General features: G+C 61.9%; 50 protein-coding genes and 3 pseudogenes (2 of these 53 cut by a window edge). 24 read left to right on the forward strand and 29 right to left on the reverse strand.

All coding sequences use genetic code 11. The features are described from left to right. Positions 1–271 carry the 5' portion of a DUF2946 domain-containing protein gene (locus tag PQQ53_RS06010; protein WP_408138858.1) on the reverse strand. Its footprint begins 140 nt before the window's first position, so only the first 271 of its 411 coding nucleotides appear in the window; its start codon is at positions 269–271; the stop codon falls past the left edge of the window. 200 nt (positions 272–471) lie between these two features. Between PQQ53_RS06010 and PQQ53_RS06015 the strand changes: the two genes are divergently transcribed. Continuing rightward, positions 472–2,673 carry a tetratricopeptide repeat protein gene (locus PQQ53_RS06015; protein ID WP_408323439.1) on the forward strand — a complete coding sequence of 734 codons (2,202 nt, stop codon included), beginning with the start codon at positions 472–474 and terminating at the stop codon, positions 2,671–2,673. Here PQQ53_RS06015 and PQQ53_RS06020 read toward each other — a convergent pair. After that, the gene (locus PQQ53_RS06020) at positions 2,616–3,284 is read right to left on the reverse strand and encodes an O-methyltransferase (protein WP_408323440.1); all 669 of its coding nucleotides are present in this window, start codon (positions 3,282–3,284) and stop codon (positions 2,616–2,618) included. The genes PQQ53_RS06015 and PQQ53_RS06020 overlap by 58 nt on opposite strands. Before the next feature lie 334 nt (positions 3,285–3,618). Between PQQ53_RS06020 and PQQ53_RS06025 the strand changes: the two genes are divergently transcribed. Further along, positions 3,619–4,509 (forward strand): NAD(P)-dependent oxidoreductase, encoded by an 891-nt coding sequence (locus PQQ53_RS06025; protein ID WP_408152055.1) that lies wholly within the window; start codon positions 3,619–3,621, stop codon positions 4,507–4,509. A 22-nt stretch (positions 4,510–4,531) separates the two neighbouring features. On the opposite strand, the gene PQQ53_RS06030 is transcribed toward PQQ53_RS06025, so the two are convergent. Both PQQ53_RS06030 and PQQ53_RS06035 read right to left on the reverse strand, forming a co-directional pair. After that, a complete protein-coding gene (locus tag PQQ53_RS06030) occupies positions 4,532–5,836 on the reverse strand; it encodes a LysR family transcriptional regulator (RefSeq protein ID WP_408323441.1) in 1,305 nt (434 codons plus the stop codon). Next, the gene (locus tag PQQ53_RS06035) at positions 5,836–6,537 is read right to left on the reverse strand and encodes a GntR family transcriptional regulator (RefSeq protein ID WP_408138849.1); all 702 of its coding nucleotides are present in this window, start codon (positions 6,535–6,537) and stop codon (positions 5,836–5,838) included. The genes PQQ53_RS06030 and PQQ53_RS06035 overlap by 1 nt, the downstream gene beginning before the upstream one ends. A 389-nt stretch (positions 6,538–6,926) precedes the next feature. On the opposite strand from PQQ53_RS06035, the gene PQQ53_RS06040 reads away from it, so the two are divergent. The 7 genes and pseudogenes from PQQ53_RS06040 to PQQ53_RS06070 all read left to right on the forward strand — a co-directional run bounded on the left by PQQ53_RS06040 (position 6,927) and on the right by PQQ53_RS06070 (position 12,047). Continuing rightward, positions 6,927–7,772: a gallate dioxygenase gene (locus PQQ53_RS06040; RefSeq protein ID WP_408138847.1), complete on the forward strand. Its 846-nt coding sequence runs from the start codon at positions 6,927–6,929 to the stop codon at positions 7,770–7,772. Then, complete coding sequence (locus PQQ53_RS06045) at positions 7,769–8,128, forward strand: protocatechuate 3,4-dioxygenase (protein WP_408138846.1); 360 nt, start codon at positions 7,769–7,771, stop codon at positions 8,126–8,128. Before PQQ53_RS06040 ends, PQQ53_RS06045 begins: the two co-directional genes overlap by 4 nt. A gap of 108 nt (positions 8,129–8,236) precedes the next feature. Next, positions 8,237–8,383 (forward strand): hypothetical protein, encoded by a 147-nt coding sequence (locus PQQ53_RS06050; protein WP_408152057.1) that lies wholly within the window; start codon positions 8,237–8,239, stop codon positions 8,381–8,383. A 113-nt stretch (positions 8,384–8,496) separates the two neighbouring features. Next, positions 8,497–9,039 (forward strand): hypothetical protein, encoded by a 543-nt coding sequence (locus PQQ53_RS06055; protein WP_408138842.1) that lies wholly within the window; start codon positions 8,497–8,499, stop codon positions 9,037–9,039. Between the two features lie 81 nt (positions 9,040–9,120). Beyond that, positions 9,121–10,341: pseudogene (locus tag PQQ53_RS06060) on the forward strand (porin). Between the two features lie 172 nt (positions 10,342–10,513). Next, entirely contained in the window at positions 10,514–11,065 is a 552-nt protein-coding gene (locus PQQ53_RS06065) for a carboxymuconolactone decarboxylase family protein (RefSeq protein ID WP_408323442.1), read from the forward strand. Between the two features lie 121 nt (positions 11,066–11,186). Then, entirely contained in the window at positions 11,187–12,047 is an 861-nt protein-coding gene (locus PQQ53_RS06070; protein ID WP_408138837.1) for a helix-turn-helix domain-containing protein, read from the forward strand. Between the two features lie 41 nt (positions 12,048–12,088). Here the strand turns inward: PQQ53_RS06070 and PQQ53_RS06075 are convergent, their stop codons facing one another. Continuing rightward, a complete protein-coding gene (locus PQQ53_RS06075) occupies positions 12,089–12,562 on the reverse strand; it encodes a hypothetical protein (RefSeq protein ID WP_408152131.1) in 474 nt (157 codons plus the stop codon). Positions 12,563–13,114: 552 nt separating this feature from the next. On the opposite strand from PQQ53_RS06075, the gene PQQ53_RS06080 reads away from it, so the two are divergent. Next, positions 13,115–14,062, forward strand: a complete 948-nt coding sequence (locus PQQ53_RS06080; RefSeq protein WP_408323443.1) for a phosphodiester glycosidase family protein — start codon at positions 13,115–13,117, stop codon at positions 14,060–14,062. Positions 14,063–14,163: 101 nt separating this feature from the next. On the opposite strand, the gene PQQ53_RS06085 is transcribed toward PQQ53_RS06080, so the two are convergent. From PQQ53_RS06085 to PQQ53_RS06095, 3 genes are all read right to left on the reverse strand, one after another. Further along, on the reverse strand, positions 14,164–14,565 hold the full coding sequence (locus PQQ53_RS06085; protein ID WP_408323444.1) for an SRPBCC family protein: 402 nt from the start codon (positions 14,563–14,565) through the stop codon (positions 14,164–14,166). 113 nt (positions 14,566–14,678) lie between these two features. Beyond that, entirely contained in the window at positions 14,679–15,110 is a 432-nt protein-coding gene (locus PQQ53_RS06090; RefSeq protein ID WP_408138830.1) for a hypothetical protein, read from the reverse strand. Between the two features lie 103 nt (positions 15,111–15,213). Continuing rightward, positions 15,214–15,714, reverse strand: a complete 501-nt coding sequence (locus tag PQQ53_RS06095) for an MgtC/SapB family protein (protein WP_408152063.1) — start codon at positions 15,712–15,714, stop codon at positions 15,214–15,216. Between the two features lie 1,317 nt (positions 15,715–17,031). Here PQQ53_RS06095 and PQQ53_RS06100 point away from each other — a divergent pair. Continuing rightward, on the forward strand, positions 17,032–18,099 hold the full coding sequence (locus PQQ53_RS06100) for a glycosyltransferase family 2 protein (RefSeq protein WP_408152064.1): 1,068 nt from the start codon (positions 17,032–17,034) through the stop codon (positions 18,097–18,099). Between the two features lie 315 nt (positions 18,100–18,414). Here the strand turns inward: PQQ53_RS06100 and PQQ53_RS06105 are convergent, their stop codons facing one another. The 4 genes and pseudogenes from PQQ53_RS06105 to PQQ53_RS06120 all read right to left on the reverse strand — a co-directional run bounded on the left by PQQ53_RS06105 (position 18,415) and on the right by PQQ53_RS06120 (position 23,462). Next, positions 18,415–19,326, reverse strand: a complete 912-nt coding sequence (locus tag PQQ53_RS06105; RefSeq protein ID WP_408152132.1) for an ATP-grasp fold amidoligase family protein — start codon at positions 19,324–19,326, stop codon at positions 18,415–18,417. Between the two features lie 51 nt (positions 19,327–19,377). Next, a pseudogene (locus PQQ53_RS06110) lies at positions 19,378–20,547 on the reverse strand (glycosyltransferase); the annotation flags it as partial. Between the two features lie 360 nt (positions 20,548–20,907). After that, positions 20,908–22,530 (reverse strand): hypothetical protein, encoded by a 1,623-nt coding sequence (locus tag PQQ53_RS06115; protein WP_408323445.1) that lies wholly within the window; start codon positions 22,528–22,530, stop codon positions 20,908–20,910. Next, positions 22,527–23,462: a glycosyltransferase family 2 protein gene (locus tag PQQ53_RS06120; RefSeq protein ID WP_408323446.1), complete on the reverse strand. Its 936-nt coding sequence runs from the start codon at positions 23,460–23,462 to the stop codon at positions 22,527–22,529. The genes PQQ53_RS06115 and PQQ53_RS06120 overlap by 4 nt, the downstream gene beginning before the upstream one ends. Positions 23,463–23,649: 187 nt before the next feature. Here PQQ53_RS06120 and PQQ53_RS06125 point away from each other — a divergent pair, with 187 nt between their 5' ends. From PQQ53_RS06125 to PQQ53_RS06135, 3 genes are all read left to right on the forward strand, one after another. Further along, on the forward strand, positions 23,650–24,468 hold the full coding sequence (locus PQQ53_RS06125) for a class I SAM-dependent methyltransferase (protein ID WP_408323447.1): 819 nt from the start codon (positions 23,650–23,652) through the stop codon (positions 24,466–24,468). A 13-nt stretch (positions 24,469–24,481) separates the two neighbouring features. Further along, positions 24,482–24,883, forward strand: a complete 402-nt coding sequence (locus tag PQQ53_RS06130; RefSeq protein WP_408138819.1) for a GtrA family protein — start codon at positions 24,482–24,484, stop codon at positions 24,881–24,883. Positions 24,884–26,278: 1,395 nt separating this feature from the next. Further along, positions 26,279–27,088: a hypothetical protein gene (locus tag PQQ53_RS06135; RefSeq protein WP_408323448.1), complete on the forward strand. Its 810-nt coding sequence runs from the start codon at positions 26,279–26,281 to the stop codon at positions 27,086–27,088. Between the two features lie 288 nt (positions 27,089–27,376). Here the strand turns inward: PQQ53_RS06135 and PQQ53_RS06140 are convergent, their stop codons facing one another. The 3 genes and pseudogenes from PQQ53_RS06140 to PQQ53_RS06150 all read right to left on the reverse strand — a co-directional run bounded on the left by PQQ53_RS06140 (position 27,377) and on the right by PQQ53_RS06150 (position 29,495). Then, entirely contained in the window at positions 27,377–27,940 is a 564-nt protein-coding gene (locus tag PQQ53_RS06140; RefSeq protein WP_408323449.1) for a BON domain-containing protein, read from the reverse strand. A 286-nt stretch (positions 27,941–28,226) separates the two neighbouring features. Continuing rightward, positions 28,227–28,748 (reverse strand): annotated as a pseudogene (locus PQQ53_RS06145) (MHYT domain-containing protein); the annotation flags it as partial. Positions 28,749–29,255: 507 nt separating this feature from the next. Then, positions 29,256–29,495, reverse strand: a complete 240-nt coding sequence (locus PQQ53_RS06150) for a hypothetical protein (protein ID WP_408139578.1) — start codon at positions 29,493–29,495, stop codon at positions 29,256–29,258. On the opposite strand from PQQ53_RS06150, the gene PQQ53_RS06155 reads away from it, so the two are divergent. Then, positions 29,388–31,166 (forward strand): alpha/beta hydrolase, encoded by a 1,779-nt coding sequence (locus tag PQQ53_RS06155; protein WP_408152069.1) that lies wholly within the window; start codon positions 29,388–29,390, stop codon positions 31,164–31,166. The genes PQQ53_RS06150 and PQQ53_RS06155 overlap by 108 nt on opposite strands. Positions 31,167–31,188: 22 nt before the next feature. Here PQQ53_RS06155 and PQQ53_RS06160 read toward each other — a convergent pair whose 3' ends face one another. After that, positions 31,189–31,545 carry a cupin domain-containing protein gene (locus PQQ53_RS06160; protein WP_408323450.1) on the reverse strand — a complete coding sequence of 119 codons (357 nt, stop codon included), beginning with the start codon at positions 31,543–31,545 and terminating at the stop codon, positions 31,189–31,191. Positions 31,546–31,740: 195 nt separating this feature from the next. Between PQQ53_RS06160 and PQQ53_RS06165 the strand changes: the two genes are divergently transcribed. Both PQQ53_RS06165 and trpS read left to right on the forward strand, forming a co-directional pair. Beyond that, on the forward strand, positions 31,741–32,181 hold the full coding sequence (locus tag PQQ53_RS06165; RefSeq protein WP_408138813.1) for a PPC domain-containing DNA-binding protein: 441 nt from the start codon (positions 31,741–31,743) through the stop codon (positions 32,179–32,181). A 257-nt stretch (positions 32,182–32,438) separates the two neighbouring features. Next, a complete protein-coding gene (gene trpS, locus PQQ53_RS06170) occupies positions 32,439–33,455 on the forward strand; it encodes a tryptophan--tRNA ligase (protein WP_408323451.1) in 1,017 nt (338 codons plus the stop codon). Between the two features lie 180 nt (positions 33,456–33,635). Here the strand turns inward: trpS and PQQ53_RS06175 are convergent, their stop codons facing one another. After that, positions 33,636–35,651 (reverse strand): glycoside hydrolase family 3 protein, encoded by a 2,016-nt coding sequence (locus tag PQQ53_RS06175; RefSeq protein WP_408323452.1) that lies wholly within the window; start codon positions 35,649–35,651, stop codon positions 33,636–33,638. 241 nt (positions 35,652–35,892) lie between these two features. Here PQQ53_RS06175 and PQQ53_RS06180 point away from each other — a divergent pair, with 241 nt between their 5' ends. After that, positions 35,893–36,966 (forward strand): AraC family transcriptional regulator, encoded by a 1,074-nt coding sequence (locus PQQ53_RS06180; protein WP_408323453.1) that lies wholly within the window; start codon positions 35,893–35,895, stop codon positions 36,964–36,966. A gap of 111 nt (positions 36,967–37,077) precedes the next feature. On the opposite strand, the gene PQQ53_RS06185 is transcribed toward PQQ53_RS06180, so the two are convergent. Both PQQ53_RS06185 and PQQ53_RS06190 read right to left on the reverse strand, forming a co-directional pair. Further along, positions 37,078–37,773, reverse strand: coding sequence for a hypothetical protein (locus tag PQQ53_RS06185; protein WP_408323454.1), 696 nt, complete (start codon positions 37,771–37,773; stop codon positions 37,078–37,080). Positions 37,774–37,882: 109 nt separating this feature from the next. Continuing rightward, a complete protein-coding gene (locus tag PQQ53_RS06190; protein WP_408323455.1) occupies positions 37,883–38,524 on the reverse strand; it encodes a DsbA family oxidoreductase in 642 nt (213 codons plus the stop codon). Positions 38,525–38,751: 227 nt separating this feature from the next. Here PQQ53_RS06190 and PQQ53_RS06195 point away from each other — a divergent pair, with 227 nt between their 5' ends. The 4 genes from PQQ53_RS06195 (at position 38,752) to PQQ53_RS06210 (ending at position 44,449) form a co-directional block, all read left to right on the forward strand. After that, a complete protein-coding gene (locus tag PQQ53_RS06195) occupies positions 38,752–39,501 on the forward strand; it encodes a 2OG-Fe(II) oxygenase (protein ID WP_408139536.1) in 750 nt (249 codons plus the stop codon). Positions 39,502–39,662: 161 nt separating this feature from the next. Next, entirely contained in the window at positions 39,663–40,565 is a 903-nt protein-coding gene (locus tag PQQ53_RS06200; RefSeq protein ID WP_408138806.1) for a LysR family transcriptional regulator, read from the forward strand. Between the two features lie 174 nt (positions 40,566–40,739). Next, on the forward strand, positions 40,740–42,701 hold the full coding sequence (locus PQQ53_RS06205; RefSeq protein WP_408323456.1) for an aconitase family protein: 1,962 nt from the start codon (positions 40,740–40,742) through the stop codon (positions 42,699–42,701). A gap of 278 nt (positions 42,702–42,979) precedes the next feature. Beyond that, positions 42,980–44,449, forward strand: coding sequence for an MFS transporter (locus tag PQQ53_RS06210; RefSeq protein ID WP_408323457.1), 1,470 nt, complete (start codon positions 42,980–42,982; stop codon positions 44,447–44,449). 16 nt (positions 44,450–44,465) lie between these two features. On the opposite strand, the gene PQQ53_RS06215 is transcribed toward PQQ53_RS06210, so the two are convergent. Together PQQ53_RS06215 and PQQ53_RS06220 are read right to left on the reverse strand one after the other, a co-directional pair. Next, positions 44,466–45,431: a TIGR03571 family LLM class oxidoreductase gene (locus tag PQQ53_RS06215; protein ID WP_408152077.1), complete on the reverse strand. Its 966-nt coding sequence runs from the start codon at positions 45,429–45,431 to the stop codon at positions 44,466–44,468. 54 nt (positions 45,432–45,485) lie between these two features. Then, on the reverse strand, positions 45,486–47,852 hold the full coding sequence (locus tag PQQ53_RS06220) for a DNA polymerase II (RefSeq protein ID WP_408323458.1): 2,367 nt from the start codon (positions 47,850–47,852) through the stop codon (positions 45,486–45,488). A 211-nt stretch (positions 47,853–48,063) separates the two neighbouring features. Between PQQ53_RS06220 and PQQ53_RS06225 the strand changes: the two genes are divergently transcribed. Further along, positions 48,064–48,489, forward strand: a complete 426-nt coding sequence (locus tag PQQ53_RS06225; RefSeq protein ID WP_121323160.1) for a PRC-barrel domain-containing protein — start codon at positions 48,064–48,066, stop codon at positions 48,487–48,489. A 240-nt stretch (positions 48,490–48,729) separates the two neighbouring features. On the opposite strand, the gene PQQ53_RS06230 is transcribed toward PQQ53_RS06225, so the two are convergent. From PQQ53_RS06230 to PQQ53_RS06260, 7 genes are all read right to left on the reverse strand, one after another. Beyond that, positions 48,730–49,740, reverse strand: coding sequence for a DUF2891 domain-containing protein (locus PQQ53_RS06230; RefSeq protein ID WP_408323459.1), 1,011 nt, complete (start codon positions 49,738–49,740; stop codon positions 48,730–48,732). Between the two features lie 10 nt (positions 49,741–49,750). Then, positions 49,751–50,701, reverse strand: coding sequence for a DUF979 domain-containing protein (locus PQQ53_RS06235; protein ID WP_121323156.1), 951 nt, complete (start codon positions 50,699–50,701; stop codon positions 49,751–49,753). Then, positions 50,698–51,390, reverse strand: a complete 693-nt coding sequence (locus PQQ53_RS06240) for a DUF969 domain-containing protein (RefSeq protein ID WP_408138797.1) — start codon at positions 51,388–51,390, stop codon at positions 50,698–50,700. The genes PQQ53_RS06235 and PQQ53_RS06240 overlap by 4 nt, the downstream gene beginning before the upstream one ends. A 376-nt stretch (positions 51,391–51,766) precedes the next feature. Then, positions 51,767–53,191, reverse strand: a complete 1,425-nt coding sequence (locus PQQ53_RS06245) for an aspartate aminotransferase family protein (RefSeq protein WP_408323460.1) — start codon at positions 53,189–53,191, stop codon at positions 51,767–51,769. Between the two features lie 70 nt (positions 53,192–53,261). Next, positions 53,262–54,596, reverse strand: a complete 1,335-nt coding sequence (locus PQQ53_RS06250; protein WP_408323461.1) for a glutamine synthetase family protein — start codon at positions 54,594–54,596, stop codon at positions 53,262–53,264. Between the two features lie 33 nt (positions 54,597–54,629). Further along, positions 54,630–55,427 (reverse strand): gamma-glutamyl-gamma-aminobutyrate hydrolase family protein, encoded by a 798-nt coding sequence (locus PQQ53_RS06255; protein ID WP_408138795.1) that lies wholly within the window; start codon positions 55,425–55,427, stop codon positions 54,630–54,632. 280 nt (positions 55,428–55,707) lie between these two features. Beyond that, positions 55,708–55,911, reverse strand: a complete 204-nt coding sequence (locus tag PQQ53_RS06260) for a hypothetical protein (RefSeq protein ID WP_408139533.1) — start codon at positions 55,909–55,911, stop codon at positions 55,708–55,710. A 39-nt stretch (positions 55,912–55,950) separates the two neighbouring features. Here PQQ53_RS06260 and PQQ53_RS06265 point away from each other — a divergent pair, with 39 nt between their 5' ends. Then, a complete protein-coding gene (locus tag PQQ53_RS06265) occupies positions 55,951–56,073 on the forward strand; it encodes a hypothetical protein (protein ID WP_408152082.1) in 123 nt (40 codons plus the stop codon). Positions 56,074–56,227: 154 nt separating this feature from the next. Here the strand turns inward: PQQ53_RS06265 and PQQ53_RS06270 are convergent, their stop codons facing one another. After that, a protein-coding gene (locus PQQ53_RS06270) for a VTT domain-containing protein (protein ID WP_408323462.1) crosses the window boundary here: on the reverse strand, positions 56,228–57,111 show its 3' portion. Its footprint extends 145 nt past the window's final position; 884 of the gene's 1,029 nt are visible here — the last part of the coding sequence; the start codon falls outside the window, past its right edge — the gene reads right to left on this strand; the stop codon is at positions 56,228–56,230.

A 57,111-nucleotide genomic window follows, 5' to 3' on the forward strand; every position in this document is an offset into this window, starting at 1 on the left:
CGACATGATGTTCGAGCAGATGACAGTAGCCGCACGCGCCGAAGGCGTCGTCGTGGCTCAGATGCACCGGCTCGGGGGCGGTGTGGGCGGCCTGTGCAACAAGGCCGGCCTCGCTCGCGCTGGACGGCTGGAGCGCCGAACAGAGCGCGGCAATCGGCTCGTGCGCCCGGTCCGACATCAGCACCTGACTCACGAGCGGCGCGAACACGACGAGCCACATGGCGAACAGGCCAAGCCAGGCGGTCGTGCGGTTGCGGGATCGTAGCGTCATGATGATCGGGATGAAGGCGGGGCGATTCTAACATTGCCGCGCGATCCTTTTTCTCGTGATGCCGGTTATAGCGGTGGAATAGACGGCAAAAAGCCGCTCATTTCGGCGCGCCGGAGCCGCGGCGGATCACTTAAGCTGCCGGTTGCACGCAACGCCGCGCGTCTGGCCGGCGCCGTGCCGCTTTCCTTTTTTCTTCGCTCATGACGCCCACGCAGACGCTCGCTTTCCCAATCGCCGACATCAATCAGCAGGCCGTCACGTTATGTTCGGCCGGACAGTTCGCTGAGGCCCTGGCAATGGTGACGCCGCTGCTGAACGACACCACGCTGCCGGACGACATACACGTCGACGCGCTGAACATCGCGGGCGCCTGTTCGTTTGCGTTGCGCAACGTGGCCGATGCGGAGCGCCATTGGCGCGAGTGCCTGCGCGTCAAGCCCACTTATGCCGAGGTGTACGGTAGTCTCGGCTCGCTGTTCAGGTCGCTCGGGCGCCTGTCCGCCGCCAAGGCGATGTATCGTCAACTGGTGTCGCTGCAACCGCATCACGCCGACGCTCATCATCATCTCGGCGCCGTGCTGTACGGGCTCGGTTACAAGGAGGCGGCGGAAGCGTCGTATCGTCACGCGCTGACGCTGCGCCCCGACTATGCGGAGGCCCACTACAACCGGGGCATCGTGCTGCGTGATCTGCGCCGCCCGCAGGAAGCCGAAGCGGCTTATCGCGAGGCGCTGATCGGCCTGCATGATTATGCGGAGGTGCACAACAACCTCGGCAGCGTGCTGGTGGAACTCGGCCGCCACGAGGAGGCCGACGCGGCATATCGTCAGGCGCTCAGCATCCGGCCGCAGTATCCCGAGGCGCTCAACAACCTGGGCGGCGTGCTGAAGGCGGCGCACCGGTTCGTCGAAGCGGAGTTGGCCTGCCGGCTCGCGCTGACTATCCGGCCGGACTATGCGGAGGCGCATCTGAACCTCGGTGCGGTGCTGGAGGACCTCGGGCGTTTGCCCGAAGCCGAGGCCGCCTACCGCGAAGCGATTGCCTGCCGCCCCGACTACGCCGAGGCGCACTACAACCTCGGCATTGCGCTGTTCAGGCAGGAGCGTCTCGTCGATGCCGAGCAGGCTTACCGCGACGCGATTCGCTGGCAGCCCGGCATCGCGCACGCGCATAACAACCTGGGCTGTGTGCTCCGTTTGCTCGACCGCTTCCCGGAGGCAATCGAGGCCTTTCATCGGACGCTCGAAATCTGCCCCGAACTGGCCGAAGCGCATTTCAACCTCGCCAGTGCGTTGACGCAATCCGGGCATCTGCACGAGGCCGAACGCGCCTACCGCGAGGCGCTTGCACTACGCCCCGACTATGCCGACGCCCGCTTCGGTCTGGCCGCGCTGCTGCTCGGCCTGGGCCGCTTCGAAGAAGGCTGGCAACTGTACGAGAGCCGCTACGGGCATCCGTCGTTCGTGCATCACCAGACGCGCGCCTTGCTCGCCTGCCCGCAGTGGCAGGGGCAGACGCTCGCCGGTAAGTCCCTGCTCGTTTGGCAGGAGGACGGCCTTGGCGACATGCTTCAGTTCAGCCGCTATTTCGCGTTACTCAAAGCGCAAGGGGCCACGCATATCACGTTCGCGTGCGCGCCGGCGTTGCATCGGCTGATGGCTCGCGTCGACGGCGTGGACGCCGTGGCCGATCATGTCGCCGCGATGGCGCGCGTGTCGAGCTACGACTGCTGGACGAGTCTCCTGAGCGCACCGTTCTATCTGCGCACGGCCCTCGATACGATCCCGCCTGCCGCACAACTGCCGGTCGCCCCCGCGCTCGTCGACCAATGGCGGCCGATGCTCGATGCGCTGGCGCCGTGCCGCAAGATCGGTCTGGTCTGGAAGGGCAACGCGAAACACCATAACGACGCGAACCGCTCCATTCCTTCATTGACGACGCTTGCGCCGCTCTGGCGCGTGCCGGGCCTGAGCTTCGTGAGTCTGCAAAAGGGGCAGGGCGAGGACGAAGCGCGCGATCCGCCAGACGGCCAACCGTTGCTCGACCTCGGCGCGAAGGTGACGGATTTCGCCGACAGTGCCGCCATCGTCGCGCAACTCGATCTGGTCATTTGCGTGGATACGTCCATCGCGCATCTGGCTGCGTCGCTGGGCAAACCCTGCTGGGTGCTGTTGCCGGAGCGGGATCCCGACTGGCGCTGGATGCACGGGCGCGACGATTCGCCGTGGTATTCCCACGCGTTACGGCTGTTTCGCCGCGCGCCGGGCGAGGGGTGGTCGGCCTCGGTCGAGCGGGTCAGGCAGGCGTGCGCCGAGCGTTTCGGCGCGGTGCCGCCTCGCGCACATCAGGCCGACACGAGCGTCATCGAGAAGCCGTCCCATCCTTTCGAGCCGACAGTCTGAATCGCGGTCGAGTCGAGGCGCGGATTCGTCGCGAGCAGCCTGAAGAATTCGTGCAGACCGATGACGTCGGGGTCGGTGCTCGCCGCATCGGCAATGCGGCCCCCGCGTATCACGTTGTCGCCGACGATCAGCGTGCCGGGCCGGCTCAGTTGCAACGACAGGCGCATATAGTCGGGGTAGCTCTTCTTGTCGGCGTCGAGAAAGATCATGTCGAACGGTTCGACGCCGTCCGTGACGAACTTGTCGAGCGTTTGCGCGGCCGCGCCGATCACGATCGAGACAACGCCCGACAAACCGGCTCGCTGGACGTTGGCGCGCGCCACTTCGGCGTTCCCGGGATTCGCTTCGAGCGAGATGAGCCGGCCGTCCGGGGGTAGTGCTCTCGCGAGCCAGATCGTGCTGTAGGCGCCTAGCGTGCCGACTTCGAGAATACGGCGCGCGCCGCGCAACTTTGCGAGCAGATGCAGCAGCTTGCCCTGATTGGGCGCCACGTTGATCGACGGCAGACCGGCTGCGGCGCTCGCGTCCAGTGCGGCATCGAGCGCGGCGTCCTGAGGCAGCAGCCGGCTCGTCAGATAGTCATCCATCGCATTCCACTGTTCCTGATTCATCGTCTCACCCTGGTCATGTGCCGATATGGAAGGACAGGTACGTTGTAGCAGAAAAGCGCGCTGCGCATTGTTGGGCAGCGCCGGTTTGTAAGCTGGAACGTTCGTTGCCACCATGCGGCGAGATACGGAGCACTCAGGTATCACTGTTACCGATAAACAGATGCGATGGCCTCGCGTACTGCTTTAAATGGTTTCAAAACAATTTCGACTCCTACAATGGGAGCTGATACGCAGACGCAGGAGGAGACATGCCACGCATCGCAATGCCACGCACGACCCGTTGGCGCTTCGAGCGCGCAGCCGGTGCGACGTCTTTCGCATGGGAAGCACGGCGATGAGCGGCCTGACACGCATCGATACGGTGGCTTTCGTCGGCTTCGGCGAGGCCGGCGGGATACTCGGCGCGGCGCTGGCCGCGAAAGGCGTGCAGGTGTCGATGTTCGATCTGCGGCGCGAGCAGCTTCGCGACAAGGCGCGGGCCGCAGGCGTCCGTGTCGCCGGGACGCTGCAAAGCGCGCTCGCTGGCGCACAGATGGTTGTATCGGCGGTGACGGCGGAAGCCGACCTCGACGTGGCACAAGCGCTTGCGCGCTGCCTCGAAGCCGGGCAGGTCTGCCTCGACATCAACTCGGTCTCGCCACACACCAAGCAACATGCGCAGGCGTGCATCGAGGGCGCCGGCGCGCATTACGTCGAAGCAGCCGTGATGGCACCCGTGCCGCCTTATGGCCTCGCCGTGCCGATGTTGTTAGGCGGCGCCGCTGCGGCGGATCTCGCGCCGCTGCTCAACGCATTGGGCTTCAATGCGAGCGCGGTATCGGAGAAGATCGGCGTGGCGTCGGCGGCGAAGATGTGCCGCAGCGTGATGATCAAGGGTATCGAAGCGTTGACCGTGGAGTGTCTGCGCGCGGCGCGGCATTACGAGGCGGAGTCGATCGTGCTGGCCTCGCTCGCCCAAACCTTCGGCAAGATGCGCGACGATGCGGACGTGCCCGGCTATCTGGTGAGCCGCGTCGCCGAACATGGCCGCCGGCGCGCGGCGGAAATGCGCGAAGTCGCACAGACGTTGCAGGAGGCCGGCATCACGCCGTACATGAGCGACGCGTGCGCGCATCTCCAGGACAGCATCGTGGATGCGATGCAGGCGGGCGGCATCGACTACGACACGCTGCCCGCGCCATTCGACTGGCGCGCGTTCTTCGACGGCTTGCCGGGCCGGACATAGCAAAAGCCCCTGCAAACAGCGGCTATTTCGCGCCGATGCTGATCGTGCGCGTGACGTCGACCACCGAGAGCCGGATCGCATCGATCAACGCGCGCGCCGCTGGCGACGGCGTGCCCGCCGCGCGCACGGTCAGGCCGATGTCGCGCCGCGTGTTGTGAAGCTGCACGTCGAGCACCACCAGTTGCCCCGACTGCACCTCATGATGCAACTGCTGCGCCGACAGCGCGGCCGCCATGTCCGTGCCGAGCAGCAGGCCGCGTATGACCGCGAGGTCGGCGGTTTCGACCGTGGGCAACGGCGGCTTGACCTTCATCCGCTTGAATTGCGCCTCGAACAGCGCACGCGCCGGCGAGTGGCTGCGCGGCAGGATCCATTGCACGTCACGCAGGCCCATGACGGTCAGGCCTCGCTCGCGCGTCAGCGGATGATCGCGGCGCACCAGCACCACCATGTTTTCCGACATCAGGCGCTCGTTCTTCAGGCCGCTCGACGCGTCGTTGTCGCGCAGCGCGCCGAGAATGAAGTCGATGTCGCCCGCTCGCAGACCGGCCACCAGCGTCTCGTACGAGCTTTCGTCGGTGACGACGCGCACGCCCGGGTTCTGCGAGGTCATCCGCGCGATCGCTTTGGGCAGGATCAGCGTGCGCCCGAGCGGCAATGCGCCGACCGTCACGGAGCCTTGAATCTTGCCGTGCAATGCCGCGATATCGTCGGGCACGTGCCGCAGTTCGTTCAGCGCGCGACGCACGTGCAGCAGGAACGTTTCGCCTTCGGCGGTGAGCAGGATGCCGCGCGGGCTCCGATGAAACAGACTCATGCCTGAGCCGCTCTCCAGCACGCGAATCGCGGTGCTCACCGCGGGCTGGCTAATGCCGAAGGTCTTCGCCGCGCTCGGCATGTGCCGATGCCGCGCAAGCGCCGCGAACAGTTGCAGCCGCCGCGTGTTGAGCAGATACGCCGGCAAGGCGCCTTCCGCCGCGGGGCGGCGGCGCGCCTGGCGCGCGGCGCACCACTGCGCGAGCTCCTCCAGCTCCGCGAAAATCCGCTCGCAACGATGCAGCACGGCGCGGCCGACGGGCGTGGGCAGCATGCCCGACGGGCCGCGGTCGAAGAGCGGCTCACCGAGCGCCGCTTCCAGTTCCTGCACTGAACGCGTCACCGCCGACTGTGCGCGAAACAGCGCCGCGGCCGCGCGCGTCGCGCTGCCCATTTCGGCGACGAGCCGGAACGCGCGCAGTTGCGCGAGATTGAGCAGGTCTTTGCTGTTCACGGACGACGGCGTTTTGACCGGCGCCGCGTCGCTGGCCATCGACGTGCTATCGCTCATCACGCGGCCCCCGCAATCAGATGCAACGACGGCAGCGACAGATTCAGGCTTTCCTTCGAGATGTGCGTGTGCTCTTTCATCAACGCATCGACGCGCGCGCCTTCGCCCTTCTTCAGCGCATCCACGATCGCATGATGCTGGCGATGCGCGTACATCAGCATCATGAACTGACGCTCGCGCGCGGCTTCGTCGAAGGCGATCGTGAAGGGTGACACGAACGGGACCTTGTCGTTCAGGCGCAGTGCGGCCGCCACCGCCATGTTCTGCGCCGCGTCGACGATCAGCGCGTGAAAGCGTCCGTTCATCTGCGCGTAGCGCAGGTCGTCGCCGGCTTTCAGATGCCGCTGGGCGAAGAGGTCGTCGCCTTCGCGCAGGCAGTCGTCGAGCGCCGCCGCGAGCGTCGCGCTCACGCCGCTCTCCGCCACCGAGCGGGCCGCGAGTCCTTCGAGCACGCCGCGCACGTCGATCGCATCGAGCACGTCGCGCACGCTGAAGCGGCGCACCACGTAGCCGCGCGAGCCCGAGCGGTCCAGCAGCCCTTCCGACGACAGCACGCTCAGCGCATAACGCAGCGGCGTGCGCGACACGCCGAGCCATTGCGCGAGCTGTGCCTCCACGAGACGCTGACCGGGCGACAACTCACCGGCGAGGATCTTTTCGCGTAACGTCTGGACAATCGCCTGCTGGGTCGTCTCGTTCATTGTGGTCTGCTCGTCGGAAGCACGGAAGTATAGCTACGCGCGCCGCGCCGCACCACGCCTGTAAAACGGCTTGCGACTTCTTTTCAGGGGCATCTGTTCTGTTTATCGCGTGCGGACGGGCGAGGAGGCTCGCCGGACCTTGCGAAACCAGCTTGGGATACCGACAAAGCCATGCGCCGCGTGGCTTGCAGCGCTGCGCCGCTGCTCGCCGGGCGCCGACTGGCGGCGTTTTACCCCATTAACCTATGGCCGACTGAGGTTTACCCGCACTTCCCGGCAGAGGGCACAATTCCTATCTTTGTATCCCAAGATGGTCGCGCTGGCTACTTCCCCGGTCACGCGAACCTATCCGATTGGCAGGCGGCGCGAAGCAACGGAAGACAACGAATATGGCAAGGATCATTGGCGGCATTGGCACCTCGCACGTGCCCACCATCGGCTTGGCGTACGACAAGGGCAAGCAGAACGAGCCCGCGTGGGCGCCGCTCTTCAAAGGTTACGAACCAGTGGCGAAATGGCTCGCGGAGCGCAAGCCCGACGTGATGGTGATGTTCTACAACGATCACGCCAACAGCTTCTTCTTCGATTGCTATCCGACCTTCGCGCTGGGCGTGTCGGCGAATCACGAATTCGCGGACGAAGGCGCAGGCAAGCGTCCGCTGCCGGACATCGCGGGCCATCCCGATCTGGCGATCCACATCGCCGAGCAGATGGTCGCCGACGAGTTCGATCTGACGATCTTCCAGGACCGTCCGCTCGATCACGGCTGCAATTCGCCGCTCTCGCTGATGCTGCCGCATGACGGCGGCTGGCCGATGTCGCTCGTGCCGCTCGAAGTCAACGTGCTGCAGTATCCGCTGCCCACCGCGAACCGCTGCTACCGGCTCGGCCAGGCGCTGCGCCGCGCCATCGAATCGTTCGATCAGGATCTCGATGTCGTGGTGGTCGGCACAGGCGGTCTGTCGCACCAGGTGCACGGCGAGCGCAGCGGCTTTAACAACACCGAGTGGGACATGGAGTTTCTCGACCTGATCGTCAAGGACCCGCAGCGTCTCGCGGCGATGAAGCACGTCGACTACGTGCGCCTCGGCGGCGCGGAAAGCGTCGAGACGATCATGTGGCTCGCGATGCGCGGCGCGCTCGGTCCGAAGGTCCGCGAACTGCACCGCAACTACTATCTTGCGACCAGCACCGCGATGGCCGTGACGATCTATGAAGATGAGGTGGCGCAATGAACCCGCAACTGATCGGCGTCGAAGAACTGACCGGCACGTACCCGTTCGACATTCGCCAGAGCATTAAGGCAATGCGCCTGAACCGCTTCTTCTGGCAGATGCGTGAAGCACCGGCCCGCACGCTGTGGCTGGAAAATCGCAGCGCCGCCTATGACGCGGCCAAGCTCACGCCCGAAGAGCGCACGCTGGTCGACAACACCGACTGGATCGGCTTGATTCGTTACGGCGTGTGCTTCTTCGTGCTCGAAAAATTCGCGCGCGTGGTGAAGATCACGAACCTCGGCATGTACGCCAGCATGCGAGGCGAAACACTCGAAGCGTTTCTGAAAACGCGCATGGTGCCCGACGCGGTATAAGGCGCCGGATTCCGCCGGGCCGCCCCGGCAGACATTCACTTCTCGACACTAAAAGACCCCGGATTCGACAGAAATCCGGGACGGGAAAGTATTTTCTCGGAGACATGCATGACCTTCACCGATTCAGCCGATAACGCGGCGTTTGCCGTCGCGCGCCATGTGCCGCGCTCGTCCTTACTGCGTGCGCATTTACTTTCGCATTTGCTTCCGCATTTACCGCAGCGCCATTCTCACGCGTTGCGCCGCGCTGTCTAACCAGCTTTGAAACCTGAACCCGTGCGCAGCAGCATCACGCGATGCCGCGTGGGCCGTTGCGGCTGCGGCGCACGATAGCCGTTGTGATGAAACGTGTTTCGAGGAGAGAGGAAATGCATGGCAATTTCGGCGTGAGCAGAGCGGACCTCGAAAGAGGCTTGCGATCGGCGGATTTCGAGTCGCCCGGCTGGAAGGCGACGTTGCGCGCAGGCGTGATCGGCGGATTGACCGGTGCGGTGGTCATCTGGATTTACGAAGCGCTCGTGTGGGTCGGCGCGCAACACCTGATGCCGCTCGCAGGCATACCGCGCAACGCGACGGGCCTCGTGTTCGGCAAATACGTGCAGGAGTCGCTGGGGATCTGGGCGTATGTGGTGGGCACGGGAATTCACTTTGTGTTCGCGGCGGCGTGGGGTGTGCTGTTCGCGCTCGTGTGGCCTTACTTTCGCCGACGCGGCTACGAAGCGACGCTCGTGGCGCTGTTCTATGCGGTGCTCGCGTGGATCGTCATGCACGTGGCGATCATGCTCGCGTCGGACAACCACCCGAACTATTACGACCCGGCGGTGATTATCGGCGGGTTCATGTCGCACATCTTTTTCACCGTACCGCTGGCTTTGACCGTCAAGCGATTGCTGCAGCCCCAACGGCACTAGCGCAACAGGTTCGACAAACCTTCAGGCGCCATGCCGATAAAAAAGTATTTCAACGAGACGTAAAACCTGGAGATCAGAAGCATGAAGAAGAGTTTCAGACGCGTCGACGCCGTGCTGTTCGGCGCGACGATCGCAGCCGCCGTGCCGGCCTTCGCTCAAAGCACCGTGACGTTGTACGGTATCGTCGATAACGGCCTGTCGTACACCAATAACCAGGCGTCGCTCGGCGCCACCAGCGGCGGCAAATCGGCGGTCAAGATGACCCCCGGCGTGTGGGCCGGCAGCCGCTTCGGCCTGAAGGGCGCAGAGGACCTGGGCGGCGGCACGAAGGCGATCTTCCAGCTCGAATCCGGTTTCAATTCGGCGAGCGGCGCACAGCAGTACGCCAACGCGATGTTCGGCCGTCAGGCGTGGGTCGGCGTGACCAACGCAACGTACGGTACGTTGACGGCGGGCCGCCAGTACGCGTCGTATTACCAGATGCTCTCGCCGTATAGCCCGACCACCTGGATCACCGGCTACTACGGCGCGCACCCTGGCGATATCGATGGCCTCGACACGATCTACCGTTCGAACAACACGCTCGAGTACACCTCGCCGAAGATCTTTGGTCTGACGGTCAGCGGTTCGTATTCGCTGGGCGGCGTGCCGGGCAGCGTCAATCGCGGCTCGACGTGGACGACCGGCGCCCAGTATGCGCTTGGCCCGGTCGGCTTCGCGGTCGGCTTCTCGCGGATCAACAACTCGACGCTCGGCGGCGGCGCGTGGGGTGCGGATTCGACGACCACGAACGGCGGCGCGCAGATCGGCGTTTCAGCACTGACCAACGGCTAACAGACTGCGCAGGCGCAACAGCGTTTTGCAGTAGGCGGTGGCTACACGTTCAATAGCGCGTGGGACATCACGGCAACCTATTCGAACGTGCAATACATTCCGGGCACGGGTTCGAAATTCCACGACACGGCGATCTTCAACACGGGTGGTGCGGTGCTCCACTGGAAACCGGCCATTGCATGGGATCTGGGCCTCGGCTATAGCTACACGCGTGCGACGCGCGCGAACGCGATCGACGATAACGCGCAGTACCATCAGTTCAACCTCTCCGAGTACTATTCGCTGTCCAAGCGTACCGGACTGTATGCGCTGCAGGCTTATCAGAAGGCGAAGGGCAAGACGCTGGGCACCAATGGCGCCGGCCAGATCATCGATGCGACGGCGACGCTGGGCGACGGCTACAACACGACACCGTCTTCGTCGGGTAGCCAGTTTGCGGTTGGGGTGGGCATTATTCACCGTTTCTGATGTGAGGTTCATGTAGTGAAGAAGCCGGGTTGCTCGATAGCCCGGCTTTTTTTACGCGCTCGTTTTCGCGTGGGCTATTACATGGGAGGTAATTGGCGCGCTGCTCGGCCGCATCTAATCTTCGATGGTCGCGCGGTTCATTCCGGATCGCGCTCAACATCGAGGACAGATCATGTCGACGTTCCAGATTCATACCATCGAGTCCGCGCCGGAATCTTCCAGGCCGGTATTGCGCCAGCTCCGGCAGAACTTTGGCTTCATCCCCAACATCGCGGGGGCGATGGCCGGGTCGCCCGTTCTGATCGAGGCCTTCTTCAGTCTGTTCCAGAAGGTTCATGCAGGCACGTTCGACGAAGCGCAAATCCAGACCTTGCTGCTGACGAACGCGGTGACCAACGCGTGTTCGTGGGCGGTAGCGTTTCACACCGCGCTGGCGCTGAACGAGGGACTTGCACCCGCCGATGTCGAAGCGATTCGCGCCGGTCGCGCGCCGGCGGACCGCCGGCATGCAGCGCTTTCCACGCTGACCAGGACGTCGATCGAGAAGCGTGGTCATCTCGACGAGCGGGACGTGAGCGCGCTTCTCGAAGCCGGCTTTCGCCGCGATCAGGTGCTCGAAGTGCTTGCCGTCGGGGCGGCGTCGACGATCACGAACTACGCCGGCAACATCGCGCAACCGCCGTTGGAGGAGCAGTTTCACGGGCACGTTTGGAAGCGCGCCTGAGTTTCTTTCATACGAAGTCCGGCAGGCCGAAGGGAGTATGCTGACCCGCCCGGTTCGGTGAGCCCGCGTGGCTCGCCGGTCACCAGACTTTGCGTGCCTCCAGACTTGCGGACAGACAGCGATGAATCCTGCGAACCCAATCAAGAAAGCGCCACCGAACGACCTCGGCGCGTTGTTGCGTCACTGGCGAGATATGCGCGGCATCAGCCAGCTGGACCTGTCGTTCAATGCCGGGGTCTCGCAGCGTCATATCAGCTTTATCGAAAGCGGACGCAGTGTGCCGAGCCGTCAGATGTTGATGGATATCGCGCAGGCACTCGACATTCCCCTGCGCGAACGCAACACGCTACTGCTGGCCGCAGGCTACGCGCCGATGTACGCCGACCCCGCGTGGAACGCGCAGGAAATGCAGAGTGTCACGAAAGCGCTCGGAAGGATGTTGCGCCAGCACGAGCCGTTTCCCGCGCTGGTCATGGACCGCTACTGGAATGTGCTGATGACCAACGAGTCCGCCCCGCGATTTTTCAATTGCTTCATCGATATGACGGCGCGCAAGGGACCGCGCAATATGCTGCATCTGATGTTCGATCCCGATGGATTGCGCCCCTTTGTCGCCGATTGGAAAAGTGTTGCGGATAGTTTAATTCAGCGGGTTTATCGGGAAGCGGTAGGGCGGGTGATTGACGAGCGCACGCGCGAGTTGGTTGCGGCGTTGCGTGCGTATCCGGATGTGCCGCTGGGGGAGAATGCCGAGCGTCAGGCCGGTGCGGATTCCGCTACAGCTGCTGCTGCGATGCCGGTGATACCCATTGGCTTCGTCAAGGACGGCCATGTGCTGAGGTATTTCTCGATGGTCGCGAGTGTCGGCACGCCGCAAACCGTCGCGGCGCAGGAACTACGTATCGAATGCATGTTTCCCGCGGATGACGAAACGGAAGCGCGTCACCTGGAGATGCTCGACGCGCTGCCGCTGCGGGATTGAGGCGTGGAGTCGATCGGTTCGGGGTGGACGCTTCGGGTGAATCAATGCCGCACCGGCGCGCGGCGCCGTGTCGTGTCCGTTCTGACGATCGTTGCGCTTCTCGTCGACACGCGTTTGCGTGGCGTCGCCTTTTCCGTCGTTGTCGGGCTTGGCGGGTCTTGCGTCGCGACGTTTGCCGCCTCTGCCAGCAGACGGGCGGCCTGGTTCGCCGTGATGCGGGTGTGCGCGATGCCCTTTGCATCGAGTGCGATCACCTGGAATAGCTCGCGGTCGCATGCAAGTTCCTGCTGGTATTGCTCACTGGTCTGGACCAGCAATTCGAGCATCATTCGCTGGCGATGACGTTCATCATTCGTGATCGCAGGACTTCTGCAGAGCGAAGCCGCGAGTGAGATGAGCGTGTCCAGTTTGCTCATCTGGCGCTCGCATAGCTCGAAGGCGGAGAGGGCGAGTTTTTCGTATTGGAGAGCGTCGACCGGCGGGCGGGATGCGGGTTGTTTGGTGGGTTTGGTCATGGTGCGTCTCCCTGAGATTTTTGAATCGCCCGACACTCGCCTGGTTACGTGGGTGAGCGGGCACGTGATGGGATTGGAAGACCGGGATCGTAGCCAACCGGCGAGCCTTGCGGCTCTCCCACCACGGCTCGCCCATTGACAAACAGATAGACGTGCAGCAGTAGACGCACGACGCGCCTGGGCGGGTGTGCGATGACGATCGCAGGCTTCCAACCTGACCGTCGGGTGTTTTCCGAAGGCCTGGTGATTATAGGCGAGGAAACGAGAGCATTTTTTATGGGATAGGGTTGGTCGACGGAGTTGAATCTCCAATTCAATCGGGTCGATAGAAGGAGCAGCAGGAAAAGATCGCGTAGTCAGTCATTTGCCCTTGGTGACGGTTGATGTTCAACCTGACTGCGGGCATTGAGCGGCTTTTTTTTCGAGAGCACAGGTGAGTGCCGAAAGCTGAACGAAAAGAAGAAATCACGTGAGCGTCATGTCGCATCTATAAGGTCTCCGGCACGGTAAGAGGCGACAGCTTCGTCGCCGCCGTCAATGGAGACTAAAGACATGGCACGTGTTCTTTTCCCTGCATCGGCAACGCTGAAGGCGCTCGCCGCCGCGGCGATCATCGGCCTCGCTTCGGCGAACGCGCAAGCCGACGTGCCCGATCCCACCACGCAGATCACGCAAAGCGGCTACTCGCCGGTGTACGTCGGCGTCGATGCCGAAACCGCGACCGTGCCGTCGAATCCCGCGGCGGCGGGCGGCAAGCCCACCGTGAGCCGCGCGTACGTGATGCGCGTCGATCTGCGCGCGCCGGGCGTGAGCGTCGAGACCACCGGGCATAGCGGCCCGCTGATGACGACGTCGGAGACGATTTCCCAGTTTGCCGCCCGCACCGACGTGCGGCTCGCGATCAACGCGAACTTCTTTGCGCCGTGCTGTGCGACAACGCCCGAGCCAAAAACGGTCATTGGCTTGCTGGTGTCGCACGGCCAGATCGTGAGTCCGCTGACCAATGATCCGACGCAAAGCGAAGCGGTGCTCGCGATCACGCGGCAAGGTAACGCGTATATCGCCAATGCGCCGCAGATTTCGGCGCAGGATCTGAAGCTGATCGATACGGCGGTCGCCGGCGCGGCGATTCTGCTGAAAAACGGTCAGGACGTCAGTGCCCAAAGCCCGAACGAAGGTGACCCGCTCAATCCGAACCCACGCACGCTGGCCGGCCTGTCGCATCAGGGCCGCTTTCTCTACTTCGTCGTGATCGACGGGCGCATCGCGGGTTATTCGACGGGCACGACCAACGCGCAATCGGCTCGACTCATGAAGGCGATCGGCGCGGACGATGCGATCAATCTCGACGGCGGCGGCTCGACCGAACTGGTGCGCGCCGATCAGGTCGGCGTGCCGTTCATCGTCGATACGCCGAGTGGCGGTGCGGAACGGCTCGACGCGTCGGCGATCGGCGTGCATGCGTTAAAGCTGCCGGAATTGCCTGGGTTGCCGTTTTGAAGCGCTTGGTGTCTGCGGCAGTGCCAGTTGCCTAAAAAACCAGGCGCTCATACAGACGTCTGGTTTTTTCGTCTGGATTTGCGACAGACCGAGGTCCGCGATCACTCCGCCTCGAGCAGGTCCTTTAGCCTGTTCAGATCGCGCATGACCCATTGCGCGTCGGCGGCGAATTTTTCGTCGTTCATCCCCGGCACGCGGAACAGCGTGAGCATCACCTCGCTGCCCGTGCCATTCGCGACTACGCGCATCGGCACGTAAATCTCGCTGCCGTCGGGCAACTCGACGTACTGATCGAGCACGCCGTATGCGTTGGGTTCGGTGAAACGGATCTTCACGGGGCCACTCTCGCCTTCGAATCGCCACACAGCGCCTTCGTTGCCGAGCGGCTTGCCGAGACCCGATGCCCAGCGCGCGAACGCGGCAGGTGGTGCTGTGAAGTCATACACGTCCCGCGGGTTTCGCTGGATCGATACGCTGATCATTTTCGATTCGGTCGTTGGCATCGCGCTGTCTCCGGTTTTCCTCACGCATTCGAATTCGTGCCGCGTTGGTGGATGATGCAGCCTTCACCTCCGGCAATAGAATGCTGGCGAGTGTGTTCGAGGTGCAGGCGTCATCAATGATAGATCGTCGTGGACGACTGCAGCTTCGTCAGCACGCCGCGTTTTAGCCGGAACCAGCCTTGCGAGCTTTGCATCACGACTTCATCGCTTTGCCAAAACACGCGCCTGACCGTCATGCGCTTACCCGAGCGCTCTACGATCGGCGGATTGTGTCGGAAGTCGTACAGCACCGGGCCGGAATCGGTTTGCACGAGCGTGCGCGTGACGGTGTCGTTTGCATCGCCGATGTCGTCGAAATGCGTTAGCGTGTTCGCGCCGAAACGATCGAAGGTTTCGTTGTCGAGCATCCCGACGAAATCGCGGTCGACGCGCACGAATTGCAGTTTGCCCGACGGCGTGACGAGCGGTCCGGCGTCGTTGCTTTCTGCATGAACGTACGTCGCGAAAGAGGTGGCTGCGAGCGCAGCGATGAACAGTCGTCTCATGTTTCGTATCTGGTCAAGGGGCGCGCCGATCGTGCCTCGCGCGTTGCCGGTAGCGCGGATCGTACTGCACCGAGTGTGGCGTTGCCATTATGCGTGGGCCGCGTCAGCGGGGCTTGTCGTCGTTGGACGACGACGTATTTCTGAACAGGCGGGCGCCGGAAAGGATCAGCAGCGCGATCGCCAGGCTGAGAATTGCGGTAGCTTCCCGGCCCATGCCGGCCGCCATCCCGAGACCGGCAGCCACCCACAGGCTGGCTGCCGTCGTCAGGCCGCGCACTTCGCGCTCGGCGCTGAGCTTTATGATCGCGCCCGCGCCGAGAAAACCGATGCCGGACACCAGCCCTTGCAGCACGCGGCTCAGGTTGTCCTGCGAGAACCCGGCCTGTAGCGGCACCAGCACGAACAGTGCGGAGCCGACCGAGACCATCATGTGCGTGCGCATACCGGCATCCCGGCCTGCCATTTCTCGCTCGAAACCCAGCACGCCGCCGAGCACGAGCGCCACCACGAGCCGGATGAATAGCTGGGTCAGGTCTGCCGCGTCGTTCAGATCGGCAAACTCGCCCAGCACCTTTTGCCAAACCTCATCCCACCAGCCATTCATGGTCGTCTCCCTGAACTCGCTTTTCGCGTGACCAGCACGACTGTAGCGGAAATGAGGTCCGTGGACGGCCGCGCCGCCGCGTTTTCATGCCGCGTTACCGGTGGCGGAGCGGCTATGAGACATCCGTACACGAATTCCAACGAGGCGGTTGCCAAATTCAGGCGCTTGCAAGCCGCACTGGGACCGATAGCGGCTACCTCAGAGTGGGCGTTACGAATTGACGCTGAACTTCCGCAGGCGAGCCACCACGGTCCTTGCTGCCTGGCGTCTCGGCGAGGCTACGCTGGAGGGTTAGCGAGGGCTCGCAATAGCCTGTGTGCGCCATGTGGGCGTTGCCATCCGCGCCGGGCGCCGGCCTGTCGGATGGCCTGATAGTCCGCTACAGACCGGCCAAGGCCCACAACAACGAGAGGTCAGATGAATGCATCGGCGGCGTCAGCGGATAGCCTGAACTCTTCGGTTTCATTCGAAGGAGAATCGATTTCGTGACGAAAAACCCGGTCAGTAGCGCCGCACCTGCGATTAGTCCGTTGGCGACAATCGTTCCCCGGATGGCTTGCCAGGCGAGCAATAGACCGCGCGCTACTGAACATCCCGTGTCGATTATTGTTTTTTGGCCCCGCGCACTGGAAGTAATGAATGGATATGTGCGGGATATTCGACGAAACGGTTGGCGTATTACCAATTAACAATGCGCCAAACAGTAGCCTCCGCAGCCTCAATTTGGTTCGCTTCTGCACGCGTTAAGTGCAGGTGCAGATTTTTTACAGCTGATTGGAAAACATTTTATTTCCAAAAATTTCTTTAGGGCTATATTGGCTGGCATATAGCTTATTCTGTTGCCATCGTGCGCAAATGCGGTGGCTGGTGCCCGGGCAATGTGGCACTCACGCAGCCGCCATGCCTCTGTGCAAGTCCTGCGCGCGTAATGATGAGTTCGGAAAGTCTCTCTGTCGCGACGGAAAGTAAGTGCAGTGAAGATTGCGGGTTGGTGTGGCTTACGGCGGGTGTGGTGTGGTCATCGATTGCGGCCGGCGGGCTCCGTCTCAACGCGCGTCGGACCTTACCCGTCGTGAACGTCCGTCGTTTTTAACGCGGTCTGAAGCCAACAAAACGTACTCTGCCAGCGCCCCGAAAACCGTGTCGCTCGCCAAAGCCATAACGTTTTAGTTTTCGACAAGCCTCTTCGCTGCTGTACCAGAAGATCGCGTGCATGCGGCTCTCTCACGAACGCTGCAACGCGCTTCTAAAGCATGAGTAACCACGCCCGACCGTCGTCCAACGATGGCGCTTCATTACGCAAGCACGCACACCGGTATGTCGATCGACACGTACACCCCACGCTACGAAGCCCCGCTCCTTACCATCGTTGTAGCGGCCTACAACGTCGAGGGCTACATTGAAGAGGCGCTCGCGTCAGTGCTTAGGCAACCCTATGGGGATGCAATCCGGCTGGTCGTGGTCGACGATGGCTCCACCGATGACACCTACGCCGCCGTGCAGGCTGCAATGAAGCGCGATGGGCGCAAGCACGTGGAATTGATCCGTCAGGAAAATGCGGGAGTGAGCGCTGCGCGCAACAGAGGCCTGGCAGCGGTCAACACGCCGTACGTCGGATTCCTGGACGGCGATGACATTTATCTCGACGGATTCTCGGCTGCGGTTGTTCCGCAGTTAGCCGATCTTGCGTGGGACATCGTCGAATACAACGTGACTATTATCGACGACGATGGACGGCGGCTGGAGGACCTCGAGATCGTGCCGGCGGGCAACGAGGGCGGCAAGCGCATGGACGACGCCGGGCGCAGACAGTTCGTCGATCTCTTCCATACATTCGTATGGGCGCGCGTGTTCCGGACGTCGTTATTCGGCATTGCGTCGTTCCCCGTGGCGAGGCATTACGAAGACATGGCTGTGATGCCGTCGATCTACATGCGAGCGCATAGCGTGTTTCGCATTGGCACGCCGTTGCTCGGCTATCGACGCCGCTTCGGCAGCATTACGCAACGGGCGTCATTACGTGACCTCAGGGATCTGCGCACGAACGGGCTTGAAGCGCTCGCGCAATGTAGCCACAGCGAGGCTGCCGACTTCTGGCTTCGTGTGTTCAACAATAATTTCGAACGTGCGTGCCATGTGGGCGCGCGCGTAGATCGCGGCTCCTTTCGCGAAGCTCTGGATATTCTCTTTGCGATGGCTGCCGATCGTCGCGAAGCCTATAGTGACCAGGGGCAGGCGACTCCTCGCCACAACGCGGAGCTCGGCCGGTTGCACCTTAAGGTCGGCATGGACAGATTGGTCCATTTGCTCAAACGTATGGTGAAGAAGGCGCTGCGGCGCAGGCTCGACCGCCAGGCTCGACCGCGTCGCCAGTCGAGCTATTAGCGTCTGGCGGCTGGCGCGCCGTGCGGGACCTGGCTACAGGTACCCAGATATGAACGTAGCTGTTCGCTTACCGCATCGAGCAAGTCGGTGCTTTTTCTATTAAAAGAGAATGCGCTGAGAGGAAGGTTTTTCTGCCGTTCTTTCGTTCCCTTCCCGTGCTCCACAGCCTCAAGGACCGAGTCGCCGATACGATCCGCAAGGATGCGATTTCCCAGGGCGGTGCTTGCGTACGCGTCGATCGCCCCCGGGTGCACCGCCGCGATAGCATCGTTCTAATGCTCGAAGAGGGGTAGTTGATCGTCGGTTGGATCAAGTTCAGGCGCCGCGCGCGGCGCTCAGCAATTTACCCCATTCGTAGTCGACGCGATCGGGAGTGAAAGGCAATACACCGGCGCCTGGCGTGAACGTCAATTCGCCGAAATAGAGCCGATCGTCAAAGGCATAAAGATCGACACGAACGTATTCGAAATCGCTCGCCAGTGTCGCGGCCGCTTCCAGAACCGCATCGAGGTTCGATGGCCGAACCAGCCGGTGATCGCTTCGCTTGTACGGCCCAATGGCGATTTCCATGCGGCTCCAACTGGCATCGTACACATCTCCACGTGTGTTGCTGCCAAAGCGGTCGGTAATGACGAGGATATACATTACCGGCTTTCGGAGGTTTCCCGAAAAGCAATGGATCTTGAAGTCGGCCGGAATGTGTCCGTCGTGATCGAGCAGCAGGGTCTCGAAGAAAAGGCGTGGTTTGATCTCGCGATAATGCCGCTCCCGATCCACCCAATAGAAATCTGTGGAGAGCCATTTCTCCTCAAGTTGCTTCAACTCTTCAAATGAAGTTTCGGATTTGTTTCTGACTATTTTGACGAAACTACTACCGTGATTTGCCTTCATGACAAACTGATCCGGTAGTCTATCGTAGACGTCCTGGCAAAAATCGACGGGTGCCGCAATCAATGGAATGACATGCTGAGGGCCCAGTTTCTCTTCGACATACGCACGCGTGGCGAGCTTGTCGCTCAATACCGCGTAGCGTGGATCGGGTCGCAGATTGCGCTGAAGTATCTGCTCGTTGAACGTCACGGGATTGCGCAGTCGTGGGAAGCGCCCAATGCACTTCTTGTGCAACAGGCGAAGGAACAGGGCATCGGGCAACAGTGATTTCGCGGCTTCCTTGAATCGGCGAGTCAGGCTTGGCGGCTCGGATTGATGCAAATGCTCGCCGGGCAGAGCGTGATTGCCATTGCAAACGCCGTCCAGCTTCTCAAGAAGCCTGACTGCTTCAATGCGCGAGTTGAATCGCGCCTCGATCTTATGGCGCGCATTCGCCGCTATTTCCGCCAGGTTGTACATGCCCGCGGCAATTTCATCGACGATCTTCGCCAGGTCGACCGAATCGCGCTCATTCACGAGAAAGCCTGACACTCCGTGATCGATCAACTCAGGAATGCCGCCATGACGTGACGATACGGTTGTTACGCCCGAGGCCATCGCTTCCATCAACACGACCGGCACGCCTTCCATGTCCCCATCCGACGCAGTCACCGATGGGAGCACGAAGATGTCGGCTTCGTTCATCAACGTGCGCACCTTCTCGTGAGGCTGCGCACCTAGAAAACAGACACGCGATTCGAGATTCAACTGGACCACTAAAGCTCTCAGCGAATTTTCAAGGTGACCTGAGCCGACTATGGTCAGCTTCACCGCAGACGTGACGTATGCCATGGCTCGAATCGCATATTCGATCCCCTTCTTTTCTGTCATTCGTCCAATGAGCAGAATATTCAACGTCGCCGATGATGAGTCGCGCCGCGAGAACGGAAATTTGTCGATATCGACACCCATGCGGCCGACATGAATCTTTGCGGGATCGCAACCCCAATCCCGAATGCGATCTGCAAGGAATTGACTAACTGGCAGAAAAAGTTGGCCACTTGCGAAGAGGCGCAGATAGTCGCGACGATAGGAATCTACCAGCCTGTGGCTCGTCACGTCATGGCCGTGAAAGACAGTAACCAAGGCGCCGGAAATCAGTCCTGCCTCGCGCAAGTATTGCGCACGAACGCCGACCATGCCGAAATGTGCGACGACTGCTTCGTACTGCATGGTCGAATTCATACTCGAGACGCGCGCGATATCGGCCGCCGCCGCCCACCGCCGCTGAAGGGCCGCCCGCGCCGCGACTCGACACGCATGGTGGGCGCGCCGATCGTAAAGTCCGCGAAACGCGAGCTGTGCAACAGCAAGCATTTTTGCGGTGCGACTCGCGCCGCACTGCGGACTCACGAAGGACAGACACTCGCGCTCGACTATCCGGACAAGCGAGTCATCTCCCCGCGTCAGACCGAGAATGGAGACATCGGCGCCAGCATCAAGCAGCGCCTTCGCTTGCTCTATGATGAACGTCTCGGAAAGCACAGGAAAGCGTTGCGCAATGATAAGTATCCGCATGAGTCGGCCCTCGTTAAGCGTGCCGGGAACAGATAGCCGCGTGCGCCCTTCGCGAAAAACCGAACGTGCATCTTATTGCTATCGACCTTCGCGAGACGCCAAACGCGTGCGAGCGGCCTGACAACTCCCCGAGTCGTGCGCGTCCGGTTGGCATTCTGGCGATCCGTACATAACGAGGAAGACCGAACGCGTTGCCGCCGAACGTTTGTGGGCGGATCCGGATTTGCCGGCGCATGGCCGACGCGTCAGTGCGATGAACCGATTCCGTCGCTAACAAACACGTCGCAAACAAACATCCGCGTATCGGCGCCGACATCGCGACAAACCAAACGACCGCACGGTCCAACATCGGCCACGCCACTACCGGCAATTGCGCCGTTCATAAAGCGACCATTCGCCCTCTTGCTTGACCAGGACAACATCGCATTCGTTGTTGGCAAAGAAATTCGCCGGCAACGGCCCGATCTTGTGAACGAAAAAATAGCGGTACAGCCGGCCGTTGTTCCTCTTCCAGTCGAAACTTCCCGGATCGTGTTCAAGCGCGGGCGGACCGATGGGCAGCATGCCCGGCCTGAAGCGCACGATCTGCGGCAAGAAGGTCGCAAAGTTCAGATCGACGAAACCGTGCTGCTCCGCCTGATACCACAGCGACTGGTGCGCGTAAGCGGCTGTGCTTTTGTACGCGGGGCTTGCGCGATCGAAGATCAGACTCAGCGCGCGTTGCCCCGGTTCGGTTTGCGCAAGCAGTTCGTCCAGCGGTGCATTCTCGACGGCGAAACGGTGCAGACGAATCGTCTGGTCCGTCAGGAAGATCCAGCATCCCGCAATGATCGCCGCTTGCACGCCGCAGCCACGCAGCGTGCCCAAAGTCGAACCGGACGACGCCCGGCGAGCGCCGCTCGTGGAGGATGGCGGCGCGCGGAACATCAGCGCATAGGCGGGCAATAGAAACAGCGCGAAACGGTGATACAGGTAGGCGGTTTTGAGCGCCGTGCCGGGCGCGAGAAACCAGATGAGCGTCACGGCGAGCATCGGCACGACCACCGAGCGATCAGGGTTGATCCTGTCGCGCCACAACCATGGCGCGGCGAACATCAACGCGGCGAGCGGCAAATACGCGGCCACAGTCTTGTTCATGCCCCACACGTAGGTGGGCAGCGCGAGCAGCCGCGGCAGGTCAAAGCCCCATTTGAATACGTCTAAGCCAGGTACGGTCTGTCCGAGCAGCGGATCGGTCGCGCGGCTCCACAACGCATATGCGATGCATAGCATGCCGAGCGGCACGAACGGCGCGAGCGCGAGCACCTTGCGTGCGAGCGGCCTCTGCTTGAAAAGTACGAAGCCGACGCCTATCGCGTTTGCGAGCAAAAACACGAGTCCGTGACAGAAGAACAGCGCCGTGCCTGCAAGAAATATCAACACGCCTTTTCTGCTTGACGTCGCCGTCGCATAACCGTGCGCGAGCCAGATGAACAGAATGCCCAGCGGCGCCGCGACCAGAAACGTGTAAAAGCCCCACGCGAAGGCAAACCCGAAAAATCCCGGCACGAAAAGCCAGTCGAGCCGTGCATCGCCATGCAGGTGCCGGCGAAAGCCGACGCACGACGCCACGAACGCGAAGTACGCGAGCATCAGCACGCACTTGAGCGCAGCGCCGACCGGCATCAGATACGTAAGCGGCAGCGCCACGCCGTAACCGACGAGATACGGCGTGAGCAGATTGATCTGCACGAGGTTTTGCCACGGCGACGTGTGTTCGAGCAGATCGCGCAGCAACATCACCTGACCGGCGTGTTGCGGCACGTCGACCATCGGCGGACGCGGCGCGATCCAGAACAACACTCCGCCATACAGCACGGTGACGATGAACAGAACGCGCGGCAAAATCGCGGCGAGCCGACCGGCGCGCGGCAACAGCGCGTGTCTGGGGCTCGTTTCGACGCCAGCATTGGCCGGCGCGGAGCGATCGATGGGCAAGTTCATAGCGTTTGCTCGATGATGAAACGCGGACGCTGCTTGGTCTCGGCGTACGTCTTCGAGATGTAGCCGCCGATAACGCCGAGAAAGAGCAGCTGAATCCCGCCGAGGAAGTACATCGGAATGACGGTCGAGGCCCAGCCGGGCACCGTGAGGTCGGTGAAGAGGCGAGCGAAGGCGGCCCACGCGCCGAAGCACAGCGAGCCGAACGCCAGCAACGCGCCAATGCGCGTGCTCCATTGCAAGGGTACGGCGGAGAACGACGTGATGCCATCGAACGCGAACGCGAGCATCTTGCTGAGCGGATATTTGCTCTGGCCCGCAAAGCGCGCGGCGCGCTCGTATTCGACGATCGCCGTCTTGAACCCGAGCAGCGGAATGATGCCGCGCAGGAAAAGATTGACCTCCTGAAACTGCCTCAACGCTTCCACGGCCTTGCGGCTCATCAGACGAAAATCCGCGTGGCCAGGCAGGATATCGACGCCAAATGTCCTGAGCAGCTTGTAGTAGTTGCGCGCGGTGACGCGTTTGAACACTGTGTCCGTCATGCGCTTGTGACGCACGCCGAAGACGATCTCCGCACCTAGCTGATACTGAGCGAGCATGCGCGGAATGGCTTCGACGTCGTCCTGAAGGTCGGCGTCAAGGCTCACGAGCACATCGCCTTGAACCGTCAGCAGACCGGCGAGCAATGCGTTCTGATGGCCCCGGTTGCGCGAGAGTTTGATGCCGCCACAGTGCGCATTCTTCGCATGCAGCGATTCAACGATCGACCAGGTGCGGTCGCGGGAACCGTCGTCGACGAAAGTGACGCGGCTCTCGTCAGTCACTTCGCCGGCGTCGATCAATCGCTCCAGAAGCGCGAGAAGCCGTGTACCCGTCTCAGGAAGGACTTCTTCTTCGTTGTAGCACGGTACGACCAGGTTCAACGTCGTCATAGGCAATTCCCCATTTCTGAAGCTGCCTTGACCCGGAGTCAGGCGTTTAACGTATTTGGACATTAATACGCATCTCCGATCACACGCAAGCGCAAGGACCTCGTGTGTCCGAAAACCACTAAAACAGCGAGGAAAATGCCGAATCAGATTGCGTAATCCGGTGCGGTATACGCAGAAGGGAAGGGGAATGGTCCTGCAATTCCCGTATGATGGTGTTGTTGTGAAAAGAGACAATATCTGGGTGTCTGTTTCATCAGCTTGTTTTCAATGGCCTTTGGAATCGATGTTTTACGGGAGGGAGAGCCATCACATGGACAAGGCCGAATTCGACAGCTTCGCTGACGAGTACCTTTCGCTGCACGCCCGTAACATTTCGGCATCGGGCGAAGGCCCGGCGTTTTTTGCCGAGTACAAGATTCGCGACATCGCCGAGGAGATGGCGCGCCGTCATGCGCTGCCCGCACGCATGCTCGATTTCGGCTCGGGCGTGGGCACGTCGATCCCCTGGGTGAAGCGCTATTTGCCGAACGCGCAGCTCACCTGCGCGGATGTATCGGAGCGCTCACTGGAAGTCGCCCAAAGCCGTTTTCCTGATTCTTCGCGCTTCGTTCACTTCGACGGCCACACGCTGCCTTTCGAGGAGGGGGAATTCAATCTCGCCTACGCAATGTGCGTGTTCCATCATATCGATCATGCTGAGCATGTCCACTTGCTGCGCGAACTGAAACGCGTCGTGGGTCCGCAAGGCACGGTCGTCATCTTCGAGCACAATCCGCTGAACCCGCTGACGGTCAGAGCCGTCAACACCTGCGAATTCGACGTCAACGCCAAACTGATCACCGCACGCAACATGAAGCAGGCCTGCCGCGACGCAGGTTTTTCCGATGTCGCCGTGCGCTTCCGGATTTTTTTCCCCCACATGCTAGCCAAACTTCGTCCGCTCGAAAGATATCTGACCCATGTTCCGCTCGGCGCCCAGTATTCCGTTTATGCGACGGGCGCATGAGGGCTGTGATTCGATGAACGGCCTGCGCACAACCGCACCGCGTACCGAATCGCTTCAGCAGTTCATCAAGTATCTGCTGGTTGGCGGCCTCAATACGGCGATCTCGGCCGTCATCATCTTCGTCGTCCAGGCGGCGGGCGCGAGTCCCATTGTCGCCAACATAGTCGGCTATGCCATCGGTGTGACATTCAGCTTCGCCCTCAACAGCAAGTTCACGTTCAGGACAGCGGCAACGCGGCACTCCGCGATGCGCTTTCTGGTCGTCGTGCTGATCTCGTATCTGGCCAATCTCGCGACCATGCTTGCGGTGTTGCATCTCACACACGCACCCTACGTCGCACAACTGTGCGGCATTCCCGTCTACGTGATCGTCGGCTTTCTCGGCAACAAGTATTGGGCGATGCGCGCGCGCTGAAGACACGAGTTGGATCCACACATCATGCGCACGATCTTTTAAACACAAGGTCCGTCGTCCGACGCGCGTTAGCGATGTCTTCAGGCTAACTCGATGGTGCGCGACTCTGCGCTCTGGTCATGTTTCAGGGACGTGGTTGCGTCACCGACTCGTCAAGAGTCGAGACGGGCGTGGCAATGAGTCCGCGCATTCAGGAGAGCAAAGCTGTATGGGGAACAATACGTTTCATCATCATTGACTATCGAACGCAATGACGTTGCGCGACCGTGGTCGCACGCGATGAATGGCGACGAAAACGCTTATCGAGCGGGAGCGCGTGTCACGTGGGCAGGCCTAGGGTAGAGTGGAACTCGTCCTCCGTGTGAGAGTGTTGTGCTTCCAGGTTTGGTAGCCTATCTGCTTTTCGACGTTCCGGAACCACCCGTCGACCGATAGCGATGGAACCGTGCGTTAGTATTCCGAAGTGACCATAGACGCGGCAAGTGCTCAGCGAGCGCAATGTCGATCCAGTTGAACATGTCGTCCGGCTGGTCAAGCGGTGCGTAGATTTCCGCAAACGCGAAAGGCGATGTAGAGCGTCTTTGACGTCTCGCCAACATGTCCTGCAAGTACCATTGCAGGACTTTTTATAACCGCCCGAGCTCCCAGATCGTGCGGATGGTTTCTGCGCGAGCGAATTCGTTGCAGCGCGTTAGCGCGTCGATGGTCGCTTCGACCGCTTCCTCGTATTGCCCCAGCATTTCGCACGCGATGCCCAGTAGGTGATAGATCAGCGGGGAGCCGTTGCCGCGCCCCGCGCTCGGCTACTCGTGAATCGCCTCTTCGGATCCGCCGGCCTGCACGTGCCCGAATATGCGCGAACCTTCGAATCCCGCGACAGGAGCCGGCAATCTCGCATGCTCTCCCGGGCACGACGAATTACCGCCTCACACATCCTTCAAGCCGAACCCGTTTCGCGGGTCGCCGAATGTTGGTGTTCGTGCGAAGAGGCGAATCCATGACTCGATTCGCATCCGTCTTTGCCGGCAATCAAAAGTCGTTGGTCGAACGCTTTTCGAATTGCCATTCACCGCAGACCTGGGTCACCGCATAATGCAATCGGCATATAACCATCCGCGGTACTGACAGCAGTCCGAGAGCGCACCCAAAAACGCCCGTCTGTGCACCGGATAGACGCCATCAACCATCACGGCTACCTCGCCCCAATCCTTACGCCAGGCGCGCCGCAACTTATCCAATGCGCAACACCGCTCACACCCCCACAAAAAAAAATCCTCACCTTCACCGAATGTGCTAGAAATAACAACTGCACGGGGGCACCGGCAAACAGCCGTACGGGGCAAGCGAGCAAGCGATCTTGGGCTTTCAAAATTCTTAATCGCCGCGAGGTGGATCATGAGAATAAAAACGCTTTTAGGGTTTGGGGTGACGACGATTGCCTCGGCGCTAACGCTACAGTGCGGCCTTGCGTGGGCCGACGGTCCCGAAGCCGCCTATGCGGCCGACGAGGAAGCGCCGGCCGCCTCGCTCAGTCCGGATGAATATCAGGTCAACGCGGACGGCATGAAAGAGGATCCGAAAGCGAAGATGTCGGATGTGGCTCGCGCTTATCGCAACGGCTATATCAATCGCGGCAAGGAGGATCAGGCCGGTTATAACGCGATGATCGAATCGCACAACCATGGGCAGCGCAAGCCCACCAACACGCAGGTCGCCCGAGTGGACGTGCCGCCGTTGCCGGCCGGCCTTCCCGAAGACGACAACTCGAAGTACACCACCATCCCGCCGCAGCCTCGTCAGTACGCGCAGCGCCAGGTCTCGCAACCGCGTCAGGTGCCGCAACCGCCGCCGCAGCAACAGCCGCAGCCGCAGCCGCAGTACCGGCAGGCTTATCAAGAGCCGCAGTACGCACCGGCGATGGCGATGCAGTACCAGCCGTCGGAGTATGCACAGGCGCAGATGCAGCCGGTCTACGCCGACAGCCAGCCTGTCTATGTGCGGCAGGAGTATGCGCCGCCGCCTCCGGTCCAGTATGTCCCGGTCTACGCGCAGCAGCAGTACGAGGAGATGCCGGTGGTGGAAACCGTGATGCAGCCGGTCGCGCCGCCTGTCGCGTATCAGGTTTATCGGCCGCCGGTCTACTACAGCACGCCGCGCATGTATGCGTACCGTGCGCCGGTGATGAGCTATCGGATGTGGCGCTGACGCGTTAGCCAGGCGCCGCTGAACGGCGGCGCACGGTCGGCGGGGGAGACGAACGCTCGGAAAGCCATCGATGGAGTCTGTTTGGGCTCGGCGGATTCACACCGAGCCTCGGGTCTTTGCACGCGCGAGAAGTGCGATAGCGCAAAGTGCGCAACAGATGGCGCCGCAAACTGAAGGGCTGCCGGTCGGCTCATGCAAACCAGGCCGGTCATGTCGAAGCCGCTACGGCGGCATCGATCCCGGTCGATCGATGCCGTCGAGCCATGCATCGACGGCAACGTATCGAGTCTACTGACCGCTGCTGTGCCTTGTGCGCACCGTCAACCGGTTCGTCACGGATCTGACGCCGCGAACCGATCTCGCGGCGTTCCCGGCCCGCTGAATCTGTGAGCGCTGCGGCACGCTGCCCGTCAGTGTTACCACGCCGTGGCGCGCCTGAACATGAATCGACGCGGAGTTCAGCCCGGTCGTGCGCGTAAAGGCGCGACGAACGTCGCGGACCAGCTGGCTATCGGTTCTGGCTCGAGATGAAGACGTCGTGACTGGCTGGTTTTGCGCGGAGGCATCGTTCGGCATGCCGCCGGGCGTCTGCGCAAACGCGCAAGTTGCGCCAATCGCGAGGGATACGGCGGCAATCGCGCCGACTATTCTGCTCGTGCCGTTTGTTCTCACTATTCCTCCTTTGCCGGTTTGTCCGGGTCTGCCTTTCAAGCTGCGTGGTGCCAGCGGGGGCGAAGCGGTGAAGCGTGACGCCGCCTCGAGAAGCGTGTGCGACCGCCGGATCTGATTATATGCCGCGCTGACAGTATGAACGGGGCATTCACGACATTGCCGCCCAACGGCGCTTCTCATGGACGAGGCGAGGACGATGAGTCGCGACGTGTCTGTTACGGCGGCGGTGTGTCGATGGAGCAGGCCGGAAAGCGGCTTGCCGGAGGATAGCGAAAGCGCGGAGAGAACACCTGACTCTCCGGCCAGTCGGCAGCGCAAGCAGCGCAGACCAGCGGGAAGATTGCATCACGAACGCGCGCCGATCGCCTCGCGAGCGGGCGCGTCCGTCAGCGCGTCAGACTTCGTATGCGATCGACTTGTTCGTTGAGTTGTGCGACCGAATTGGCGAGAAACTCCGCGCGCGCAGCTTGCGCATCACGTGGCGCTGATTGGCGCTTCGCAGTGCGTGGGCGCGCCAGAGCGCCGCCGTCGACGCTGCGATTGCAATGATGATCGATGCCACGAAGATGGCGGGATCGTAGTGAATCGCAGGCTCCATCAGCAACGCGTGCATGCCCACGTAGTGCATGCTGGCGATGCCCAGACCCATCAACATGCCGCCGACCAGCAACCGGATTACGCCCAGAGCTTTGCGCGTGACGACATACAACGCGAACCATGAGACGAGCACGGCAACGAGGAGCGACTGGCCGGTCACGGCGAGATCGCAGCCGAGCGGAATGCTCAGGGAGAACGACAGCATCCCGATGAAGTGCATCGACCAGATGCCGATGCCCATCGCCAACGCGCCGCCGGCCAGCCAGATCTACCGCGTGCGCGCATAGGCAAGCAGGGAGATACGGTCCGCGAGATCGAGCGCTGTGTAGGAAGCGAGCGTCGCGATGACGAGAGACAAGGCGACCAGGCCCAGGTTGTAGCGACTTTGCATAGTTCCGCGGCTTCTATAAGAACTCGATTAGTGATGACTGACAGACCCGCCGGTATTCGTTGCCGACGAATGGCTCGCGAATGGCCCGCCCGGCAAACCGCACTGGCCGATGCGGCTGTCTATTCAGCCGGGGGTCTGCTCCGTGGCAGTCCGATCATTCCGGCGGCATTGCCTCGGTTTCGAATCGAATTCGGTTTGGATGCAGAGTGGCGTGGAAAATAAACGGAATCGGGTTTAGTACAGCTAGCCGAAAGCTAATTGAAGAATTGAAGGGAAAATGACGGCTCTATTGCAATGGCTGCCGGATGCATGGCGGGGCGGCGGCGTGGTGCGCAAGCGCGATGTTGAAGTCCGACGCAGGCGAGTATTCAGCATCCGCTTCAAACCGTTGAAGCCCCATGTCTCATGGACGAAACCGGCCGTGCAGGGCCGCCGCCTCGTCGAGTGCATAGTATCCTGGCGGAGTTGATCAATCCGTCGTGTGCGTAAGCGCACTGACGGCGACCATTACGCCGGCGCGTAATAGAGCGAAATTCCCCGTTCAGAAAACCCGATATGGCCAACGCATTGGAAATGCTTTCCGCTACAACCCTCGAGAATCAGCGCGAACATAGCGAGGCGAATAAAGTGGACTTCAAAATGCATCCCGTCAGTTTCGGCGGGCATTTTGGCTGGCTTTCCGAACCGTTGCCAAAATCCAGTAAAAATGGCAAAGCGGGCATCGTGCTCTGCGCGCCGCTCGGTCATGAAGCGTTATGGCTGCATCAAACTTTGCGCTCGCTAAGCGAGCGCCTCGCGGCCCGGGGATTCGTGGTCCTGAGATTCGACTATGTGGGCACCGGCGATTCCATCGATCCCGGTGGCCTGGTCGAACCGGATAAATGGGTGGACGAGACCGTCGAGGCCGTTGGCTTCATGAGACGCGCGACGGGTGTCCAGCGAGTCGCGTTGGTCGGATTCCGCTTTGGCGCGATGGTTGCCGTGCAGGCGGCGCGGGCGGCGCATGTCGATACCGTGGCGCTCGTCGCGCCGGTCGTCGGCGGACGGCAGTTCGTGCGGGAAATGAATGTGCTGCAGCGCACCTGGCTGGAGAAGTCAGGGCAAAACGTTCGCGACGACGCTGCCGCGCCGGCCGGTGCGTTCGACGTGCTGGGGCATCGCTTCAGCCGCGCCGCCATCGACGCGATTACCGAATGCGATCTGCGCCGCGCGACGGCATCCCCGGCGAGCAAGCTGCTGATCGTCCACCCCGGTGGTCAGGGCCCCAGTAACGAGTTGGCGCAGACCTATGGCGCGCTCGGTGCGCAAGTCGATTCGCTTCCATTTGTCGACTACGCCGAGGCGCTGCAACCCTCGTGGCAGGCGAAGCTGCCCGAGGCGACACTCGCCTCCGTCGAGGCATGGTTCGGCCGCGAGTTCGAGCCGTCGTTCTCGGCAGCGGGTTTTCCTCCTGCGCCATTCAATACGGTCGCGTCGCTGCTCGCCTATCGACGCTCGCGCGGCTTGAGCGGCGCGGTCGAAAGACCGGTCGAACTGGCTGAGGGGCGTTTGTTCGCGATCCTGTGCGAACCGGAAAACCGTGCGGAACGCGCGCCCCTCGTCGTGATCGCCAACACGGCGGCGACCAGCCATGTCGGCGACGGCCGCTTTAACGTCGAACTCGCGCGCTCGCTGGCGCGGGCAGGCTTCGCCTCCTTGCGCGTCGATGCGCACGGCATTGGCGACAGCCGCAATGCGTGGATGGTCGCCGATCCGTCCTTGCTCAGTTACGACCAGCTCGCCGCCGATACGTCGCTGGCGGTCGATTGGGCAGTGGCCCGAGGGCATCCGCGCGTGGCGGTGTTCGGCATCTGTTCGGGCGCCTATCTGGGCCTTCAGACCGCCACGACCAATCCTGCGGTGCGGGCGCTGCTGCTGGTCAATCTGCAGAGCTTCGATTTCCCGGCAGGCTTCCGGATGTGCGACGCCACCAAGATCGGAGCGGGGTCGACGCGCGCGCACTTTCGGGCGATGCTGCGCGTGCGGAAATGGTCGCAGGTTCTGCGCGGCGAGGTCGGTCTGCGGCCTGTGTTGCGAACGTTGTCGCGCTATGCCGTCGACGCCGTCGTGAGCAACGTCGCGGCATTGACCGGCGACGCGAGCCGCGCCACGGTGAATAAAGGCTCGCGCGCCCGGCGGCGGATGAAAGATCTCGATGCGCGCGGCGTCCGTGTCAGGCTGCTGTTCAGCCCGCTGGATCATGGGCTCGACGAACTGCGCATGCACTTCGGGCCGGGCGGGCGCCGGCTCAACAAGCTGCTGCACGCGAGCGCGATGGTCATCCCGAACATGGACCATGAAGTGTTGAATCGTGCGGCACGGCAGCAGGTTGCCGCGGTGTGCGAGAGCTTTCTCAATCAGGCATTCGCTCACGAATAAAGCGGGCGACGCCGCGCCTCGCTCAGGACCTGTTTGCCCAATGCTGCGGCGCATCGCACGGGACGGTCGCCGTGCCGGTCTTTTCAAGGGTGAGGTTCACCGATCGCGCCCCGACTGGCCGCGTTCGATGACGCACGCCCGCTGGCACGCTCAGCAATTGGCCGGGTTGCAGGGCGACCGACCCATCGTCGAAATCGACGGCGAGGATGCCTTCCACGACCAGAAACGTTTCGTCCGAGTTCGGATGCAAATGCCAGAAATACGGCGCATCCATGACGCTCAGATGGACGTCGTGGTCATTGACGCTCGTCAGCACACGGTTTGCGTATCCTCGATGCATGCCGCGGGTGACTGCGCTCAAATCGATCGGTTGGATCATGTCGTCTCCGTGCGTGTCATAAGCAGGAGTCAGCGTAACCCGGTCTCGACGCGATCGCTAAGTCAGATTTTTTCGCAAGTATGTGAGCGAGATGATCCGATGTGCGGACGGCAGGACGCGCAGGGTCGCCGCGATTTACCGCGGAGCTCGATCCGTCTTATCCTGTCGCCACGCCCTTCAATCTGGAATCACGCGATGCAAACCCATCCTGTGCGTCTTCTTCCCGGCGACGATCTGCGCGCCGCCCTGGAAAACGTTTTGCGTCAGGTCAACATGTCGGCGGCCTTCGTGATTCAAGGCATCGGGAGCCTCAGCGTCGCCCAATTGCGATTTGCCGGAAATGAGGGGCCAACCGAACTGCGCGACGATCTGGAAATTCTGACGCTCGCCGGTTCCCTGTCATCTGATGGCGCGCATCTGCACATGTCGGTTGCGGACCCGCGCGGTCGAGTGTTCGGTGGACATGTGGCCCGCGGTTGCGCTGTCCGTACAACCGCTGAGATATTGATCGCGCTTCTTCCCGAACATCGCTTTTCCCGCGAGCCCGACGCAAGTTCGGGTTTCATGGAACTGGTGATACGCAATGAGCCGCTCGGGGAGCAGGTGTCGTCTGGAAGCGACGCCAACCATCCATAAGCAACTGGCCGGCCGACATCATCTAAGCCATCGACCGGCCGCGATTGCCCGCCTTGACGGCACGCCCGAACGCTGCGCTATACTCCAATTCATGGACACGAAACCGACCGCGTTGAACCTGCATCGTTGGTGGCCCGCCTGAATCCGGCGGCCCGTTTCCTCACGCATATCGCAAACGTGATGCCGCCAGTCCCTGGCGGCATTTTCGTTTCTGCACGCCGAAGACTGGTGGTTTCAAAAGTATGAGACTCCAGTTCATGACATCAGCCAATCGACCCACTATCCTGACCGGCGACCGGACCACCGGTCCGCTTCACCTCGGCCATTACATCGGCTCCTTGCGAGCCCGCGTTCAGCTTCAGCACGAGGCCCAACAGTTTCTCCTTCTCGCCGATACTCAGGCGCTGACCGACAACGTAGGGCGGCATCAGCGGGTCACCGAGAACGTCATCGAAGTCGCGCTCGACTATCTTGCCGCCGGCATCGATCCGGCGAAGTCGACGATCTTCATCCAGTCGCAGGTGCCGGAACTGGCGGAGCTCACGCAGTACCTGCTCAACCTCGTGACGGTCGCGCGTCTCGAACGCAATCCCACCATCAAGGAGGAAATTCGTTTGCGTGGCTTCGAGCGTGATATTCCAGCCGGCTTCCTGACCTACCCGGTCAGTCAGGCGGCCGACATCACCGCGTTCAAGGCGACGCACGTGCCGGTGGGTGATGACCAGATCCCGATGATCGAGCAAACCAACGAACTGGTGCGCCGCTTCAACAACACAGCCGAGCGGCCTGTGCTGGTCGAGTGTGAGGCGGTGCTGTCCCAGGTCACTCGACTACCCGGTATCGACGGCAAGGCCAAGATGAGCAAATCCCTCGGGAACGCCATCGCTTTAGGCGCCACGCCGGACGAAATCACGGCGGCGGTCAACAACATGTACACCGACCCGAACCACCTGCGAGTCAATGACCCAGGCCAGGTGGAAGGCAATGTCGTATTTGCGTTCCTGGATGCGTTCGAGCCGGATGTGCAGAAGGTGGATGAGCTCAAGGCGCACTATCGCCGAGGTGGATTGGGCGATAGCGTCGTCAAGCGAGTACTCAACGAGCGGCTCCAGGCGCTGATCGAACCGATTCGCACGCGCCGTGGCGAGTTGGCGAACGAGCGGGCCGAGGTGCTCGCGATTCTGCGTCGCGGCACGATGCGCGCGAGAGAGGTGGCCGGACAGACGGTGTCCGAGGTGAAAAGCGCGCTGGGTTTGACCTACTTCGAGACTTGAAAGACGGTTAGCCGCACCTGGAAGGGCGGCCCCAGCCGGACAGCTTCATCTGCGCCGGCGGGGGCCTGTCACTGCACGAAACGGCAGACGCAATGCGAGCGACCGGCTGCGCTTCCCAGTCAGGCGAATCGGGAAGCGCGTCGCCGTAACGTCGATCTACTCAGCGTATTGCGCGTCGGCTCAATACGAAAGCCCGTATCCGTACGGATATAACGGATGTGCCGTATCGTGCGGCAAGTCCTCCAGCTGAGCGTTGACTTCATCCATCGACGAAGGCAGTTCGAACGGCAGTTTGCCTTCCGGCTTGCCTTTGCCGGTCAGGACGTCGAACAGCGCGATATCGCTTGCGCCGAAGTTGGCGAGAATCGCGGTCGTCTTGTCCTGCACGTTGGTCAGAATGGCCGGTCTGTCCATGTAGACGGATACGATCGATTTCGGCGCGGCAGCCGCCTGTTTGATCGCCTCATAGTCCTTATTGCCGTCGACGAACGCGAGACTTCCCTCATGCTGCATCGCGCCGAACACGTAGTTCGGATGCAAGGTCTCATAGGGCGTACTCACGCGCAGGACGGCCACATCGGCGGCTTGCGGCGTATCGACAACCGTGTAGCCGTATTGCTGCGCTACCGCCGGGTCGATACCGTACAGCCACACTTTCTTGCCCGTCGCCGTCAACGGCAGCACGTTGCCGCTGTTTTGCAGGAGCACCATCGAACGGCGTTGCGCATCGAGCGCCTGCGCCTTGAAATCCGCATTACCGACGATCGTGCCTGCCGCATCCGCATCGACATAAGGATGATCGAAGAGCCCCTGCTGGAATTTCTGCAGCAGCACACGATACGCGGAATCCGCGAGCCGTGTTTCACTCAGCAAGCCCTGATTGACAGCTTGAATGAGGAACGACGGATCGTCTTCGCCACCGAACTGGTCGATGCCCGCCGTGACGGCCTTCACGAAACGCTGCAGCCGCGTGGTGGTTTCCATGCCCCACGGCATGCCGAGCCCCGCGAACGAGGGTGAGCCTGACGAAACGCCGTTCATGCAGTTGGTGTCGCAATCCGCCGCGATCAGCCAGTCCGACACGACCACGCCCTTGAAGCCGTATTTGCCGCGCAGCAGGTCGGTCAGCAGCGCTTTGTCGTAGGCCGCGCCCACCTGTTCGAGCGCGATGCCGTCCACGGTCACCGGCGCGTCCGGCTCCGAATAGGTGGGCATCACCGAGCCGACGTTGGCCGCGAATGCGCCCTCGAATGGCTTCAGGTGATAGGCGAAGTTGTTACCCGGATACGTCGCATAGCGGCCATAGTAGTTATGACTGTCAAAGCCGGACTTCTGCGCGCCGTAGGCGGCCCAATGCTTGACCACGGCAATCACGCTCTTCTCGTTGATGCCCGAGTTGCCGCCCTGAAAGCCTTCGATGTACGCCTGAACCTGCGCCCTGGCGAGATCCGCATCTTCACCGAAGGTGCCGTTGATGCGGGCCCAGCGCGGTTCGGTCGCAAGATCGGCTTGCGGCGAAAGCGCCTCCGTGATACCGACCGCGCGATATTCCTGCCGCGCTATATCGCCGAACTTGCGTGTCAGTGCGCTATCGCCGATCGCCGCGAAGCCCAGCGTCTCCGGCCATTGCGAAAATCCGCTGCCGCCCGCGCTCGCCCCCAGCACATACTGGAAGTGATTGCGCGGATCGGAACTGATCGACACAGGAATGCCAAGCCGCGATTGTTCCGCGAGCGTCTGGATCTGGTTGTATTGCGATGCCATCGTATTGGCATCGCCGCTCATGCGCGTAATGTAGGTGCTGATGTCGAGATCGTTGATTTGCGTCTTCAACGCCGCGAGATCGTAGGCCGAGCCGGTTCCGGCGCCGGTCGTGTCGTTCAGCACGGGCGCGGTGCCGTGCATCATCAGGCCGGCTTTTTCTGCCAGCGTCAGACGGCCGGTCAGATCGCGTGCGCGGACCTCGGCGGAAAGACGCCAGTCCTCGTAGGGATCGAGCTGGCCATTGCGATTCATGTCCTTGAACTTGAGATTGTCCTTCGTGAGCAACGGCAGAGTGGTGTACCCCAGGTCGCGTTGCGCGACGGCGGGGGAATCGTTGACGTCGCTGCCGCAAGCGAACAGGCCGAGCCCGAGCGCGGCGCTGGCGGCGGCGATTGCCGTGACCCGGCAAGCGGGTTGGGAAAAGAGGTGCATCTGTGTCTCCGGGATTCGGTGGATCTTTCGAGTTTTGGCGGCCCAATCGACGGGCCGCGCATTACCTTATCCTTACCGTCTACTACCGGTTTGACTGCGCGGAGCACGGTTTGCCTTTGTGGAGCAGGGCGCATAACGAGCCTAGCTGAAAGTTGGGGAAGGCGAAATGTAATGGCAATTCCTGATGGATTCGCGCGCGAGCTGTGGGCATGATCGGGACATGCCCGCCCATCTGGAACTCATGTCTGCCAACTTGACGTCGCACGTCGTCCCGCGCCGTACCGTTTCGAACCGCATCGCCGTCGCCGCGCTGCATGCTGCCGGGTCCGCCGGTATGTCACCGGAAACATTTGCTGCGCGCACCGGCATTGCGGCACAAGACCTGATCGACATCAATGGCCGGATCGACGGAGCGCGGCATCGCCGGCTGGTCGAGTTGATGGCTTCCATGAGTCCGAATGTCGAACGGCTTCTGGATGAACGCTGCGGCCTCTTTCCGGATTTCCCTGTACTGGGCAACCTGTGTCTGAATGCACGCACGCTGCGCGAGGCTATCGACGCATTCATCACTTTTCGCCCGCTCATTGGCGAGTTCGATTTCCTTTTCTGCAAGGAAACGCCCGAATGGGTGCGCTTCGAGTACATTGCCGAATTCGCGCCCGACAACTGCTTCCAGGCGCTCGCTAATTTTCACGTGCTGGCGACATTGATCCGCGCATACGATGGCGCGCATGCCACGGCATTTCGTGTCGCGTTGACCTGTAATGAACCGCGCCGCTCTCGCACGCCAGGCGATTTTTTCGGCACGACGGTGCAGTATTGCGCGCCGGCGAACCAGATGCAGTTCTCCGCGGCAGCGTTAGACCAGCCTTTTTCCAAATACAATGCCGTGCTCGCGCCGTTTCTGCTGGAGCAGACGCATAAGGAATTGCAGCGCGTTCAGCAAAGCGGTCTGTTTTCCGCCCGTGTCGCGGATCTGGTCAGGGACATCCTCGCGGACGAAAGCGCGGAGGCGCCGACGTCATCCTCCTTGCTGGCTCAGATCTGTGAACGCCTGAATACTTCGCGTTGGACTTTGCGTCGTCAATTGCAGGCCGAAGGTCTGCATTTCAGCGAGCTGGAAGCGCGGGTCAAGTTCAAGGAAGCATGCCGGTTATTGGCCGATACGCGCTTCAGCGTCGCGCAGATCAGCGAGCAACTCGGCTTCTCGTCGCAAAGCGCCTTCACGCGCTTCTTTCGTAGCCGGCACGCGACGCCGCCGGTGGCTTTCAGGCAGTGGGCGCAGATGCAGCAGGAGAGTAGAGGGTGGATTTGAGGTTGGCCTTTTGCTCGTACTCGCCAGCCTGAGAGAACGACTGCTCCGACATTGGGATCGTCGTTGAGATCTCATCGGGAACGCCGAAACGGTTTTAAAAATCCGCCAGAGTCATTTGCCAGAAAGAATCGAATCTGCAATTTCATACCGCTCATCGCCAACGGAAATCAGACTAACCTCACCGTTTTTTCTGGCGACAGCTTTCTCCGCCGGTGGCTGATCGGGCGTCGTGGTACTGACTCCAATCACCGCACCGTCTGCACCGAAGAAGATCGTTCGGGCGCTGCCTCCTGGCCAGTAGATCGTGACATTCGCGCTACGATCGCTGTGGCGTGTGACGTGGAATCTGCACATGCTGGTAGTCTGTCCCGCACGGCGGGCGCACGGTAGCTTCCCTGTCGCGCTGAAAGCGGTTCCCTTTGTCTTTGAGTGCTCGTCTTTGTGATTGGGCACGGCGCTGCTCGTCGCTGCATCCGTCGGAACCGAAATGAGCGTCACGCCTTCGGCTTGACCGACCACATGCCCACGACGATCGCGAAGCATGGCCCGCACGCTTGCGCTATCAGCGCCGCCCGGACAACCGACGAGCGTAGCCGTATGGTCGAGGTAGGCGGAAGTTGCGGGCGACTCGCCAAGCCGACGACACGCATTTCCTGCCTTGGGATAGCCGTCACCGAAGGGCGCGAGTGATGCCGGCCATGCGAAGGGTTCGCGCGCATCTGCCGCATGCACCGGGCTGCTGAGCGCGATGAACGCGAGCGCCGCGAACGTTGCGCGCGAACGGAAAAGCTTGATAGTGTTCCCCATCGGACTTTCTCCGTGCGTTGACACCGGTTTGCCGTATCGACACCGAATGGCGCGCCGCAGCCCCCGGCAAGCGCTAACCACAAGCCCTTTCCAGCAAGGCCACGTCAATCTACGCTTCAGCCAGAACCTGCTCGATCGCCTTGACGAACTGCTCGACGGGCTGCCCGCCGCTCACCAGGTATCGACGGTTGAAGATAATAGCCGGCACCGACTGGATGCCCATCTCCTGATTATTCCGTTCTTCCGCGCGAACCTCGTCGCCATAGATGCCGCTCGTCAGCACGTCGCGCGCTTCTGCGGCATCGAGTCCCACGGATTGCGCCGCTTCGAGCAGCACGTCATGGTTGCTCGGGTCCTTCCCGTCGGAATGATAGGCCTGCAGCAGCGCCATCTTGAGCGGCAACTGTTTGCCTTTGATGCCGGCCCAATGCAGCAGGCGGTGCGCATCGAAGGTGTTGTAGACCCGCGTACGCGGTCCGAACGTAAAGCCGACGCTCGCCCCGCGCTCGCGGATCATCTCCTGCGTTTCGGCGATTTGCGCCGGTGTGCGTCCATACTTTTTGCCGAGATAATCGACGATGGCCTCGCCGGCCGGTCCCATCTGCGGATTCAGTTCGAACGGATGCACGGCAATCTCGGCGTCGACGGTGTCGGCAAGACGCGCGAGCGCAAGTTGAAGCGAAGATAGGCCGATCGCACACCACGGGCATGCGATGTCGGAGACAAAATCGATGGTTAGCGCCTGTTTCATGGTGGTCCTTACTGGAATGACGCGTTGCGCAGCCGGTATGGCGCGCGAGTGACAGAGGCCGACAGCGTAGCCTGAATTGCCGACTCTTGCAGGGACCGCGCGTCGATGCGCGAGTATGGTCGAATTGAACCGCAAGACCCGGAGTGTTTTCTTTTGTCGACGACCGTACACTGGCTCGAATGATGATATCTCATGGACCCGACTACGCGTACGGTCGCCAATCAGCTATGAACCCAAGTGAAGCGAAAGCGCCCACCCTCCCATGTGCAGCAACGATCACGCAACGGATCGACGCACTGGACTGGCGAAGAATCGAGCAGGATCTCGACCTGTACGGATGTGCCACTGTGCCCGAACTCGTCACAGCGTCCCAATGCGACATGCTGGCGGCCCTTTATTCGCGCGACGATCTCTTCCGAAGCCGCGTCGTGATGGCTCGCCACGGTTTTGGCCGTGGCGAATACAAGTACTTCCGGTATCCGCTGCCGAACACGATTGGCGAATTGCGCACGGCAATCTATCCGCACCTGGTGCCGGTCGCGAACCGATGGAATGAGGCCATGAACGTCGACGTGCGTTATCCGGCGATGCACGCGGACTTCATCACGCGGTGCCATGACGCCGGCCAGGTCCGTCCGACGCCGTTGCTCCTGCAATACGGCGAGGGTGACTACAACTGTCTTCATCAGGATCTTTACGGCGAACATATATTCCCGCTTCAGGTCGCGATTTTGCTGTCGGAGCCGGGGCGGGACTTTACCGGCGGGGAGTTCGTCATGACGGAGCAGCGTCCGCGTATGCAGTCGCGTGCGGAAGTGGTGCCGCTGGCAAAGGGCGATGCAGTGGTGTTCACGGTCAACAGCAGGCCTGTTCAGGGGACGCGGGGCCCATATCGTGTCAATCTGCGTCATGGGGTCAGCCGTTTGCGTTCGGGGCACCGGCATACCGTGGGCATTATCTTTCACGACGCAGTGTGAGGTGAGTCGTCCAGCGTGGAAGCGGGATCGCCGGGGCCGAAAGAGCGTCACAAGCCGCGTTGTCGTCATGACGCGTGAAGCTCCGCACGAGCAAACGCCGGCTCCTTTGGCGAATTCCGTAACCCGCGTCACAATCGAGGTATCGGCCGCGACACGACACCATGGAAAACCTCCTCAAGAAACTCGACCTCACTTCGCTGCGCCTGTTCGTCGCCGTCTGCCAGGAGCGCAATATCGCGCGCGCGGCCGAGCGGGAGTTCATCGCGTCGTCCGCGGTGAGCCGACGCATCGCCGAGATCGAAGTAGTGATCGGCTTGCCGGTGATCCAGCGCCAGTCGCGCGGCATCACCGTGACGCCGGTCGGCGAGACCGTGCTGCGCTACGCGCTGGCGATCATCGGCAACATCGAACAGATGAGCGCGGAGTTGTCGCGCTTTTCGTCGGGCGCGAAAGGGCGCGTGCGAGTGGTCGCGAATCTTTCGTCGATCGTGCAGTTTTTGCCGGAGGACGTGGCGGCATTTGGGCGCGCGTTTCCGGACGTTTCGATCGAACTGGAAGAGGAAAACAGTGCGGACGTGCTGCGTATCGTCGATGAGCATGGCGCCGACTTCGGCATCTGCAACCAGATCGCCGGCAGCGAGGCCTTCGAGCAGGTGCCCTACCGGCAAGACCGGTTGGCAGTGCTGGTGCCGGGCGGACATCGGCTCGCCCACGCATCGCGCGTCACATTCGACGACCTGCTCGAAGACCGCTTCGTCGGCCTGCGCAGCGAGAGCGCACTGACGCGCCTGCTTGCGCAGCAGGCGGCGAGCGCGGGACGTCAGCTCGACGTGAGGATTCGCGTCAGCAGTCTCGACGCGCTATGCCGGATGGTACACGCTGGACTCGGCATTGCGATCGTGCCCGAGCAGGTCGGGCTGCTGTACGTGAATGCGCTCGACGTGCGTTTGCTGTCCTTGAGCGACGCGTGGGCCGTGCGCCGTCTCATCATGATCTTCAAGGCGCGCGAGCAGTTGAGCGCGAGCGCGGCAGCTTTGGTCGGGTTCCTCGGCGACCAGCCCTAGCATGGCCGACGCGGCGTAACCCGGTGCGAACCGGCCCACGCCGAGGCGCCCGCCGCGATATTCAAAGCAACACAACGCACCCAGCCCTCGCCAAACGAGACGGCTGCGTTGCCGCACCGGCACTTCGGCATCAACCCTGCGCGCCGTATAGTGAGCGCAAGGAGAAATGCACTCATGAGCGATACGATTCGTCTGGACGGCCGCGTGCTGTACCTGTCTCAAGACCCTGCGGTGATCGACGCGCAACTCGCGGGTGAAAATGTCACGCGCGCCACAGCCGGGCCGTTACGCGAGAACGTGTCCACCGATGAGATCACGCCGGTCACCGTGATGCTCACCTACGACGAACGCCTCGGCCAATATCCCTACGTCGGCTTCAAGGCGGGCGAGCGCATGCCGATCGGCCGCAATGCGGTGAAGGACGGCGGTTTTCAGATCACGGTGGCGGGCAAGCGTTACGGCAAGGGCTCATCGCGTGAATCGAGCCCGTTGGCGGAATTATCGGCGGGCATCCGGCTGATCGTCGCGGAGAGCTTCGAGCGGATCTATCAGCAGAACTGCGACAACATTGGCATTCTCACGACCACCGATTTCTCCGTGCTCGATCGTCTGGTCGCCGGCGAAACGGTGCCGATCGACGAGTTTCTCAAAGGCCGCGACGCGCTCACGCAGCAGATCATTCGCAGCGGCGGCCTGCTCGCATACAGCAAGTTCGCGGAGTGGCCCGCGCCGCGTGTGCGCGATGCCGCGAGCGACGGAGCGCAGGCCGCTGAAGTTGGCGAGCCGAAAACGCTGGTCGAGAAAATCATCGATCGCCATCTGCACCCGGGCATCGCCAGCGCGCAACGCGGCGACGGTGTGTTCATCGCCACCGACTGGCGCTTCAGCCACGACTATTTCACCGGCATGTGCGCGCATCTGATGCATCGCGCGTTCGGCAAGCCGGCGCCGCTGCACGCGGCGGATCACATCATCGCGTTTCAGGATCATCTGGTGCTGGCGGAACAGAGCATTCCGCACGTGCGCGACGGCCTGTTGCCGGGTGTCGCCAATCTGATGGAAGGGCATACGTCGTTCTCGCGCGATTATCCGGTGCGCTCGCACGGCGCGCTCGACGGCGTGCCGGGTTCCGAGGGCATCTGTCACGCGTTGATGGCCGAACAATATGCGTTGCCCGGCCAGGTAGCGTGCGGCACCGATTCGCACACGCCGCATTCGGGCGCGCTCGGTTGCCTCGCGTTCGGCGCGGGCGCGACGGAGATCGCCAATAGCTGGGTGACGGGCTACGTGCGCTGCAAAGTGCCGGAGACGCTGCGCGTCGAGGTCGACGGCAACTTGCGCGAAGGCGTGACCGCGAAGGACGTCGTGCTGCATCTGCTCCAAATGGATGCGATCCGCTCGGGCGGCGCAATCGGCCTCGTGTTCGAATACGGCGGCGCGGCGGTGCGCGCGATGTCGATCGACGAACGCGCGACCTTGACCAACATGGTCGCGGAATTGGGCGGCTTCACCGGCATCGTGGAGCCGGACGAACGCACGGTGGCGTTTCTGAAGGAACGGCGCGGCGTCGATTTCGCACTGGAAAGCTGGATGAAAAGCGACGCGGGCGCAATCTATCGCGACACGATCCATATCGACGCCAGCGCCATCGAACCGATGCTCGCGCGTCCTGGCGATCCCGGCAATGGGGTGCCGGCGCCGCAACTGGAGCAGGACGTCGCGATCGACATTGCGTACGGCGGCTCATGTACCGCCGGCAAGCGTGAAGACTTCGATTTCTATCACGAGGTGCTACATTGGGGCGTCGAGCGGGGCATCCGTGTGCCTGAGGGCACGCGTCTTTATCTGCAATTCGGCACCATGGCGGTGCGCGAGTATTGCGAGGCGCAGGGCTATTTGCCGGTCTTTGAACGTGCAGGCGTGACGATCGTGATGCCGGGTTGCGGGTCGTGCGCCAATTGCGGGCCGGGGCAGTCGACCGACGCGGGGCAGGTGACGATCAGCGCGATCAACCGTAATTTTCCGGGTCGCTCGGGTCCGGGCAACGTTTGGCTGGCGAGCCCGTACACGGTGGCGGCGAGTGCGCTGGCCGGGAAAATCACGACCTTTGAACAATTGAAGCGCGCACGCGGCTAAAATGCTGGCCGGATCTTGATGCCGGCATCGTGGTGCGTGCGACGCGCGAACGTACGGATGGCTGGCGTCAAGCCGGTTTCGGCGAGCTGTATTTTTCGCCGGTATCACGAGCATTCGGGTTGCATGGGACTGGAGTGGGCGCTAAAGCGTCAACTCCAGTCGACAGCTTTGCATGGGACTGGAGTAAGCGCTAAAGCGCCAACTCCGGTCGACAGCTTTGCATGGGACCGGAGTAGGCGCTAAAGCGCCAACTCTGGTCGACAAAGGAGACAGACAACATGGCATCCCCAGATCACGCCGACTCCGTCGCACGCAACGGCGGCAGCGTGACGTATTCCAGCACCCCCGGCAACACAGCGCCCGACACCACGGCAGCCGCGCCGCTCGACGCCGGCAGCATTTCGGCGCGCCTCGACCGGCTGCCCGCCACGCGCTCCATCTGGAAGCTGGTAGTGCTGCTGAGCCTCGGCTTCTTCTTCGAACTCTACGATCTGCTGTACTCCGGTTATGTCGCGCCGGGTCTCGTCAAGAGCGGCTTACTGACTGCGACGACGCACGGTCTGTTCGGCTCGACCGGCGTCGCGAGTTTCATCGCCGCTTTGTTCAGCGGCCTCTTTATCGGCACGATCGCTTGCGGCTTTCTGGCGGACCGCTTCGGACGCCGCGCCGTCTTCACGTATTCGCTGCTCTGGTATACAGCGGCCAACGTCGTGATGGCCTTTCAGGAAACGGCCACTGGCCTGAACTTCTGGCGCTTCGTCGCGGGCGTCGGTATCGGCGTCGAACTGGTGACGATTGGCACGTACATCTCCGAGCTGGTGCCCAAGCAGATTCGCGGCCGCGCGTTCGCGTGCGAGCAGGCGGTCGGCTTCACGGCGGTGCCGGTGGTCGCGTTCCTGTCGTTTCTGCTCGTGCCGCGCACGCTATTCGGCCTCGACGGCTGGCGTTGGGTCGTGCTGATCGGCGCGCACGGCGCACTGTTCGTCTGGTGGATTCGTCGCGCGCTGCCGGAAAGCCCGCGTTGGCTCGCGCAGCAGGGGCGTCTTGCCGAAGCCGACCGCGTGATGAGCGCGCTCGAAGCGAAGGTGCGCAGCGAATATGGCCGCGAGTTGCCGCCGCCCGCACCGCCGCTGCCGGTGACGGCGCGCGGCAGCTTCCGCGATATGTGGGTGCCGCCGTACCGCAGCCGCACGCTGATGATGACTATCTTCAACATCTTCCAGACGGTGGGTTTCTATGGCTTTGCGAACTGGGTGCCGACACTGCTGATCAAACAGGGCATCACGATCACGACGAGCCTGATGTATTCGAGCGTGATTGCGCTGGCCGCGCCGCTCGGTCCGGTAATCGGTCTCTTCATCGGCGACCGCTTCGAGCGCAAGACGGTGATCGTCGTCATGGCCGGCGTGAACATCGTCTGCGGGCTGTGGTTCAGTCAGGCGTCGGGCGCGGTGCTGCTGGTGAGCCTCGGCGTGTGTCTGACGCTTGCGGGCAACATCATTTCGTACAGCTTCCATGCGTATCAGACTGAGCTCTTTCCGACCAGCATCCGTGCCCGGGCGGTGGGCTTCGTTTATTCGTGGAGCCGGTTTTCGGCAATCTTCACGGCTTTTCTGATCGCGGCGGTGTTGAAACAATTCGGCACGTCCGGCGTGTTCGTGTTCATTGCCGGTGCGATGCTCATCGTGATGCTGGCGATCGGTTTGATGGGGCCACGCACGAAGGGGCTGGAACTGGAGAAGATCTAGAAGCAGGCGCGCGGCGTTAGGGTTCTGGCTGGAATAGCGGCAACACGTCCTGCGCGAGTTCTTCGATCACGTCGGCGGCAGGGCGCTCCGACGCGAGATTGAAGGTCACATGATGCGTGCCGCCGGCGCGCATGTCGTTGAGAATGCCGACCAATGCATGCCGGCCCGTTCGATAGCCCAACGTGACGGGCTGCGCCGGCTCATGCGGATCGCGGCTGAGTTCGAGCCGCATCGCCACGCCGAACGCGCGAAACGCAGCGGGCGCCGCGCGTTCGGCCGCGGCGCGCCACATGCTGTAACGCGCGCGCTGTGCATCGGGCTCGCGATGATAGGTCATCCACCCCAGCGAATGCCGCGCGATCCAGTCGACGCTCTGACCGCCCGAGCCCACCGCCAGCAGCGGTACGGTGTTCGCGCTGTCGGGCAGCAGGTGAAAAGTCGGTGCGCCTTCGGGCGCACGATCGGGAATCACGCGGGACGGCTTGCCGAGCGCCGCCGCTAGTGTGTCCCAATGTCGTCGGTACAGGTCGCGCCGCTCATCCGGGTCGCGGCCAAAGGCTGCGTACTCCGGCGGGCGGTCGCCTGAGCCGAGACCCAGAATGAAGCGACCGTGACTGAGCATGTCGACGGACAGCGCCGCCTTGGCAATATGCAACGGATGGCGCAGCGTCAGCACGATCGCGCCGCTCACGAGCGCAATACGCTGTGTGTGCACGGCAAGTGCGCCGAGCAACGCCCATGGGTCGAGATGGCCGACCGGGTCCGGATAGTCGGCGCTGTTCAACGGCACGTCGCGGACCCAAAGCGCGCGAAAGCCGCGTTCGTCGGCGAGCCGCGCAAGAGCCAACTGCTCGTCGAAATCGGCGGCGATGGTGCCCGTGCGCAGCAGCGGCAGCGTGAGTCCGAGACTGAGGGCATCGTTTGCGAACACGCGGCTCGCCGTGGTTTGTGCGTGGTTCTGCTGTCCGCTTGCTGTCGCCAACTTTCGACTCCTTCAGGTTGAACGGATCGCGCCCGGCCCGATGCTAACACCGCGTCAGAACAGCTGCTTTTGCCCCGACAGCAACGTCGTGAAATCATCGCGCAGCAGCGGCAGAATGGCATCGGCGACAGGCTGCAATTGCCGCGTCAGATAGTGTTCGTAATCAATTGCCGAGCGCAGCGTTTCCAGCGGTTCGGGACCGGCCACCGTCATCACGTAGCTGATCCAGCCGCCGTTCTGGTATTGCAGCGGGCGCCCCTGGCTACGGTTGAACTCGTCGGCAATGCGCGCCGCGCGCACATGCGGCGGCACGTTGCGTTCGTATTCGCCGAGCGCTCTGCGCAGGCGCTTGCGATAGACGAGCTGATCGTCGAGCTTGCCGTCGAGCGTATCGCGCACATAGTCGCGCACATAATCCTGATACGGCTGCTGCCTGAATATGCGCCCGTATAGTGCCTGCTGAAACTGCTGCGCGAGCGGCGTCCAATCCGTGCGCACGGTTTCGAGTCCTTTGTAGACGATCTCCTCGCCGCCGTCGGGCAATACCGTGAGCCCCGCATAGCGTTTCTTGCTGCCTTCCTCCGCGCCGCGAATGGTCGGCATGAAAAAGCGCCGATAGTGCCGCTCGAACTGCAATTCGAGCGCGCTGTCGAGCCCGAACCGCGCGCGCAGATTCTGTCGCCACCACGCGTTGATATGCTCGACGAGCGCGCGGCCGATGCGGCCGGCGTCTTCTTCGCTATGCGCATGTTTGAGCCACACGAAAGTCGAATCCGTGTCGCCGTAGATGACTTCGTAGCCTTCGGCCTGAATCAGCTCGCGCGTGGTGTGCATGATTTCGTGGCCGCGCATCGTGATCGACGACGCCAGACGCGGGTCGAAGAAGCGGCAGCCGGTAGACCCGAGCACGCCGTAAAACGCGTTCATGATGATCTTCAGCGCTTGCGAAAGCGGCTGGTTGTGCTCGCGTTTGGCGCCTTCGCGGCCTTGCCACACTTGCGCGACGATCGACGGCAGGCAATGGCGCGTGCGCGAGAAGCGTGCGCCGAGAAAGCCCGGCACGGAGTGCTCGTCGTCGGGGTTCAGCATGCCTTCCACGAGACCGAGCGGGTCGATCAGAAAGGTGCGGATGATCGACGGATACAGGCTCTTGTAGTCGAGCACGAGTACCGAATCGTACAGACCGGGGCGCGAGTCCATCACGAAGCCGCCGGGGCTCGCCGCGCCCGCGACATCGCCGAGATTGGGCGCGACGTAGCCTTGCCGGTGCATGCGCGGCATATACAGATGCGTGAACGCCGCGACCGAGCCGCCGCTGCGATCCGCGGGCAGGCCGGTCACGGTCGCGCGTTCCAGCAGGAACGACAGCAGCTCGGTCTTCGCGACGATGCGCGTGACCAGCTCGCAATCCTTCAGGTTGTAGTGCGCGAGCGCGGGCTTGTCCTCGTCGAAGCGGCGCTGGATTTCATCCATGCGCTGATACGGGTTGTCGATGGCCTTGCCCTCGCCGAGCACCGAGCGCGCGACGTGTTCGAGACTGAACGACGGAAAGCTCCACGTCGCGGAACGCAGCGCCTCGATACCGTCGATGATCAGCCGTCCCGCGGCACCGGCAAAGAAGTGATTGCGCGTGAGACCATGTTCGCGCCACTCCATCACTGCACCGCCGCGGCCGAGCCGCAGCGGTACGCGATATTGTTCGGCATGCTGCTGCAACACACGCAAGTCGAACTGCACGAGATTCCAGCCGATGATCGCATCGGGGTCGTGCCGCTCCATCCACAGGTTCAGTTTTTCGAGCAACTGGGCGCGCGTTTCGCAGTATTCGAGTTCGAAGTCGAGCCCGCTCGCATCGCCGTTCGGCGGTCCGAGCATATACACCTGGCGTTGTCCGCAGCCTTCGAGCGCGATCGAATAAAGCTCGGCGTGCGCGCTGGTTTCGATATCGAGCGAGACGAGTTTCAACGGCGGACGATAGTCCGTGCCCGGCTTCAACTCGCTGTTCAGCAGCGGGCCGCCCCGTTGCGGCTCGCCGCTGAACCACACCGGCGCGGTGATGAAGCGCTCCATCATGTAGCGCTCGGGCGGGAAGATGTCGGCTTCGTAGACGTCCACGCCGCCTTGTTTCAGGCGCTTCTCGAAGCCCGTCAATTGCCGGTACTGCGGGCAGTAAAGCCCCATCACCGGCCGATGCTGGAAGTCGCGCAGTTCGAGGGCACGCAGATCGAGCGGCATGTCACGGCGCAGGATCGTTTCGGCGCGCTCGCGGTGTTCGGCGGGAATGAACGCGACCGATGGCTGAGGGCGCAAGCGGATATGACGGGGCCCGCCGTCTGTTGCCAGCCAGAAATCGATCTCCGTGCCGGCGGGCGTATCCCGCCAATGCCGGGTCAATATGAAACCCTGTTCAAGCTCAGTCAAACTTCCACCTTTAAACGGGCGCCATCGCCTCACGCGATTTTACCGCCATGCGCGCCGAGCGGCGCCGATGAGCAAGGCGCTGTTCGAGCGCGGCATCCGCACGATGCACCCTGACTGCAGCGACGCGGCGCAATCTGTATGATCGTGCTGCAGCGATTCCTTCGGCGCAGCGCATGCGCCGGTCAAGTCTACTAAGAACGGAGTGAACGAGATGACGTTGGGCAAACTTGTTGTCGTAGTCGCGGTGGCTGCAACCAGTCTGGGTGCACAGGCGCAGGTCGCCGGCACGCAGACGCTGAGTGTCACGGTCGAACAGTCCAATGCGCTGCTGAGCGGCTGGAGCGTGAAAAAGAGCATTCTCGGCAAGGCCGTGTACAACGATCAGAACGAAAAGATCGGCACGGTGCGTGATCTGGTGGTCGCACCGGACGGTTCGCTGTCGGCAGCGATCGTGTCGGCCGGCGGCTTCCTTGGTGTCGCGTCGCATGACGTCGCGGTGCCGATCGCCGCGCTCGATATTCATGACGGCAATTTCTATCTGGCAGGCGCTTCCAAGGCTGCATTGAAGGCGACGCCCCAGTTCCAGTACAACAAGGTGCAGACGCCGCCGAAGCCGAAGAAGCTGACGGGGCAGTGAGGCCGGGAGCCGGTCGAGCGATCGGCTCTGATGCGTCTGGCGGCTTGCAATCGAGCCGCCAATAAATATGCGGCGCACGTGGCGCGAAGCGGTTGATGTAGTGCAAACCGGTTCACGCTAACGGCGCCGCTATTGTATTGCTGAGAGGCTATGCGAACCGTCCGGGTTCGAATAAAGCCCGCGAATATAGGCCTCAAGTCAGACCGGAGCGCCGAACCGCCGCCCCGAACACCCCTTCAATCAAGCCTCCAAAGCAAGCGTCGCGAAAGTACCCAGCCAGTGCTCGCCCATGTAATCGCCGGCCACATGAGGTAGGGCGCTTTGCAGATGACGCTCGGCGGTATCGAACAGCACGGTCCGGCGAATGTCACCTGCGGGCAGCGCCCGTGCGAGCGAGCGCTGGCACCACGCACGGCTCAGATTCAGCCCGTCCAGGTGCGCGATCTTGCCGTCGCTGCGATCGGTCACGCTCACCGGTTCGAATAGCGTCGCGGGTTTCTTCGCGCCGAGATCCGGCAGAAAGCGCCCGAACCAGTCGACGAATTGCGCGGCAGGCAGCACGCGGCGCATCAACTCCGCTTCCATCAGCGAAGGCGAGAGGAACTCGTCGCCGGCCGGCTCCCAGGCCTGACACGCGACGTCGTTCAGAAACCAGCGCTCCGCGGTTCTGACGAGTAGCGCTTCGAGCGAGCTGTGTGAAGTCTGGCGGGCGAAATCCAGCGTGAGCGCAAGGGCGAACGCCATGTTGAAGTGCGTGCCCACGCGTAGCGGGTAAGTCGCCTTCGGCAAAAATTCCTCGAAGCGTTCGACGAAAAAACCGGTAAGCGGTGCAAAAGTCTTCGACCAGCGCGCCGCGTCCGCGAGCTTCAGCGAGTGCAGCTGCGCGCTGAGCGCGAGCAGCCAGGCCCAGCCATACGGTCGTTCGAAACCGCGGTTGTGCGGCAGCTCCAGATACGCGAGTTCGCCGGCCACGTTGGCGTCGGTGAAATGCTCGTCGACCACCGCGATGATGCGCGCGGCTTCGGGCAGATCGGGAAAGCGCTCCAGCAGATGCAGGATCAGCCAGTAGCCGTGCACGCACGAATGCCAGTCGTAGCTGCCGTAGAAGATCGGATGCAAGGCGCGCGGACCTTGCATGTCCTGCGGTCCGGCGAGCGAGTGCGTCAGCTTGTTCGGATACTCGCGCGTGAGGTGAGCGAGCGCGAGGTTGGCGAAACGGGACGCGATTTCGCGAGTGAGTTGAACGGTCATCGCAGGCTCCTCAGAAGCGGAATACGAGCAGATACAACAGTATGGTATTGACGATCAGCAATAGTAAAGCGGTCGGCCATTGCGCCTTGATCACGCCGTTCTGATCTTTCAGCTCCAGCAGCGCTGCCGGCACGATATTGAAGTTCGCGGCCATCGGCGTCATCAAGGTGCCGCAAAAGCCGCACAGCATGCCGATTGCGCCCAGAATCGCGGGGTTGCCGTTGAATTGATGCACGATCAACGGCAGGCCGATGCCGGCAGTCATCACCGGAAATGCGGCGAATGCGTTGCCCATGATCATCGTGAAGATCGCCATGCCGAAGGTATAAGCCGCGACCACCGCGAATGCGGAGTCGACCGGAATCCACGTCTTCACGAGATCCGACACCACGTGGCCCACGCCGGCAATCGCGAACAGGGCGCCGAGCGCGGCGAGCATCTGCGGCAGGATCGCGGCCCAGCCGACGGTGTCCATCGTGTGCCGTGCGTCCTTGAGCGCGTGCACCGGCGAATCGCGCAGCATGAAGAGCGCCGTGCCGAACGCGACCAGCGTGCCCAGTACGAGCGAAATCAGCGTGACGTTCTTGGTTTCGACGAACGGTGCGTATTTCAGCGTCAACGTGCCGAGTAGCGTAATCACCGGAATCAACAGCGCGGGGATGAACAGCTTGTTGCCGAAGCGCTGCGCATTCGCTTCGCGGCGCGCGGCGGCGGCTTCGCTGTTGCTGTCCGCGCGGCCTTTGCCGAGCTTGCCGGAACCGGCGATCAACGCGAGCGCGATGGCGAGACAGCCCATCACGAAGTGCGGCAGTTCCCCGCCGAACATGAACGTGATCGCGTAGATACCCCAGAACAGAAAATTGACGACGCGGCGCGGATTCGAACGGTCTTGAAGATTGAAGAGCGCGAACGCGGCAAACATCAAACCGGCCAACACATAGAGGGATTCGAGTTTGATCACCATTGCGCGGCGCCCCGGCCCAATGCATTCATCTTGTGCGAGAGATTGCGGTCGAGCAGCATCAGCCGAACCATGTGAATCACGAGCGCGGCGACCGCGGTGGGAATCGCCCATACCGACACGTGCAGCGGTTCGACCACGATGCCGTTCTGTTCGAGAAAGCCTTTGATCAGCAGGATCGACTGGATCGCGATGAAAATATCTTCGCCGAAGAACACCGCGATGTTGTCCACCGCCGACGCGTTCGCGCGAATCTGCTGGCGCACCGCGTCGGGCAATTCGCCGTAGCGGTTCGCGGCGGCTGCTTCGGCCATCGGCGCGATCAGCGGACGCACCATCTGCGCGTGACCGCCGAGTGACGTGAGCCCGAGCGCGGCCGTGACCTGGCGAATCACGAAATAGAGCATCAGCACGCGGCCTGTGGTGGCGGCGTGAAGGCGCGAAATCAGGTGCCGCGCCTGTTCCTTCAGGCCGTTGCGTTCGAGCAGCGCGATCACCGGCAGCGTGAGCCAGATCAGGCCCATGTAGCGGTTATCCGCGAACGCCTTGCCAAAGGCGCTGACGATTTCCACCGGTTGCAGGCCGCCGGCCACGCCGGTGGCGACCCCCGCAACGGTCACCACGAGTAGCGCGTTAAAGCGCAATGCGAAGCCGAGTACCACGATCGGCACGCCGATTAGAACCCACATAGGGGTCTCCTTGTTCTGTCTTCTGCCTGGTCGGGGTTGTGCCGCCGCCGTGCGTTCCGGCGCAAATTTGCCAGTTGGCAATGGCTGGCAGGCGACGGAATCTAACACGAGAAATTATCGATAAATAGTCGGCAATTTGGGTTTGTCGGGTAAACGCCAGGGTTGGGGAGAGATGGCGCAGGCAGGGCATGGCGAAACCGACCGCGGTTCCAGACAGCGAAAAATTGCGCCTCAGCGGCCGAATAATTGCGTTTGTCGTCCTCGGTGTTCGCCGATAACCTGCCCGGGCCCGGCATGCGCGACGTGTTCCGCGCTGTACTCGGATGTGTCGATCAGCATGTGGGGATGGGCTGACGGATTGCCTTGCGTAACGCTATTACCCCACGCCGAGTTGCCGCGCAGTTGCGTCGATCGCCGCTTTGGCCTTCGACACGATTTCGTCGATCTCGATCTTGCTGACCACGAGCGGCGGCGACAGCAGCATCCGGTCACCGGTGGCGCGCATGATCAGATTGCCGTTGAAGCAGAAGTCGCGGCAAATCGTGCCGACGTCGCCGCCATTGGCGAAACGCCTGCGTGTTGCGGGGTCTTGCGCGAGTTGCAGACCGGCCACGAGACCCGCACCGGCAATCTCGCCGACGATGGGATGATGGGCGAAGGTATCGCGCAGCTTCCTCTGGAAGTACGGGCCGGTATCCGTTTTGACGCGCTCGACGATCTTCTCGTCGCGCAGCAGCCTGAGATTGGCGAGCGCGACGGCGGCCGCCACCGGGTGGCCGGAATAAGTGAGGCCGTGATTGAAGTCGCCGCTCCCGATGATCACCTTGGCGACCCGGTCATGCAGGCCGACCGCCCCCATCGGCACATAGCCGCTCGTCAGCCCCTTCGCGAGCGTGATCAGATCGGGCTCGAAACCGAAGTGCTGATGTGCGAACCATTCGCCCGTGCGGCCGAATCCGCCGATCACTTCGTCGGCAACCAGCAGAATGTCGTACTTGCGGCAGATGCGTTGAATTTCCGGCCAATACGTCGAAGCCGGAAAGATCACACCGCCCGCCCCCTGGAAAGGCTCACCGATAAAAGCGGCCACCTTGTCCGCGCCGATTTCGAGGATCTTCGCTTCGAGTTGCTGCGCGCGCGCCAGCGCGAATTCGTCCGGCGTCTGATTGGCTTGCGCTTCGCCGAAGAAATACGGCTGATCGATATGCACGATGTTCTCGACTTTCGACGGCATCTGTTCATGCATATAACCCATGCCGCCGAGCGTGCCGCCCGCGATCGTCGAACCGTGATAACCGTTCTTGCGCGAAATGACGAACTTCTTCGAGTACTTCTGCTGTGCCGCCCAGTACTGGTGAACGATGCGCAGCACCGTGTCGTTGCCTTCCGAGCCGCTGTTGCAGTAGAAGAAGTGCTTGAACGGCGCCGGCGTCAATTCCGCGAGCAAGGCCGACAGTTCGATCACCGGCGGATGCGTCGTCTTGAAGAAGGTGTTGTAGTAGGGGAGCTCCAGCATTTGCCGGTATGCGGCATCGGCGAGTTCCTTGCGGCCATAGCCGACGTTCACGCACCAGAGTCCCGCCATGCCGTCGATGATCCTGTTGCCTTCCGAATCCCACAGATACACGCCTTGGCCTTTGACGATCACACGGCTGCCGCTGCGATTGAGCGAGCCCATATCCGAAAACGGATGAATATGATGAGCGGCGTCGAGCGCGCGGTATTCGGCGGTGCTGCGCGACGTGCGCTGTGTGGCTTGCGCGGGTTGCATGTAAGCGGCTTCTTCGATTCTGTAGCTCATGCTGACTCCAATTTTTCCATTTACATCTGATCATGACATCGCAAGACAGGGCCTTTTCTACGATCCGGTCTCAAACGTGCAACAGCAAATGCCGGCGTTCCCACGAACTGATCACGCGGAAAAACGCCTCGTACTCGGTTTCTTTCAACGCGAGGTAGGCTTTGACGAACTTCTCGCCGAGTACTTCGGCAATCGGTTCGCAGGCCGCCATCAACGTCAGACCTTCTTCGAGGTTGCGCGGCAATTGATACGGCAACGCATAACCGTCGCTGAGCAGCGGCTCGGTGGCATCGAGTTGCTGTGTCATGCCGAGATAGCCAGCGGCCAGCGTCGCGGCAATCGCCAGATAGGGATTGCAGTCCACGCCCGGAATGCGGTTTTCGATGCGGCGCGCGGCCGGTCCCGAATGCGGAATGCGAAAACCCACTGTGCGGTTGTCATAACCCCACGCGACGTTGATCGGTGCGGCCATGAAGCGCGAAAGACGGCGATAGGAGTTGATGTACGGCGCGAAAATCGGCATCAGCGCCGGCGTGTACTTCTGCAAGCCGGCGATATACCTCGTGAACTGCACAGTCGGTTTGCCGTCCGCGCTGGTGAAAATGTTCTCGCCGGTTTCTTCGTCGATGAGACTTTGATGCATGTGCATTGCCGAACCCGGTTCGCTTTCCATCGGTTTGGCCATGAAGGTCGCGTACATCTTGTGGCGCAATGCCGCTTCGCGCACCGTGCGTTTGAACAGGAAGACGCTGTCGGCGAGCTTCAGCGGGTCGCCGTGCATGAAGTTGATTTCCATCTGCGCGGCGCCGACTTCATGGATCAGCGTATCTACTTCCAGTTCCTGCACCTCGCAGTACTCGTAGATGTCTTCGAAAAGCGGATCGAATTCGTTGACCGCTTCGATCGAATACGACTGCCGTCCTGTTTCCGGACGGCCCGTGCGGCCGATGGGCGGTTGCAGCGGCAGATCCGGGTCCTTGTTCATGTCGACCAGATAGAACTCGAGTTCGGGCGCGATGACCGGCTTCCAGCCTTTGGCTTTGTAGAGTTCGAGTACCCGGCGCAGCACGCGGCGCGGCGAGAGGGCGACCGGCGTGCCGTCGAAATGAACGCAATCGTGAATCACCTGGGCGGTCGGATCGACGGCCCATGGAATCATCCGAATGGTGGCCGCGTCGGGCACGCACACCATGTCCGGATCGGTGACGCCCGTGAGCGAGCCGTCTTCCGGATACTCGCCCGTGACGGTCTGGATCATCACCGCTTGCGGCAAGCGCATGGACTCGCCGGATTCGAACTTGCTGCGCGGAATGATCTTGCCGCGCGCGATTCCGGCCATATCCGGGATGATCGCTTCGATTTCGGTGACGTGATGCTTCTTCAGAAAATCGTCGATGTCATGCATGATTGTTCTCTCAGTTTTTGGCGCGCGACCGGCTCAAACCTGCATGGCGGCGGATGCAAATGCCGCGCCGTGGCCGGTCCTGATGCGCATTCGATCGCGGCATGCGTCGCCGAACGCGCGGAAGATCGCGGTGGATAGCGGGTCGTCGGCGAACTTCCACTCCGGGTGCCACTGCACGCCCAGCGCGAAAGCGCGCGCGTCATTCACGCTGACCGCTTCGATCAAGCCGTCCGGTGCGATGGCTTCGGCCGTGAGACCCAGGCCCAGCCGCTCGATGCCCTGACCGTGCAGGGAATTCACACGCGCCTCATTCGTGTGGCCGGCGAGGCGCTGCAACAAGCCGCCTGGCGACAACGTGATCGAATGCGACGCCCCGTATTGCACGTCGAGGCTGTCCTGTTTGTTCTCGCGGTGGTCGTTCAGGCCAGCCACTGCGTGAACGCTTTGATGCAGGGTGCCGCCGAACACCACGTTCATTTCCTGGAGTCCGCGGCATATGGCCAGCACTGGAACGCCGGCGGCGAGCGCCGCGCGCATCAGCGGCAGCGTCGTTGCATCGCGCGCGGCGTCGTGCAGCGTGCCGTGGGCACCAGGATGGCCGCCATAGCGATGCGGTTCGACGTTCGAATAGCTGCCGGTAAAAAGCAGGCCGTCGACTACGGCCAGCACATCTTCAGTGGACTGACGTTCGCCGAGCGCAGGCAGCAGCATGGCCAGCGCCTGCGAGCCATCGACAATCGCGGCAATGTATTTCTCGCCGACTACGTGCGACGGGTGGGCCCCGATCATCGTTCTGTCGGCGCTGATGCCGACCAGCGGTTTGTTTCGCATAGCCAGGTGTGTGATGTGAATAGCGCTAAAACGCGGCGCGACTTGACCCCGCAGCCGCGCACGATGCACGAGGCCGCCAGGAGGTTGCGTACTGTCGCTGTCGGCGAACGGCGCGCCGCGGGCAGTAGCAGGAATGGCCGTTCGATTCGATCCGCCGCAATGCGCGAGTCACTGAGCCGCGTTTATCCGCGCGAAGCGCAGGGACGGCAGACAGCACCGCGCATACGCACGAACGCGCATAGGCAAACGGATAGAACGAATGGCGAAAAGGAGGGAGGCGCTACGGCAGCAGCGAGGCGACTTCGTCGGTTCGCACCGCAATGAAAGCGCGCGCGCAAACGGAGTTGTGACGTCGAATTGAACGGCGGGACAGGATCGGAAAGACGGACAGGAAGCGGCGGAACGTAAGGCTGCCGTTGCTGCCGTCGGCGATGGCGCTGTCAGCGAGCGTACAACCCGCCTGACTGCGATTCCATCTAACCAAAGGGCCTCGGACTCTCACGATTACACTCGACTGGCAACGTTGAAAGTATTGAACGGCCTGCTCGAAATCCGCACGGGGCGTTTAAAGAAACAGACCGCTGGCATGGTCGTCTCGAAGCTGGGCGAAATGAATTCGCTGCGCCTCAGAATGTCTTTGGCGTGAGCCTGACGACCGCCTGACAACTAGCATATACGAGCCAATAAGGCCGTCAAACCCCTTTTATGAAAAAGATTGATCGGGATTTACCCAATGGTGCAGTCACTCAAGCGATCAAAGTACTCAATACTCATCGCGCACATTGCATCGATCACCACACTTACTCCGCGAGCCTCGCACGCACCGTGTATTCGCCCTCGGCGCCTGAATGATCATGATCCTCGATCATATGGGCCATTGCCGTATTGAAGTCGGGCGGCAGCGGTTCGACCGGATAGCCGCGTTTCTCCCACGCGTCGAGTCCGCCCTTTAGCGCGCGGATATGATGAATGTTCTTGCGATGCAACCGGGCGACGATGCGCTTGGCCGTCGCCTCGTTGGGGCACACGCAGTAGACCACGATCGGCCGCTTCAGGAACTCGGGATGGATCGGATCGGGTGAATCGAGATCCAGCGGCCGCGCGCCGGCAATCCGGTGCGACTCCTTTTCGCGCACGCTGGGTGGACGCGCGTCGAGAATCAGCGGCGGTTCGTTCGACTTCATCAACGCGTCGAGCTGATCCGGCGTGATGCGCGTATGCGCGAGCCAGCGGCGAAACTGCAAACGGCGCACCCAGCGATACAACAGCGCGGCCACGAAGATCGCCGCGAAAGCATCGAAGATCGTGCCGCCGTTTTGCCGCACGAGCAGCACCAGTTGCACGATCTGATCGTGCAGCGCGGCGCCGCCGACCACCCACACGCTGGCCCACAACGTGGCGCCGACCAGATCCCACCACAGAAACACGCCGACACTGATCGCGGTCGTGCCGAGCAATGGTGCGGAAATCAGACCGAGTCCCGGCAGAAACTTGGCGATGGTGAGAATCGGCGCGCCGTAGCGCTCATAGGTATGGCGCGCGACGCGCACCGTGGTGTCCAGCGAAAGGGAGAAGCGCACCAGATAGTTCAACAGACGCCGGCCATATGCCCGTCCGGTGAAGAACCAGAGCGAGTCGGCGATCAGCGTCGCGCCGACCGCGGCGAACACGACGTTGACGTACG

The organism is Paraburkholderia strydomiana, assembly GCF_046030495.1.
Classification (GTDB): domain Bacteria; phylum Pseudomonadota; class Gammaproteobacteria; order Burkholderiales; family Burkholderiaceae; genus Paraburkholderia; species Paraburkholderia strydomiana_A.

Excerpts from the sequence above, each read along its gene's own strand:
- PQQ53_RS06015 (WP_408323439.1), top strand. The coding sequence starts at position 472 with ATGACGCCCACGCAGACGCTCGCTTTCCCAATCGCCGACATCAATCAG.
- PQQ53_RS06020 (WP_408323440.1), bottom strand. The coding sequence starts at position 3,284 with ATGAATCAGGAACAGTGGAATGCGATGGATGACTATCTGACGAGCCGG.
- PQQ53_RS06025 (WP_408152055.1), top strand. The coding sequence starts at position 3,619 with ATGAGCGGCCTGACACGCATCGATACGGTGGCTTTCGTCGGCTTCGGC.
- PQQ53_RS06030 (WP_408323441.1), bottom strand. The coding sequence starts at position 5,836 with ATGAGCGATAGCACGTCGATGGCCAGCGACGCGGCGCCGGTCAAAACG.
- PQQ53_RS06035 (WP_408138849.1), bottom strand. The coding sequence starts at position 6,537 with ATGAACGAGACGACCCAGCAGGCGATTGTCCAGACGTTACGCGAAAAG.
- PQQ53_RS06040 (WP_408138847.1), top strand. The coding sequence starts at position 6,927 with ATGGCAAGGATCATTGGCGGCATTGGCACCTCGCACGTGCCCACCATC.
- PQQ53_RS06045 (WP_408138846.1), top strand. The coding sequence starts at position 7,769 with ATGAACCCGCAACTGATCGGCGTCGAAGAACTGACCGGCACGTACCCG.
- PQQ53_RS06050 (WP_408152057.1), top strand. The coding sequence starts at position 8,237 with ATGACCTTCACCGATTCAGCCGATAACGCGGCGTTTGCCGTCGCGCGC.
- PQQ53_RS06055 (WP_408138842.1), top strand. The coding sequence starts at position 8,497 with ATGCATGGCAATTTCGGCGTGAGCAGAGCGGACCTCGAAAGAGGCTTG.
- PQQ53_RS06065 (WP_408323442.1), top strand. The coding sequence starts at position 10,514 with ATGTCGACGTTCCAGATTCATACCATCGAGTCCGCGCCGGAATCTTCC.
- PQQ53_RS06070 (WP_408138837.1), top strand. The coding sequence starts at position 11,187 with ATGAATCCTGCGAACCCAATCAAGAAAGCGCCACCGAACGACCTCGGC.
- PQQ53_RS06075 (WP_408152131.1), bottom strand. The coding sequence starts at position 12,562 with ATGACCAAACCCACCAAACAACCCGCATCCCGCCCGCCGGTCGACGCT.
- PQQ53_RS06080 (WP_408323443.1), top strand. The coding sequence starts at position 13,115 with ATGGCACGTGTTCTTTTCCCTGCATCGGCAACGCTGAAGGCGCTCGCC.
- PQQ53_RS06085 (WP_408323444.1), bottom strand. The coding sequence starts at position 14,565 with ATGCCAACGACCGAATCGAAAATGATCAGCGTATCGATCCAGCGAAAC.
- PQQ53_RS06090 (WP_408138830.1), bottom strand. The coding sequence starts at position 15,110 with ATGAGACGACTGTTCATCGCTGCGCTCGCAGCCACCTCTTTCGCGACG.
- PQQ53_RS06095 (WP_408152063.1), bottom strand. The coding sequence starts at position 15,714 with ATGAATGGCTGGTGGGATGAGGTTTGGCAAAAGGTGCTGGGCGAGTTT.
- PQQ53_RS06100 (WP_408152064.1), top strand. The coding sequence starts at position 17,032 with ATGTCGATCGACACGTACACCCCACGCTACGAAGCCCCGCTCCTTACC.
- PQQ53_RS06115 (WP_408323445.1), bottom strand. The coding sequence starts at position 22,530 with ATGAACTTGCCCATCGATCGCTCCGCGCCGGCCAATGCTGGCGTCGAA.
- PQQ53_RS06120 (WP_408323446.1), bottom strand. The coding sequence starts at position 23,462 with ATGACGACGTTGAACCTGGTCGTACCGTGCTACAACGAAGAAGAAGTC.
- PQQ53_RS06125 (WP_408323447.1), top strand. The coding sequence starts at position 23,650 with ATGGTCCTGCAATTCCCGTATGATGGTGTTGTTGTGAAAAGAGACAAT.
- PQQ53_RS06130 (WP_408138819.1), top strand. The coding sequence starts at position 24,482 with ATGAACGGCCTGCGCACAACCGCACCGCGTACCGAATCGCTTCAGCAG.
- PQQ53_RS06135 (WP_408323448.1), top strand. The coding sequence starts at position 26,279 with ATGAGAATAAAAACGCTTTTAGGGTTTGGGGTGACGACGATTGCCTCG.
- PQQ53_RS06140 (WP_408323449.1), bottom strand. The coding sequence starts at position 27,940 with ATGAGAAGCGCCGTTGGGCGGCAATGTCGTGAATGCCCCGTTCATACT.
- PQQ53_RS06155 (WP_408152069.1), top strand. The coding sequence starts at position 29,388 with ATGCATCCCGTCAGTTTCGGCGGGCATTTTGGCTGGCTTTCCGAACCG.
- PQQ53_RS06150 (WP_408139578.1), bottom strand. The coding sequence starts at position 29,495 with ATGACCGAGCGGCGCGCAGAGCACGATGCCCGCTTTGCCATTTTTACT.
- PQQ53_RS06160 (WP_408323450.1), bottom strand. The coding sequence starts at position 31,545 with ATGATCCAACCGATCGATTTGAGCGCAGTCACCCGCGGCATGCATCGA.
- PQQ53_RS06165 (WP_408138813.1), top strand. The coding sequence starts at position 31,741 with ATGCAAACCCATCCTGTGCGTCTTCTTCCCGGCGACGATCTGCGCGCC.
- trpS (WP_408323451.1), top strand. The coding sequence starts at position 32,439 with ATGACATCAGCCAATCGACCCACTATCCTGACCGGCGACCGGACCACC.
- PQQ53_RS06175 (WP_408323452.1), bottom strand. The coding sequence starts at position 35,651 with ATGCACCTCTTTTCCCAACCCGCTTGCCGGGTCACGGCAATCGCCGCC.
- PQQ53_RS06180 (WP_408323453.1), top strand. The coding sequence starts at position 35,893 with ATGTCTGCCAACTTGACGTCGCACGTCGTCCCGCGCCGTACCGTTTCG.
- PQQ53_RS06185 (WP_408323454.1), bottom strand. The coding sequence starts at position 37,773 with ATGGGGAACACTATCAAGCTTTTCCGTTCGCGCGCAACGTTCGCGGCG.
- PQQ53_RS06190 (WP_408323455.1), bottom strand. The coding sequence starts at position 38,524 with ATGAAACAGGCGCTAACCATCGATTTTGTCTCCGACATCGCATGCCCG.
- PQQ53_RS06195 (WP_408139536.1), top strand. The coding sequence starts at position 38,752 with ATGAACCCAAGTGAAGCGAAAGCGCCCACCCTCCCATGTGCAGCAACG.
- PQQ53_RS06200 (WP_408138806.1), top strand. The coding sequence starts at position 39,663 with ATGGAAAACCTCCTCAAGAAACTCGACCTCACTTCGCTGCGCCTGTTC.
- PQQ53_RS06205 (WP_408323456.1), top strand. The coding sequence starts at position 40,740 with ATGAGCGATACGATTCGTCTGGACGGCCGCGTGCTGTACCTGTCTCAA.
- PQQ53_RS06210 (WP_408323457.1), top strand. The coding sequence starts at position 42,980 with ATGGCATCCCCAGATCACGCCGACTCCGTCGCACGCAACGGCGGCAGC.
- PQQ53_RS06225 (WP_121323160.1), top strand. The coding sequence starts at position 48,064 with ATGACGTTGGGCAAACTTGTTGTCGTAGTCGCGGTGGCTGCAACCAGT.
- PQQ53_RS06230 (WP_408323459.1), bottom strand. The coding sequence starts at position 49,740 with ATGACCGTTCAACTCACTCGCGAAATCGCGTCCCGTTTCGCCAACCTC.
- PQQ53_RS06240 (WP_408138797.1), bottom strand. The coding sequence starts at position 51,390 with ATGTGGGTTCTAATCGGCGTGCCGATCGTGGTACTCGGCTTCGCATTG.
- PQQ53_RS06245 (WP_408323460.1), bottom strand. The coding sequence starts at position 53,191 with ATGAGCTACAGAATCGAAGAAGCCGCTTACATGCAACCCGCGCAAGCC.
- PQQ53_RS06250 (WP_408323461.1), bottom strand. The coding sequence starts at position 54,596 with ATGCATGACATCGACGATTTTCTGAAGAAGCATCACGTCACCGAAATC.
- PQQ53_RS06255 (WP_408138795.1), bottom strand. The coding sequence starts at position 55,427 with ATGCGAAACAAACCGCTGGTCGGCATCAGCGCCGACAGAACGATGATC.